A 57119-nucleotide genomic window follows, 5' to 3' on the forward strand; every position below is an offset into this window, starting at 1 on the left:
GGAGCGCGGCGCGCCGGGCTCGGGCGGCGCCGCGGCGTGCAGGTCGAGGCTCATGGGGAGTCCTTCTCCTCGGCCGGCGTCACCCGCCACACGGGCGACGCCGGACTCTGCGGGCACCGCGGGTGGCTCAACCGGTCACTTACCGGCGGCCGCACCGTTCTTCAGGGCCGCCTGCCACTGCTCGCCGGCCGACTTGCCCTGCTCCACGGCGCGCAGCGTGTTCTCCACGGCGGTGCGGACCGCGTTGTTCTTCGGGCCGAGGTAGACCGGCTTCAGCTCGGTCGCGCCGGCGGCGAAGATCTTGCCGACCGGGGCCTTGCTGAAGTAGTCGTTGGTCGAGTCGGCGACGGCCGGGTCGGTGAGCGCCTGCGGGTTCGACGGCAGGTTGCCGACCGCCTTGTACGCGCCGATCTGACCCTTGGCGCTGGTCAGGAACTTGGCCAGCTCCGCGGCCTCCTTCTGGTGCTTGCTCGACTTCGGCACGCCCAGGAAGGAACCGCCCCAGTTACCACCGGCGCCCGGCGCCTTGGCGATGTCCCACTTGCCGGCCGCCGCGTCACCGGCCTGGCCCTTGATGACACCGGTCATCCAGGCGGGGCAGGCGATGGTGGCGAAGGTGCCGTTCTTGAAGCCGGCGTTCCACTCGTTGGAGAACGACTGGAGGTTGTTGGACAGCCCGGCGGCGATCATCTTGGTGGTGAGGTCGTACGCCGTCTTCACGTCCGGGTTCTGGTCGATGACCATCTTGTTGCTCTTGTCGTAGTACGTGTAGCCGCTGCCCTGGCCCGCGACCTGCATCAGCACCACGTTGTAGAAGTTGGTCGCCGAGTCGACGAACTTGTGCTTCTTGTCGGCGGCGGCGAACTTCTGGCCGGTGGCGATGAACTCGTCCCAGGTCGGCCAGAGCGCGCCGACCTGCTCGCGGTCGGTGGGCAGCCCGGCGGCCTTGAACAGGTCGCTGCGGTAGCACAGCGCCATCGAGCCGACGTCGGTGCCGAGGCCCAGCACCTTGCCGTCGGGCGTGGTGCCCTGCTCCCACTTCCACGGCAGGAAGTTGCCCTTGAGGTCGTTCGCGCCGTGGTCGGCGAGGTTCACGAACTTGTCGGCCTGGGCGTAGAACTGGACGATGGTGCCCTCTTCCAGGGCCACCACGTCACCGGCGCCCGAGCCCGCGGTGATCTGCTGGGTCAGACGGGTGTTGTAGTCACCGAGGCCGAGACCCTTGCCCCGCTCCTGGATCTTGACGTTCGTGTGCTCCGCTTCGTACTGCTTGTACAGCTCTTCGTAGCCGAAGCCCTGGTCGCCGAAGACGTCGACGACCAGCGTGATCGGGCCGTCGCCGCTGCCGCTGTCGCCGCTGTCCGAGTCGTCGCCGCAGGCGGCGGTGGTGCCGAGCACGACGACGGACGCGAGCGCGATGGCCGCGAACCGCCGACGACGGATTGGGACGCTCATCCGAGACCCCTCTTTCGGTGGTGAGGCGATATCTGCTGTGTGGTGGGGGGTGCGTTTCGCGCGGGCCGGAGCGGGGCAGGAGGGAGATCCGCACCACTCTCGGGAGCGCTCCCATGAGGTTGCCGGGAGGTGACAGGGGTGTCAATAGACCGTTGGGAGCGTTCCCATTTCGTTACCGCGCCGCTGGCGACCCCTCCTCGGAGCCCGCGATCAGCGGCGCGCGGACGGCGCGATCAGCAGCAGCGGCGCAGCAGGACGGTGGCCCGGCCGGCGTCGAACGCGGCCGGATCGAACGCCGGGCCGGCCCACTCGCGCATCGTCACGTGTTCCGGGTGTGCCGGGTCGGCGAGCGCCGCGAGCAGGACCGCGTACCCGGCCGGGCCGCCCACGTCCTCCGGCGGGCAGGCCCGCTCCCCGTCCAGGCAGACCGGGTAACGCTCGTCCGGGTCGGCGGCGCAGCAGTCCTCCACCACCAGGTCGTGCTCCCACCAGTCCCCGAAGTCGTAGGTGTAGCGGAACCGGTCACCCTTGCCCACTACCGTGTCCAGCCGGACGTCCAGCTCGTCGCGCAGCGCCAGCTCGCCGTCCGGGTCGGGTTCGCCGTACTGCCGGCCGTCCACGTCGAACGAGTGCAGGTGGCAGTCGCGCCAGCCCATCGCGTGCTGGATCACCCGGTGCAGCCGGTCCAGCGTGTAGCCGCCGGGCACCAGCACCCGCCGCCACACCCGCGGCCGGACCCCGGCCAGCGACACCATGAGCTGGAAGATCTGACGCGACACGACGTCCCATCCTTCCTCGGCATAGGCTGCCTGCATGATCTGCCGAGCCTGCCGGGAACGGCGGCACGACGACTGTCCTGGCCGGAAGTGGTGCGACTGCCAGCACCGTACCCCCGAACCCACCCCTCCGGTCACCGGTCCGGCCGGCGAATGAGCGTCGGAACCCCGATCGAACGGATCTGGCCCGCACCCGTCACCGGCGCGCTGACCGATCCGGAACTCACCGCGCTCTACGGCCGGGCGGCCCGCCCGCACCTGCGGGTCAACTTCGTCGCCAGCGCCGACGGGGCGGTCACTCTGGACGGCTACTCGGCCGGGCTCTCCGGCGAGCCGGACAAGCGGGTCTTCGGGCTGCTGCGGATGCTCTGCGACGCTCTCGTGGTGGCCGCCGGCACGCTGCGCCACGAGGGCTACCGGGCGGTCCGGCTGAGCCCGGAACGCCGGGCCTGGCGCCGCGAACGCGGGCTGGCCGAGTTCCCGACGCTCGTGGTCGTCTCCGGCTCACTCGACCTCGACCCGGCCCAGGCCGCGTTCGCCGACGCCCCGGTCCGGCCGATCGTGCTCACCCACGCCGACGCCGTACCGCCGCCCGGCCTCACCGACGTCGCCGACCTGGTCCGCTGCGGCCCCGCCCCGGTCACCAGCACCGACCGGGTCGACGGCAGCGGCCGGGTCGACTTGGCCGTGGGCCTGGCGGAGCTGCGCCGCCGAGGGCTGGACCAACTGCTCTGCGAGGGCGGCCCGCACCTGTTCGGCGCGCTCACCGCCGCCGACCTGGTCGACGAGCTGTGCCTGACCGTGGCGCCGCTGCTCGCCGGCGCCGGCCCGGGCCGGATCACCGCCGGGGACGCCAGCCCGCCCCGGCACCTGCCGCTGCGCCACGTGCTGGCCGCCGCCGACGGAGTGCTCATGTTGCGGTACGCCCGCGACCCCGCCGACCCCACACCCGCCGGATCCGCCCCCGCCGCCTGAGCCGCACCCCGGCACCCTGGCACCCCCGTGATCTTGCACTTGAGGCCCCGACTGCGCCCGTTTCGCGCTGAATTGCGGGGGCCAGAACTGCAAGATCGCGCTAGTCGGGGAGCAGCGCGGCTGGGGTCCCCTGCGACGGCCTGTCGTGGCGAGCGCCTTCCGTCTCGCGGGAAGGGCGTTCCGTTAAGTGAGATCCGTGGAGATCTTGGTAGGAAAGGGCCCCATAGGTGCCCTTTCCTGCCAAGATCTTCGCGACTCTCAGGAGGCAGGACAGAGTTCCTGCGTTCCGAGACGGCTCGGGAGCGGACGGCAATCGCCACGATCTCGGGCCAGCCGGGCGGCGAGTGGAACGCGACGGGTGACACGGGCGCGGAGACGACCGGCGCCTCGCGAGCAGTCGTCATGGGCAGCGCTTGTCACCTGTGCCGCCGACACCCCGCGCCACGCGACGGGCCTGTAGCGAAACAACGAAAACGTACGCACCGTGGCCGGGCGGATCCGGGTGGCTACCGTTCGGCGCACGCTCGGCGTGGCGTCCGCCGCGTCGCGTGGCAACCTGTCGCATCCCTCGGGCAGGATGCACGACGTGCACCGCCAACGGTACGACCAGCCGACCGGAGACCGCCGATGACCGACGACCAGCTCGACGGGCCCGGCGAGGGTGTCGGCCGGGTGCTCGGCACCGCCGACGCCACCCCGCTCACCTTCTGGACGGCTGTCGCGCCGGGCAGCTACCTGCAGCTGGACGACGTGGTGGTGACCCGCCGCGACCTGCCCGACCGGGAGCCGGTGACGATCGCCGGGGTGGTTACCCAGGTGCGTGCCCGGCACGAGGGGGCGCAGTTCGACTCCGACGTCTTCGCCATCGCCGACGGCACGCTGCCGGCGCAGGTGCAGGAGGCGGCCGAGGTGACGACCACGCGGGTCGACCCGGAGTTCTACGTGCCGCCGACGCCGGGCGCCGTGGTGCACCGGGCCGAGGGGGACGCGCGGGCGCGGGCCCTGCACTTCGACCGGATGGAGCGGCGGATCCCGATGGGGATGGGCCGCGACGGGGTGCCGGTCTACCTCAACGCCGACTTCCTCGACGGCACCCGGGGCGCGCACGTGTCGATCTCCGGCATCTCCGGCGTCGCGACCAAGACGAGTTTCGCCACGTTCCTGCTCTACTCGGTGTTCCGCTCCGGCGTGCTGGGCGGCGACGCGGTCAACGCGAAGGCGCTGATCTTCAACGTGAAGGGCGAGGACCTGCTCTTCCTCGACCACCCGAACAGCCGGCTCGACGATCCGACCCGGGCGGCGTACGCGAAGCTGGGCCTTGATGCCGGCGCGTTCCCGGACGTGCGGGTGTACGCCCCGCCGCGGGTCGGCGACTCCTCCGGCACGCCGGATGTGAGCAGCCGGCTCACCGGGGTGGACAGCTTCTACTGGACGCTGTCCGAGTTCTGCGCCGACCGGCTCCTGCCGTACGTGTTCGCCGACGCGGACGACGAGCGCCAGCAGTACACGATGGTGGTCCACTCGGTGGCCGCGCACCTGGCCCGTTACGCCCAGCCGGCCGACGGCGGGGTGAGCATCGACGGGGTGCGGCTCGGCTCGTACGCGGATCTGGTCGACCACGTGGTCGAGCAGCTCAACGACGACGAGACGCGCGGCGAGTGGGCGGGCAGCGCGGTCGGGCTGGGCACCGTGAACGCGTTCGCCCGGCGGCTGATCGGCAGCAAGAAGGACCTGGGCCGGTTGATCCGGGGTGACCTGGCGACCCGCCGCCCGCACTCGATCAACACGGCGGAGAGCGCGCAGGTGACTGTGGTCGACCTGCACAACCTGCCCGACCGCGCGCAGCGGTTCGTGGTCGGTGTGACGCTCAAGAGCGAGTTCGAGCGCAAGGAGAAGGCGGGCACCGCCAAGCCGCTGCTGTTCGTCGTACTCGACGAGCTGAACAAGTACGCGCCGCGGGAGGGCTCGTCGCCGATCAAGGAGGTGCTGCTCGACATCGCCGAGCGGGGCCGCTCGCTGGGCGTGATCCTGGTCGGCGCGCAGCAGACCGCCAGCGAGGTGGAACGGCGGATCGTCACCAACTCGGCGATCCGGGTGGTGGGCCGGCTCGACCCGGCCGAGGCGTCCCGCCCGGAGTACGGCTTCCTGCCGCCCGCCCAACGGCAGCGGGCGCTGCTGGCCAAGCCGGGCACGATGTTCGTCAACCAGCCGGACATCCCGGTGCCGCTCTGCCTGGAGTTCCCGTTCCCGGCGTGGGCCACCCGGGTCTCGGAGGCGGGCCGCGCGCCCTCGGAGACGCTACGGTCGATCACGCAGGCCGCCGATCCGTTCGCGGTGGTCGGCTCCGGCTCCTCCGACGACGACATCCCGTTCTAGGCGGCACCCAGATGAAGATCCTGCACACCTCCGACTGGCACGTCGGCAAGGTCCTCAAGGGGCAGTCCCGGGCCGAGGAGCACAAGCAGGTCCTCGCCCAGGTCATCGAGATCGCCCAGCGTGAGCGGCCGGACCTGGTCATCGTCGCCGGTGACCTGTACGACACCGCCGCGCCCACCCCGGAGGCGACGCGGCTGGTGACCCGGGCGCTCACCGCGTTGCGGCGAACCGGCGCGGACGTGGTGGCGATCGGCGGCAACCACGACAACGGCGCGGCGCTGGACGCGCTGCGCCCGTGGGCCGAGGCGGCCGGGATCACGCTGCGCGGCAGCGTCCGGGAGAACCCGGACGAGCACGTCGTCGACGGGGTCACCGCCGGTGGGGAACGCTGGCGGCTGGCCGCGCTGCCGTTCCTGTCCCAGCGGTACGCGGTGCGCGCGGTGGAGATGTACACGCTCACCCCGGCCGAGGCGAACCAGACGTACGCCGACCACCTGGGCCGGGTGCTGGACCGGCTCGCCGAGGGGTTCACCGAGCCGGACCGCGTGCACCTGGTGACCGCGCACCTGACAGTGGTCGGGGCGAGCACCGGCGGCGGCGAGCGGGACGCGCACACGGTGCTCGGATACGCGGTCCCGGCCACCGTCTTCCCCGGCAACGCGCACTACGTGGCGCTGGGTCACCTGCACCGCTCGCAGCGGGTCATCGGCCCGTGCCCGATCCGCTACAGCGGCAGCCCGCTCGCCGTCGACTTCGGCGAGCAGGAGAACGTCAGCTCGGTGACGATCGTGGAGGTCACCGCCACCACGGCCGCCCGCATCCGGGAGGTGCCGGTGCCGGGCGCGGTGCCGCTGCGCACGGTACGCGGCACGCTCGCGCAGCTCGCCGAGATCGAGGCGCCGGAGGGCTGGCTGCGCGTCTACGTCCGGGAGCAGCCCCGGGCCGGGCTGCGCGAGGAGGTGCAGGAGCTGCTGCCCCGGGCGCTGGAGATCCGGATCGACCCGGAGCTGGTGCCCGCGCCGGGCAGCGGGACCCGGACCGCCCAGCGGGCCGGGCGGTCGCCGGGCGAGTTGTTCGGCGACTACCTGGACAGCCGCGGGCACGCCGACGAGGGTGTCCGGGAACTCTTCGACGAGCTGCTCGAGGAGGTGGAGCACTGATGCGGCCGATGCGGCTGGACATGGCCGGGTTCACGGTGTTCCGCGACGAGACCACTGTCGACTTCACCGACGCGGACTTCTTCGCGCTGGTCGGGCCGACCGGTTCGGGCAAGTCGACGGTGCTCGACGCGATCTGTTTCGCGCTCTACGGCACGGTGCCGCGCTGGGGCGGCGCCCGGGGGCTGGCGAACGCGCTGGCGCCGTCGGCCACCGAGGCGCGGGTCCGGCTGGTGTTCGAGTCCGCCGGGGACCGCTACGTGGCGACCCGGGTGGTGCGCCGGGACGGCCGGGGCACCGTGAAGACGGCCAACGCCGGGCTGCAGCTCATGCCGCCGGGCTTCGACGTCACCAAGCTCGACACCGGGCTCAGCCCGGAGGATCTGGGCGAGGTGGTGGCGGGCACCCCGGCCGAGATGGAACAGGCGGTGCTGGACGCGGTCGGGCTGCCGTACGAGCAGTTCACCTCCTGCGTGGTGCTGCCGCAGGGGCAGTTCGCCGACTTCCTGCACGCCAAGCCGGCCACCCGGCAGCAGATCCTGGTGAACCTGCTCGGGCTGGGCGTCTACGAGAACGTGCAGAAGAAGGCGGTCGAGCGGGCCGGGCAGGCCGAGGCGAAGCTGGAGACCGTCGACAAGCTGCTCGGCGGGCTCACCGACGTCGACGACGAGAGTCTGGCCGCCGCCCGGGAGCGGGTGGACGCGATGCGGGAGCTGGCCGCAGCGGTCGCTGCCGCCGTACCCGAATGGGAGCGGGCCCGGGCGACGGCGGGTGAGCGGGCGGCGGCGCTGGCCGCCCTCGACGCGGAGCTGGGTGTGCTGGCCGGGGTGCGGCCGCCGGACGGCACCGCCGAGCTGGCGCGGGCGGTGGCGGCGGCCCGGGTGGCCGCCGACGAGGCGGCGGCCACGGTCGGGCTGGCCGAGGAGCGCGAGGAGAAGCTGCGCGGGGAGCTGACCGCCGCCGGTGACGAGAGCGCGTTGCGGTTGCACCTGAAGGCGTACGCGGACCGGGACCGGCTGACCGCGGAGGCGGCGACGGTCCGCGCGGCGGTGGACGCGGCGCGCGGCGAGCACGACGCGGCGGTGGCAGCGCTGGCGGCGGCGCGGGCGGACGCGCAGCGGGCCGAGACGGAGCTAGAGTCGGCGTTCCGCGAGCACGAGGAGGCGAAGGCCGCCGACCAGGCGGCGGCGCTGCGGGCGCACCTGGTCGACGGCGCGCCCTGCCCGGTGTGCGAGCAGACGGTCACCACCGTGCCCGCGGTGCCGAAGGGTTCGGCGGTGAGCCGGGCGATCGAGGCGGGCAAGGCGGCGCGGGCGGCGAGCGAGGCGGCGAAGCGGGTGGTGCAGGAACGCGACGCCGCGGCCCGCGACCTGGACCGGGTGCTGCTGCGTGCCCGGACCCAGCACGACCAGCTCGGCGCGCGCCTGGCCGAGCTGGACGAGCAGCTCACTGACGCGCCCGCGCCGGAGCGGCTGCGGGAGGCGCTGGCCGAGCACGCGCGGCTGCGGACCGCGCTGGAGGAGGCGGCGGGCGCGGTGCGGGCCGGGCGGGAGGCGGCCCGGCGGGCGCGGGGCGCGCTGGACGCCGCGCAGGAGCGGCTGCGCCGGGCCTGGCGTGACTTCGACGCGGTACGCGACGGGCTGGCCCGGTTCGGGCCGCCGGCCGCCGACCGGGACGACGTGGCGGCGGCGTGGACGGCGCTGGCCGACTGGGCGGGCGAGCAGGCGCGGGCGCGGCGCGCGGACCGCGACGGGCTGGCCGAGTCGGTGGAGGCGGCGCAGCGGGCCGCGGCCGAGGTCGCCGACGGGATCGCCGCGTTGTTCACCGCGGCCGGGCTGGACGCCCCGCAGGACGCGCCGCGCGACGTGGCGGTGGCGGTGGAGCGGGCCGAGGCGGAGTTGCGCCGCCTGGACGAGCGCCGCGAGCAGGCCGCCGGGCTGCGGGAGCAGCGGGCCGGGCACGAGCACGAGGCGCGGGTGGCGCGGGCGCTCGCCTCGCACCTGCGGGCGAACAACTTCGAACGCTGGCTGCTCACCGAGGCGCTGGACCTGCTGGTCGACGGCGCGTCGCGGATCCTGCGGGAGCTGTCCGGCGGGCAGTACGACCTGGTGCACGACAAGGGCGAGTTCTTCGTGGTCGACCACCACGACGCCGGGCTGCGGCGCGGGGTGCGCACGCTGTCCGGCGGGGAGACGTTCCAGGCGTCGCTGGCGCTGGCGCTGGCGCTGTCCGAGCAGCTCGCCGGCATGTCCACCACCGCGGCCAGCCTGGAGTCGATCGTCCTGGACGAGGGTTTCGGCACGCTCGACGCGGCGACGCTGGACACGGTCGCGGCGACGCTGGAGAACCTGGCCGCCCGGGGCGACCGGATGGTCGGCGTGGTCACCCACGTGCCGGCGCTGGCCGAGCGGATCCCGGTCCGGTTCGAGGTGCGCAAGGACGCGCGGACGGCCCGCGTGGAACGGACCGGCCTGTGACGTCACAGTCGCCGGCGTTCTTCGTCGACGCCTGGGATCCGGCGTACGGCGCGTCGTTCGAGGCTGCGGGCGGGTCCGGTCCGGCCGCGCCGAGCAGCGCCCAGGTGGACGCCGACGTCGAGCTGCCGGCCACCGACTGGCGGGCGATCGGCCTCCGCGCGGGCGTGCGGTCGCCGGACGTGGTGCTGCTCGTCGACGGGGTACGCCGGATCGACGCCAGTGTCTGGACGGCCGAGGAGGACGGCGGCTCGTTCCCCGGCATCGCCGCCTCGTACGCGGCCGGTGTGGTCCGCTGCGACCTGGACCGGGGCGCCGCCGAGATGGCCGGCGCCCGGGTGGGCCGCGGCCTGTTCACGGCGAGCCCGTCGGCGCAGGACGTGGTCGCCGGGACTGTGCGTTACCCGGTGCACCGGGTCAGCGGCACCGGTGAGCTGAGCAAGCTGCCCGCGGCGGTGCAGGCGCCGCTGACCGCGCTGGAGGTGGCCGTCTCCGACGCGGTACGCACCGACGGCGACCTGCTGGTGGTGGACGGCCCGCTGCGCAGCCGGCGGAACCTGCCGCGCACGCTCGGGTACATCAAGACGCAGCACAGCCAATACCTGGACGGGCGGCTGACCGCTGTGGTGACCGGGCTGGCGCCGGGTGAGCGGTGCCCGGTGTTCCGGCTGGGCACGGCGTGGGGCGGCTGGTCGTGGTATCTGCGCCTGCCGGTGCGCGCCGGGGCGCCGTGGGCCGGGATCGTGCGGGTGGAGTGCTCGGCCGACCTGACCGTGCCGGAGGCGATCGCGCTGGCCGACCTGTCGCTGGTGACGTTGCCCCGGTTCGCCTCCACCCCGTACAAGGATCCGCGTGCCCCGCAGAACCTGGTGCCGATCGCCGGGCTGGAACGCCGGTTACGCGGGATGCTCGGCGACGCGCGGCTGCTGCACCGCGTGCTCACCGCGGCGGCGCGCGGAATGCGGCGCTGATGGGCCGGCGACGCGACTCCGACCGGGTGGTGGCCGACGTCGACACCGGGCGGGCCGAACTGGTGCCGGACCGCGACCGTCCGGGCTCGTGGACGTTGCTGCTGGACGGCGCGCCGCAGTCGCATGTCGACCTGACCGACCCGGCTCACCTGGAGTTCGAGTACGTCCGGCGGCTGGCCGCCGCGCTGGACCTGGTGGCGCCGGCCGGGGCGCCGCTGCGGGTGCTGCACCTGGGCGGCGGCGCGCTCACCCTGCCCCGGTACGTGCAGGCCACCCGCCCGGGTTCGACGCAGCGGGTGTCCGAGGTGGACGGCGCGCTGGTGGAGCTGGTCCGCCGCGAGCTGCCGTGGCCTGCCGATCCGCGCCTGCGGGTACGGGTGGCCGACGCGCGGGCGACGCTGACGTCGAGCCGGGACGGCGCGTACGACGTGATCGTGGCGGACGTGTTCGCGGGTGCCCGTACCCCCGCGCACCTGACCTCGGTGGAGTACGCCGCCGAGGTGGCCCGGGTGCTGGCGCCCGGCGGCAGCTATCTGGCGAACGTGGCCGACGGCCCGCCGCTGCGGCACGCGAAGGCGCAGGTCGCCACAGTGCGTACCGTGCTGCCCCGGGCCTGCCTGGTCGGCGACGCGGCGGTGCTGCGCGGCCGCCGGTACGGCAACCTGGTGCTGGTGGCGTCCCGGGTGGAGCCGCCGGTGCCGGAGCTGGCCCGGCGGGCGGCCGGCGACTGGTTCCCCGGCCGGGTGCTGGCCGGCGCGGAGCTGGACCGCTTCACCGGCGGCGCGGCGGTGGTCCACGACGCGGACGCCGTCGACTCCACTCCCCCGCCGCCCGGAATTTTTTCCGTCAAACGTTGATCCGATCGACTGGTGGCTGCGTATCACCGGGCGGCCATGCCCGTGGGGGGCCGGCTGATGTCATTGGACAGCGGAGGTCTGCATGCATGCGGTGGCGGCCGGCTGGCACGGCGAAGTGGCGCGGCCCGAGTGGATGTTCGCCCGGGCACAACCACATTCGCGCGCCTCGCGTTCCCGCCGGGGGGTCGACGCCCGGCCCGCCGATCGCCAGAATGACCCGGTGCCGCCGCGACCCGCTCCCGGACGCCACCAGGCGACCTCCGCCGAGGCCAGCCACTCCGACCAGCTGATCCGCCTGCTGTACGCCGAGCACGCCGGCCCGCTGCTGATGTTCGTGATGCGGCTGACCGGCGGGGACCGGCAGCGGGCCGAGGACATCGTGCAGGAGACGCTGCTGCGGGCCTGGCGCAACGCGCACCGGCTCGGCGTGCAGGGCCAGGGCTCGTTGCGTCCCTGGCTGGTCACGGTGGCCCGGCGGATCGCGATCGACGAGCACCGCAGCGAGCAGGCCCGCCCGCCGGAGACGTACGACCGGGATCTGACCGCCTTCGCCGAGGCGGACAGCACCGACCGGGTCCTGCGCACGATGACGGTGGCGGACGCGCTGCGTACGCTGAGCCAGTCGCACCGGGAGATCCTGGTGGCGACGTACTTCCGGGGGCGCACCGTGCCGGAGGCGGCCGAGGAGCTGGGGCTTCCGCTCGGCACCGCCAAGTCGCGGGTCTACTACGCGCTGCGCGCGCTGCGCACGGCTCTGCAGGAGAGGGGGGTGACCGAATGAGCCGGGCCGACCACATGGACGTCGCCGCGTACGCGCTCGGCGTGCTGGACGCGGAGGACGCGGAGCGGTTCGAGGAGCACCTGGCCACCTGCTGGGCCTGCGCGGCGGAACTGGAGACGATGGTCCCGGTGGTGGGGCTGCTCTCCGGCATCGACGGCGAGGCGATGGCCGCGCTGGAGCAGACGCACACCGATCCGGCGCTGCTGGACCGGACGCTGGTGGCGGTGCGGCGGGACCGCCGTCGTACCCGGGTGCGGCAGTTGCTGGCGACAGCGGCGGCAGTGGTGGTGTTCGGCGGCCTGAGCGGGGTCGCCGCCGGGATGCTCGGCGACGAGCCGGGGCCGACGCCGCAGGCCGGGCCGACGCAGACCGCGCCGACCGCGGCGCCGAGCGGCGAGCCGGGCAACCCGAACGACCCGGGCGTCGGCGGGGAGAAGCCGATCGAGGGCGACCAGCACAACGCCACCGACGCGGGCACCGGCGTGCAGACCACGATGTGGCTGGCGCGCAAGGAGTACGGCACGCAGATCTCGGTGCAGCTGAGCCGCCTGCCCGGGCCGCGTGTCTGCCGGCTGGTGGTGGTGCGCAAGAACGCCACGAGCGAGGTCATCTCCACCTGGTCGGTGCCGGCCGGCGGCTACGGCACGAACCAGAACCAGCTTCCGCTGGAGCTGACCGCGTCCACCTCCGCCCCGGTGCGCGACATCGACAAGCTTCAGGTGCAGTCGGTGGACGCGAACGGGGTGGCGAGTCCGCTGGTGACGGTGGACGACATCTGATCCGGTACGACGACGGCGCCGGGCGGCTGGACCGCCCGGCGCCGTCTTGTCGTGTCCGGGCCGGCAGACCCCCTCGTGCTGACGCACGCGCCAGAACGGCTGTCGGTTCAATCAGTCCACTGTGAAATGTGCCACCGTTTCGACTTCAACCTTGACAGTGCCGCGCCCGTACTACTCGGCGAACTGCCAAGAACGAGGAGGGCACGTGGCACACCACAAGCGGACGACCGTCATCGTCGCGAGCGCGATGGTCGCACTTACGGCCTGCGCCCCCGCAGGCTACAACGGGGCGAACTCGAGCGCGGCCGAGCCGGTCGCCGTCGCCGCGGCCGAACCCACCGCGGCGGCCGAACCGGAGGCGTCGGCGGCTCCCGAGGAGGAGCCGGTCGCGGACAAGGCGCCCCCGGCCAACGTGAAGATCACCGACGAGCTGGTCGGCAAGAAGCTGCCCCGCATGGGCCGCGTCGTCACCGACCAGGACGGCTGGGTGCTGTACCGGTTCGACAAGGACTCCGACGACCCGCCGCAGTCCAACTGCGTGGACAAGTGCGCCGAGGTCTGGCCGCCGTCGCTCACCGACGGCAACCCGAAGCTGCGTGGCGTCTCCGACGACAAGGTCGGCACCATCACCCGCCAGGACGGCACCCGGCAGCTCACCATCGGCGGCTGGCCGGTCTACCGCTACATCGGCGACAAGAAGCCGGGCCAGTGGAAGGGCCAGGGCGTCGGCGGCACCTGGTTCGTGGTCGACCCGAACGGCAAGAAGAACCTGACCTGCCTGCCCACCGGCACGCCCAAGCCGGTCGCGCCGCCCGCGGCGGGCAGCTCGAACAGCTCCGGCGGCGGGTCGGACTACTCGTACTGACGCACCAGGTCACGGTGACCGGTCGCCGCCGGGGAGGGCGCGGCCGGTCATCGTCGGGAACCCGGGAGGCGGGGCGCACCGGCATCGCCCCGCCTCCCGGCTCGGCGTGTCCGGCGTCACCGCCGGGACGCGTGGCAGAGTGGCCGGGTGACCTCGCCCGCCGCCCGCCGCACGCTGCGCCCCCCGGCCGGCTACCGGCTGGCCGCGTCGGTGCGGGCGCTCACGTTCAGCCCGTACGACCCGTGCGCGCGGATCGCCGCCGGCACGTTCTGGTGGGCCACCCGCACCCCGGACGGACCGGCCACGCTGGCGCTGCGCCCGGAGGCCGGCGAGCTGACCGCCGAGGGGTACGGCCCCGGCGCCGGCTGGGTGGTCGAGCGGGCCGACCGGATCGCCGGACTGCGCGACGACCTGACCGGGTTCGCCGCGCTCGCCGCCGCGCACCCGCTGGTGGCCCGCCTCGCCCACACGCACCACGGGCTGCGGATGCCCGCCACCGGCCAGATCTTCCCCCGGCTGCTGCGGGCCGTCTTCGAGCAGAAGGTCACCGGCAAGGAGGCGTACCGGGCGTACGCCGCCACCGTGCGGCACTTCCGCGAACCCGCCCCGGGTCCGCTGCAACGACTGCTGCTGCCGCCGGAGCCGGCCGCGGTGGCGGCCACGCCGTACTGGGTGTTCCACCCGTTCGGCGTGGAGCAGCGACGCGCCGACACGCTGCGCCGCGCGGCGGCCGTCGCGGACCGGCTGGAACGCTGCGCCGACTCGGCCGAGGCCACCCGGCGGCTCACCGCGATCCCCGGGATCGGGCCGTGGACCGCCGCCGAGGTGGTGCGGATCGCGTACGGCGACCCGGACGCGGTCAGCGTCGGCGACTACCACGTGCCGAACACGGTGGCCTGGGCGCTGGCCGGTGAGCCGCGCGGCGACGACGCCCGGATGCTGGCGCTGCTGGCGCCGTTTCAGGGGCACCGGGGCCGGGTCTGCGTGCTGCTGGAGGCGGCCGGGATCCAGGCGCCGAAGTACGGCCCGCGCGCCCCGATCCGCTCGTTCGCCCGCTACTGACCGCTCAGCGCCGCCGGCACAGCCGCCGCAGCGTCCGGCCCAGCCACCAGGCGTACGCCCGCTGGAAGCCGAGCACGACCGGCCCGCCGGCCCGCACGTACCAGTGGGCGGGGCGACTGAACGCGGTCACCTCGAACCAGACGCCGTCGGCACCCCGGGTGACCAGGAACGCCTCCTCACCGACCTCCGGGTGCCCGGGCAGCGTGCCGTAGCCGAACCCGGCCCGGTCCGGCTCGTCCACCACCCAGACCACCTCGGTCGGGCCCCACAGCCGCGCCGGGCCGACGCCCAGTCCCGGCGTGACACGTACCCCGGGCGCCGCGCGCGGCGCGTCCGCGCGCATCACCACGCCCGCGGCGCGGTGCAGCCGCCAGCCCAGCAGCGCGTCCGCCGCGACCGGGAAGCCGCCGTCCGGCAGCCGGACCCGGTGGCGCAGGTGGTGGTAGCCGGCCGGCAGGCCGCCGTCGCGGGTCGCGCCCACCTCCGGGTACGTCAGCTCGGGCACGCCGGTCACCTCCACGCTGATGGGAACACCCCCGCCAGCGTACGGCCGCTTCTGAGCGCTGTGGTGAGCTGAGCCGGTGACCGACGTGACCATCGCCCCCGCCGACGTCGCCGACGCCGGTGAGATCCTCACCGTGCAGCGCGCCGCGTACCTGGTGGAGGCGCAGCGCTACCGGGACGTGTTCCTGCCCCCGCTGACCGAGACGCTGGACGAGGTCCGGGCGGCGCTGGCCGGACCGGACGTGGTGCTCGCCGCGCGGCGCGGCCCCCGCCTGGTCGGCTCGGTACGCGCCCGCGTCGACGGCGACACCGCCCACGTGGGCCGCCTCTCGGTCGCGCCGGACCAGCAGGGCCGGGGCGTCGGCGGACGGCTGCTGGACGCGGTCGAGCAGGCCTGCGCGGGCCGGGTGACCCGGTTCGCGCTGTTCACCGGCGCGGACAGCGCGGCGAACCTGGCCCTGTACGCGCGGCGCGGCTACCGGGTGGTGGCGCACCGGCCGGACGAGAACGGCAACCGCCTCGCCGTGCTGGAGAAGACGGTCAGCCCTGCTCGCAGCGGCGCCTGAGTCCGTCCGCCTCCTGCCGCAGGTAGCGGCGCATCATCGACCCGGCGAACAAGCCGATCAGGCCGGCCAGCGGCCCGGTCTGCACCAGGGCCAGCTCGGCCCGGGTGCGCCCGTCGCCGAGCGCGACGAGGCGGTGCTCACCCCGGCTGCGCACGCCCGGGCTCGCGGACTCCCAGACGAACGAGTACGGCGGCTCGATCTCGGTGACCCGCCACACCGCCGGGGGCAGGCGCGGCTGCTCCAGCCGGGCGGTCGAACCGAGCACCAGCGGACCGGGTTCCAGCCGGCGGGCGGCGGTGACCGAGGGCGTCCACTCCGGCCAGCGCTCGACGTCGCTCTGCACCGCCCACACCCGGTCGACGTCGGCGGCGATCTCGACGGACTCGGTGAACCGCATCGGCGTTCCTCCCCCGTGGACGGTCCGCCCAGGCTACGCCCGCACTCCACCCGCCCGCCGTCCCGCGCGCGCCCCGCTCCGCCCTCGCCCCGCCCCCGCCTCCGCCCCGCCTCCGCCCCGCCTCGTCGATCTTGGACTTGTGGTGCCCAGGATGCCCGATTGACGAGCTTTATGAGGCGCCACAACTCCAAGATCGGAGCCTCGCCGGGGCGGCGGGTCAGGCCGCTTCGCGCAGGTCGGCCAGGGTGACCGGGGCGTAGCGCTTCAGCAGGCGTTCCAGCTCGGTGATCGAGCCGACCTCGCCGAGGACGTTCGCGCCGCCGCCGTGCTCGGCCGGATAGCGGTGCGCCAGCCGGTAGCGGTAGCGGCCACGGATCAGCTCGACGCTGACCCGCCAGCGCCCGCAGCATCCGCAGCTCCACTCCGGCACGCCGCGAAGGTAGCTCTGACCTGCGGTTTCACCATCCGGGCGGCGGTGACGAAGGCGACCGGTACGGGACACGCCGCCCGGCCACCCCGGGTGATCTGCCTCACCACTGTCGGTGGGGTCTGGTTGACTGGTCGCCGTGGACCTGCCGATCAACCCTCCGGTCGAGCCGATGCTGGCCAAGAGCGTGTCCGAGCTGCCCACCGATCCCGGCCTGACCTACGAGCCGAAGTGGGACGGCTTCCGCTGCATCGTGTTCCGCGACGGTGACGAGGTCGAGCTGGCCAGCCGGGGCGGCAAGTCGATGACGCGCTACTTCCCGGAGGTGGTCGAGCAGGCGCGCCGGCAGCTCCCGCCCCGGTGCGCCGTCGACGGCGAGCTGATCGTGATCCGCCGGGACGGGCCGGGCGGGCACCCCCGGCTCGACTTCGAGCTGCTGGCCCAGCGGATCCATCCGGCCGCCTCCCGGGTGAAGCTGCTGGCCGAGACCACCCCGGCCGACTTCGTCGCGTTCGACCTGCTGGCCATCGACGACGAGTTGCTCACCGGGCAGCCCTATCCGCGGCGCCGCGAGCGGCTGGAGCAGGCGTTGTCCGGGGTGCGGCCGCCGGTGCACGTGACCCAGGTGACCACCGACCCGGAGACGGCCCGCCGCTGGTTCGAGGTGTTCGAGGGCGCCGGCCTGGACGGGCTGATCGTCAAGCAGGCCGACCTGCCGTACGAGCCGGGCAAGCGGCTCATGTTCAAGGTCAAGCACGCGCGCACCATGGACGCGGTGGTGGCGGGCTTCCGCTGGCACAAGTCCGGCCCGGTGGTGGGCTCGCTGCTGCTGGGGCTCTACGACGACCAGGGCGTGCTGCACCACATCGGCGTCAGCTCCTCGTTCACCATGGCCCGCCGCAAGGAGCTGCTGGACGAGCTGGAGCCCTACCGCGAGGTGGGCGGCGAGCACCCGTGGGTGCACGGCGACCACGAGCGCGGCCAGCGCATCCCGGGCGGGGTGAGCCGGTGGACCGGCGGCAAGAACCTGGAGTGGGAGCCGCTGCGTCCCGAGCTGGTGGTCGAGGTGGCGTACGACGCGATGGAGGGCGACCGGCTGCGGCACACCGCCCGGTTCGTGCGCTGGCGCCCCGACCGTGATCCGCGCTCCTGCGACTACGGCCAGCTCGACCGCCCGATCCGCTACGACGTCGACGAGGTGCTGCGCGGCGATCCGGCGGCGACGGTCGGTGACGCGGCCGGCCGGGCGTAGCCTGGCGGTCGACACGATCATGGAAGGCGCCCACGTGACAGGCTTCCCCGACCGGACCCGCCGGTTCCGGCCCGCCCTCGCCGCGTTCGTCGCGGCGGTGGTGCTCACCGCCGGCTGCACGCTGCCGGCGTTCGCGCCGCGCGCCGAGAGCGAGGGCGAGGCCGCCCCGCCGGGCACCGCCCCACAGTGGCGGGCCTGCCCGGAGGTGCCGAACGAGCTGGTCGGCCGGGGTGCGGCGGACATGCGCTACGACTGCGCCCGCATCGCCGTGCCGCGTAACTGGGGCACCGGGGCAACCACCGGCGCGACCGCCGGGCCGGGCGCGGGAGAGACGTTCGAGATCGCGCTGATCCGGGCCCGTTCGACAAAGCAGCGCGACCGGATCGGGTCGCTGGTGGTCAACCCCGGCGGGCCGGGGGCCTCGGGCGTGGACACCGCCGTCTACCTGTCCTTCGGTCCGGCGTTCGGCGGGCTGCCGACGTCGGTCACCGACCGGTTCGACATCGTCGGCTTCGACCCGCGCGGGGTGGCCCGGTCCAGCCCGGTCAAGTGCATCTCCGACGCCGACCTGGACGCCAGCTTCGGCTACGACCCCGACCCGGAGAGCCAGTCGTCGTTCGACGGCTTCGTCGGCCTCAACCGGCGCATCGGCGAGCGGTGCGGCGCGAAGTACGGCGACCAGCTTCCGCTCTACGGCACCGAGCAGGCGGCCCGCGACATGGACGCGGTCCGGGCGGCGGTCGGCGACGACAAGCTGACGTACCTCGGCTACTCCTACGGCACGCTGCTCGGCGCCACCTACGCCCAGCTCTATCCGCAGCGTGTGCGCGCCCTGGTGCTCGACGGCGCGGTCGACCCGCAGCAGAAGCTGATCGCCGGGTCGGAGAGCCAGGCGAAGGGCTTCGAGCGGGCGTTCGACAACTTCTCCCGCTGGTGCGCGGCGAACGCCGGCCGCTGCCCGATCGCGCCGGACGCCCGGGGCGCGGTCACCGACGCGATCGCCAAGGCGAAGACCTCTCCGGTACGCGGGCAGGACGGCCGGGAGGCGACCTCCGGCTGGGTCTTCTACGCGGTGATCTCCTCGCTCTACACCGAGCAGGGCTGGCAGGAGCTGGCCCGGGCGATCGACGAGTTGCAGGGCGGTGACCCGGACGGCGTGTTCAAGCTGGCCGACTCGTACGCGGGCCGGGAGCCGGACGGGCACTACTCCAACCTGTTCGACGCGAACCTGGCGGTCAACTGCGCGGACGAGACCGAGAAGCCGACCCGGGAGCAGGTCCGCCAGTTGCAGTCGCAGTGGCGGCAGAAGTACCCGCTGTTCGGTCCCGCCCTCGCGGTGGGGATGCTCGGCTGCGTGGAGTGGCCCGGCGAGCGGGACCCGTATCCGACCGGCCGGGCGAACGGCGCGCCGCCGATCCTGGTGGTCGGCACCACAGGTGATCCGGCCACGCCGTACGAGCAGACGCCCGCGCTGGCCGCGATGCTGGGCGTGGGTCGGGTGCTCACCTGGGAGGGTGAGGGGCACACCGCGTACCCGCAGACGCCGTGCGTGACGTCGGCGGTCGACGCGTACCTGATCTCGCTCACCGTCCCCCGGGAGGGGCTGCGCTGCCCCGCCCGGTGACGGTCCGGCCGGCGGCCGGGAGCCGGACGCCGGCCGGTCGAACGTCGGCGGTCAGCCGGCGGCCGGGGGCGTCCAGTCCTGCGGCACGTGTCCGATCCGGACGCGCTGGGGGTGGTCGCCGACCGGGACGCTCGCGACCTTCTGCCCGGTCGCGAAGTTGATCGCGGTGACCTGGTCGGCGCCGGATTCGGAGATCACGCAGTCCCGGCCGTCCCCGCTGACCGTGGCCCAGTACGGCTTGTTCGCGGGCACCAGCGGCCCCTCGCGCAGCGTGGCCCGGTCGAGCACCGTGGCGTAGTCGTCCATGGTCCCGGCGACGCAGATCCGGGCGCCGTCGGGGCTCATCGACAGGCCGTGGTGCCGAGAGTCGTTGACCCAGGTGGTGCGGTCCTCGCTGGTGGCCGGGTTCTTCGGCAGCGTGGCGATGCGGGTGATCCGGTCGGTTGCCACGTCGTACTCGACCACGCCGTTGAAGAAGGACACCTGGAAGTAGAGCCGGCTGCCGTCGGGGGTGAACACGGCCGGGCGGACCGCGTCGGAGAGGTCGCGGCGGCCGGCGGCGTCGAGACGGTCCCGCATGTCGATGACCTTGACCACCTGGTACGTGCTGGTGTCGGCGACGGTGATCCGGCGGTCGCCCTTGGTCCAGTCGAGCCAGGGCGCGTCCAGGTCGGTGTTGACCTCGCCGATGGACATGTTCCACAGCCGGGTGCCGCCGTCGGTGTAGATGTTCTCGTGCGGCTTGTCGCCGGCGCCGAACGAGCCGAGCTGCGTTCCGGTGCGGATGTCCAGCACGTGCACGGTGTTGGAGGTGGAGGCGGAGACCGCGACGCGCGTGCCGTCGGGTGACACGGCCATGTGGTCGGAGCGGTAGCCGGAGACCGGGAACCGCCAGCGCAGCGCGCCGGTGGCCAGGTCGATCGAGACGACGTCGGCGAAGCTGGGCCGGGACACCACCACCGCGCTGCCGTCGGGGGTGGTGTACATGTCGTCGACGAACTGGTCGTGGCCCTCCCCCGGGCCCTGCCGGATGCCGAGGAAGTACGCCAGTTTGATCGGGTTGAGGTAGATCTCGCGCAGCCGCGCGGCGCGGTCCGGGATGACGTTGATCCGGCCGAGCTTGGCGTAGTCACCACGGGACCGGATGACGTCGGCGGTGCCGTCCCAGTTGTTGCCGACGAACATCACCTCCTGGAGCGGGACCGCGGCGGCGGCCGGCGCGGGCGCCGTCAGCAGCGGGGCCGGGGCGACGAGGGCGAGCGCGGCCAGCACGGCGAGCGCGGCGCGGCGGCGGGGTCGGGGCGGGCGGAGTGGCACGGGGGTCATGGACGCCTCCTGGCAGCCGGTACGACATCGACGTTTCTCAGTGGCGCGAACGGTGTTACCTTGCGGTAACAACCAGGAGAGCAACCGGCCGGCTACCGGGGCTAGGGACCGGACGCCAACGCCCGCGCGACCCGGTTGTGCCGCGACGACAACGGGAGGCGGCGTGACCCGGACCGGGAACGTCCCCACGTTCGGCACGCTGCTGCGCGACCTGTCCGCCGACCCGGCCGCCGTCGACGAGGTGGCGCGGGCGGCCCGCGTGAACTCCCCCGAGGTGGCCCGGCTGCCCGCCGACGAGGTACGCCGCCAGGTCGTCCTGCTGCTGACCAGTGGCCTCGGCGCGCTGGAACGCCACGAGGACCCGGCCGGACGGGACTTCGCCGAGGCACGCCGGCTGGGCGCGGACCGGGCCGCGCAGGGCGTCACGGTGGCCGGGCTGCTGCGCGGGGTGCAGGCCGGGCGGGACCGCGCGGTGGAGCTGGTGGTCCGGCACGGCCGGGCCGCCGGCATCCCGGACGAGGTGCTGCTGGAGGGGCTGCTCACCATCGGCCGGTACGCCGCGGCGGTGGAGCGGGCAGTGGTCGACGGGCATCGGGCCGCCGAACGGGACCTGCTCCGCACCGGCGCGGCGGCCCGGGCGCACCTGCTGCGGCGGCTGCTGCGCGACGGCCCGGCGGGCCTGCCACCGGCCGAGCTGACCCGGTTCGGGCTGCGGCCGGACGGGCGCTACCACTGCCTGGTCGCCGCGCCACCCGACCCGGTACGCGCGCACGCGCTGCACCGGCAGCTCATCCGGCACGGCGGGCTGCTCGGCACCGTCGACGACCGGCTCGCCGGGCTGCTCCCGCGACCGCCCGACGCCGTACCGGCCGACCTGCTGACGCTGGTGACGCCCGCACAGCCGCTGGCGCGGGCACCGGCCATGTACGCGCTCTGCCTGGCGGCGCTGGCCACGGCGGCGCACCGGCGGCTGCGCGGCCTGCGTCAGGTCACCGACCTGGCCGGGGAGACCGCGCTGGCCGCCCAGCCGGTCCTGGCCGAGCTGCTGCGCGGCACGCTGCTCGGCGCGCTCGACCCGGCCGACGACTTCCACCGGGACCTCGCCGGCACCGCGCTCGCCTGGCTGCACCACGGCCAGCGGCTGGACCAGACCGCCGCCGCGCTGCACGTACACCCGAACACGGTGCGCTACCGGCTGCGGCGGCTGCGGGAGCTGACCGGCGGGCCGCCGGTCGAGGAGGGAGCGCGGTGCACGGTGCCGGAGACCGTGCACTGGTGGTGGGCGTTGCGCAGCTGGCTGGACGGCGGCTGACCCCGGACGGCGCAACCGGACGCCGCGCCCCGGCGACGCGGCCGGACGAGCGACACGACCGGACGACCCGTCCGGACGCCGCCCGGGCCACGCCGGCGCACGGCACTGTGCCAGGCTGGCCGGATGACCGAGGTGATCTTCCGGGAGGCGGTCCGCGCCGACCTGCCGGCCGTGCTCGCGCTGCTCGCCGACGACGTGCTGGGGCGTACCCGTGACCTGCCCGAGGTGGACGCGGCGTACGAGCGGGCCTTCGCCGACCTCGACGCCGATCCGCGCAACGAGCTGATCGTCGCCGACGACGGCGGGGAGCTGGTCGGCTGCTTCCAGCTCACCTACATCCCCGGGCTGGGCCGGCACGGCGCCGAGCGGTGCCTGATCGAGTCGGTGCGGGTCCGCTCCGACCGGCGCGGCCGTGGGCTGGGCGGGACGATGATGCGCTGGGCGATCGACCGGGCCCGGGAGCGCGGCTGCGCGCTGGTGCAGCTCACCACCGACAAGCAGCGCGCCGACGCGCACCGGTTCTACCGCGACCTGGGCTTCGTGGCCAGCCACGAGGGCATGAAGCTGGCGCTCTGACCGGGCCGCGACCGCCGCGACCCGGCACCGGGCCGCCACCCGAAGGCGCGCGGCCCGGTCACCCGGGTCAGTCCTCCGGCGCCAGCCGGCCGTCGCGCAGCGTCAGCGTCCGGTCGGCCATCTCGATCAGCGCCGGATCGTGCGTGGCCACGAGCGCGGTCATCCCCCGCGCGTGCACCACCGCGCGGAGCAGGTCCATGATCGAGCGGCCGGTCTCGGAGTCGAGCTGGCCGGTCGGCTCGTCGGCGATCAGCAGGTCCGGCTCGTTCGCCAGCGCCCGGGCCACCGCCACCCGCTGCTGCTGCCCGCCGGACAGCTCGTACGGGCGCTGCGCCGCGTGCCCGCCCAGCCCGACCAGCTCCAGCAGCACCGCCACCCGCTGCTCCCGCTCGGCCGCCGGCACCTTGGCCAGCCGCAGCGGCACCCCCACGTTCTCCGCCGCGGACAGGATCGGCACCAGGCCGAACGTCTGGAACACGAACCCGATCGTGCCCCGCCGCAACGCCAGCAGCTCCCGCTCGCCCGCGGCGGTGACCTCGTGCCCGGCCACCCGGATCAGGCCGGCGTCCGGGCGGTCCAGGCCGCCGACCAGGTTCAGCAGCGTGGTCTTGCCGGCGCCGGAGCGGCCCCGCACCGCCACCAGCTCGCCGCGCCGCGCGGTGAACGAGACGTCCCGTACGGCGTGCACGGCGTGCTCCCCCTTGCCGAAGGTGCGGCTCACCCCCTCGACCCGGACCACGTCCTCGACTGCCGTCCCCGGCACCGCCGGCAGCACCACTGTCTGGTCGGTCATCACTCACTCTCCTCGGCGTGCGTCCGGTCACCGGGGCGCACCTCGACGTGATCGGGTTCCAGATTGAGGCGGACCCGGTCACGCAGCGACAACGCCTCCACGAACTGCGCCGGCAGCTGCATCCGGCCGGTGCGGTCCAGCACCGCGTACTCCTCGCTGACCATCTCGGTGCCGCCGTCGGCGGTGACGCGCGCGGTCCGGCGTACCTCGGAGGCGGTCCGGCCGTCGCGGATCGCGACGGTACGGCGGACCTGGCCGGCCACGGCGTGGTCGTGGGTGACCACCACGATGGTGACCCCCAGCTCGGCGTTGATGGTGCGCAGCGCGGCGAACACCTCCGCGCCGGTGGCCTCGTCCAGCTCACCCGTGGGTTCGTCGGCGAAGAGGATCTCCGGGTCGTTCGCGACCGCCACGGCGACCGCGCAGCGCTGCTGCTCGCCGCCGCTCATCTGGCCCGGACGGCGGTCCGCGCAGTAGCCGACGCCGACCATGTCCAGCAGCTCGCGGGCCCGTTCCCGCCGCTTGCGCCGCCCGCCGGCCCGCCCGGCCAGCTTCATCGGCAGCTCCACGTTCTCCAACGCGGTCAGGTACGGCAGCAGGTTGCGGCCGGTCTGCTGCCAGATGAAGCCGACCACCTCCCGCCGGTACGCCAGCCGCCGCTTGTTCGACAGCGACAGCAGGTCGTAGTCGGCGACCCGGGCGATGCCGGCGGTCGGGGTGTCCAGGCCGGACAGGATGTTCAGCAGGGTCGACTTGCCGGAGCCGGAGGCCCCGACGATCGCGACCAGCTCACCCCGGTCGATGACCAGGTCGAGGCCCTGCAGGGCGACGACCTCGACGCCCTCGGTCTTGAAGATGCGTACCAGGCCGTCGCAGACGATGTGCCCGCGCAGCCGGTCCCGCCCTCCGGCCCGTTGCGCGGCCCGTTCGGCCGCGCGTTGCTGCAGGGACGCCAGGTCCGGTACGGACGTCTCGGCGGTCGCGGTCATCTCAGCTCTCCTCTCCGAGCCGCAGCACCTCGCCGAGGCGCATCCGGCGGTTGTTCACGGCCTCCACGGTGATCGCGAAGCCGAGGGCCAGCATGGCCAGGACCGACACCCCGGCGACCAGGCCGGGTTCGAACTGCGGGCGTACGTCCACGCCGCCGGTGAAGGCGGGCAGCCCGAGCACCGGCGTGAGCAGCAACGGCAGCAACGCGCCGACCACCGCCCCGGTGAGCACCGACACCAGCACCAGCGGGGTCAGCTCGACCATCAGCATGCCGCGCCACTGCCGGCGGGACAGGCCCATGGTGCGCAGCCGGGACAGCACCTGCCCGCGCGAGCGGGCCCCGGCGAGCACCGCGAGCGCGAGCCCGAGCAGCCCCAGCACGGCGCCGCCCCCGGCACCGAGCGCGAAACCGAACACCAGCAGGCCGTTCACGCCGGTGCCGCCCAGGTCCGCGCGGACGGCCGAACGGGTGGTGACCTCCGGCGCGCGGGCCTTGTCCCCGGTGCCGACCCCGCCGATGCGCAGGTAGCGGTTCTGCCCCTCACGCGCGACCCGGTCCACCTCGGCGGCGTCCACGCCCGCGCCGGCCAGCACGAACCCGGTGGGCGCGAGCTGGTGCGGCGCGTCCGCCGGCAACGCCGGCCACGGCAGCACCACGAACCGCGCCACGCCGTCGCCGACGAGCGCGAACTCGTCGACAGTGGCGGCGGTGCGCACCGGCAGCCGGTTGCCCTGCACGTCCAGCCAGGCGGGCCGGTCCCCCTGGGCGTCGGCGAGCCCGGCGTCGGCCAGCTCGTCGGCGACCGCCGGGGACACCAGCGCCGGCAGCGGCGTGCTCCCGTCGGCGCGGGCCCGCACCGGGTCGGGCACGCTCACCGGTACGCCTGCCGCACTGGCCACCTCGGCGAACCGCTCGCCGTCCACGAGCACCACGCGCAGCTCGGTGACCGGCGCGGGGCGTCCGGCGCGGTCGGCGTACGGCCGCTCGGCCGGCACCGTGAGCAGCGGCGCGACAGCGCGTACCCCGGGCAGCTCAGCCAGTTTCCCGGCGGTGTCCGGCGCGAAGCGCTCCCCGCGTACCAGCAGGTCACCCGGCACGGCCTGGGCGGCGGCGGTGTCCCGGCCGCTCTCGATGCCGGTCGCCACCACGCCGCAGAACGCGGCGGTGGCGACGGCCAGCACCACCACGACCAGCGGCCCGGTGCTCGCGGCCCGGCCCGCGCGGGCGGCGCCGAGGAACGCGACGCTGCCGCGCGCCCGGGCCGCGACGCGGCTGAGCAGCCGCAAGGGCCAGGGGTACGCGCGCAGCGCCACCAGCGCCGCCGCGATCGCCAGCAGCACCGGCACGGACACCAGCAGCGGATCCACCGAACCGGCGGTGAGCCCGCGGCGGCGCAGCAGGAACGCGCCGAGCACGGCCAGCCCGAGCACCGCCACCTCGACGGTGAGCCGGACGGCGGGCGACCGGCCGCCGAGGTCGGAGCGGCCACCGGCGCGTCGGCCGACCGCAAGCGCGGCGAGTGGCGGCAGCAGCGTGGCCAGCAGCCCGGCGATCAGCACCCAGAGCCACGGCGACCCGGCGCCGGGCAGCAACCCGCCGAGCAGCCAGCCGATCCCGGCCGCGGCCGGCAGCACCAGCAGCGACTCGGCCAGACCGCGGCGCAGCACGTCACCGGTCGAGCCACCGCGGGCCCGGATCAGGTGGAACTCGGCGCGGCGTCGGTTCGCGGCCAGCCGGGCGGCCAGCAGCGTCAGCCCGGCCAGCGTGGCGAGCAGCCCGGCGGCGATGACCGCGAGCAGGGTACGCGCGGCGGCGAGCGAGTCGGCGAAGCGCCGCAGCGGGATGTCCACGCCCTGGCTGAGGGTCACCTTGACCTCGGTGGGCAGGGCCCGGTCCAGCCCGTCGACGCCGGCGATCAGCGCGTCGAGGCGGCCCGGTTCGAGCCGATCCGGTGCGATCCGGTACCGCCAGCCGAAGGCCACCGGCCATTCCCCGGCGGTGATCGAGTTCAGACCCGCGTCGGCGGTGTACGCGACGCCCACGAACGGTTGGCCGTCGCCTTCCGGCGGGCTGAGCTTCAGCATCGACGGCAGCGTGTCCCAGACACCGCCGGCCGGGTCGTTCGGCCGCCACACGCCGACCAGGTCGACCGGGCGGGAGTTGAGCACGTTGTTGTCGGCGTCCAGCAGCGAGAGACGGAACCGGTCGCCGGCCGCGACGCCCAGCGTGGTGGCGATCGTCTCGGCGAGCGTCACCTCGATCGCGCCGGCCGGGGTGACGCCGCGTTCCGGCCACCGCCCGTCGACCAGGGTGGCCGCCTCCCGGATGCCGGTGCCGGCGCGCAGGTGCAGGTCGATCAGCCCCTTGTCGTCGCTGAGCGTCGGACCGCGCAGTCGCCCCGGGACGGTCTGCGCCGCGAACCAGCGCTCGCCGATCGTGTCGCGCACCTCGGCGGGCATCTTCTCCTCGATCGCCGCGAGCAGGGTCCCCCGGCTGGCGGCGACGGGCTGCTCCGAGGCGGGCACGACGTCCGGCGCGGTGCTGTACGTGAGGTCCCGGCGGGCCACCGGCTGACCGGCCACGTACTCGGTGAGCCCCTGCCCGGTCAGCCGGTCGGCGACCCGGGGCACGCCCGTGATCAACAGCGCGGTCACCAGGGTCAGGACGGCGAGCAGCAGGAACTGCCCCCCGTATGCGCGGACCCGGCGCGCGGCACCAGGAAGGCTCATCGTTCTCCTCCGATCCGGAGCTGCGCGGCGGCGACCCGCTGGCGGATGCCGGTGGTGATGACGGCGGCGAAGGCGAGCGCGGCGAGCAGCAGCCCGGCGGCGGTCGCCCCGATCGGCACCCAGGGCACTGTGAAGACCGCCTCGGGCACCGGCCGGCCGGCGGCCGGGGTGAGGATCACAAGCGGCACCATGGTGGCCGCGACGAGGGCGCCGACCAGCAGCCCGACGCCGACTCCGATCGCGGCCAGGAAACCCTGCTCGGCGAGGTAGGCGCGGGCCAGCAGCCGGGTGTTCGCGCCGAGCGTGTTGAACACGGCCAGTTCGGTGAGCCGCCGCCGGGTGGTGGCCCACACGTCGACCGCCAGGCCGACCAGCGCCAGCAGCACCGACCCGAGCGCGGCGGCGAGCAGCCCGGTGCGGGCGCCCTGCCAGTACGGGTCCCCCGCGGCCTCCTCCGCCACGCGCTGCCGGTCCAGCAGCACCGTGCCGCCGACAGCGGCGAGGGCCTCGGTCGCGGCGGCGTGCCCACCCGGCGTGGTACGCAGCCACCACTCGGCCACCGGCCGTATGCCTCCGCTGCGTTCCAGCAACTGGGTACCGGCGGTGGGCAGGTCCAGCAGCACGCCGTCGCCAGCGGTGCCGGGGATCGCGGCGACCTGGCCGACCACCGTGGCCTCGATCGTCACCTCGGAGACCGACAGCTTGACGGTGTCACCGGTCTGCACGCTCAGCGCGGCGGCGACCCCCGGTGTGATCAGCACCGGCACCGGCGGGTCCTCGGCCATGGGCACCACGGCGAACCGGGACGACGGCACCCGGGCAAACTGCAACAGCCCCGCGGGCACGTCGAAGCCCTGCGTCGCGTCCACCTCGGTGGGGGTGGCCCGGGCGTCCCGGCGCGGCCCGCTGCCCGGGTCGATCACCCGCCACGCCCCCTCCACCGGCAACGGCAGCGCCGCGCCGCCGCCGTCGGTGAGCCGCAGGTCGCTGAGCAGCAGCCGGTACGAGTTGCCGGTGGCGTCACCGCCGTCGGCCTCGAAACCGGCCAGCCGCAGCGGGGCGCCGCCGGTGTCGGGCAGCGGCACGGAGAAGCGCACCGGCCGTCCCTCGCCGCCGGCCTCGGCCAGCCGGACCCGCCACGTGGCCCCGGCGTCGGTGGCGAACAGCGCGGTCACGGCGACGCGCGGCCGGTCGTACATGCTCTCCACCGGGGTGCGGACAATGCCGGAGAACGTCTTCGCCCCGGCCGGCAGGACACCGCCGACCGGCGCGCCCCGGCCGCGCGCGAGCCGGTCCAGCAGGGCACCGGTGGACGCCCCGCCGTCGGCGTCGTCGAGCCGGATCATCCCCTTCGCGGCGGCGGCGTCCAGGGCCACCACCGTCGCCGGCCGGGCCTCGCGGCCCAGGCGCACGTCGTCACGCCAGGCGGGCAGCACCCGGTCGATCCCGGGCACCGCGGCCAGCTGGGCGGCCCGGTCGGCCGGGGCGGTGCCGTCCCGTTCGGTCAGCCGCAGGTCCGTGCCGACGGTGTGCTGCGACTGGTCGCGCTGCGAGCGTTCCCAGGAGGCGACGAGCGACCACGCGAGCGTGCTGCCGCCGACGGCGAGCGCGAGCAGCAGCACCGGGCCGGCGTGCGGGCGGCGACCCGCCTGCCACATGCCGAACATGGTGGCGTTCCACGGCCGGCGGTCGACGAAACGTTCCGCGAGCCGGGTGGTCGGCGGCAGCAGCCGCAGCGCGATCACCGCGCCGGCCAGCACGCCGATCGTGGGCGCGGCGGCCAGCAGCGGGTCGATGCCGAGGTTGCCGTTCGCGCCGGCGAGCGGCGAGGAGTACTGCCGCAGCTGGGTCCACGCGAGCACAGCGAGCGCCACCAGCACCACGTCCACGCTGGCGCGCTGCACGGCGGCGCTGCGGGACGGGCGGGACCGGGCCGCCATGTCGGCGACGTAGGTGCCGGCCCGGCGCAACGCCGGCAGCACCATGGCGAGCAGGCAGCCGACCGCCGCGCCCACCGCGACCACCCAGACCCGGGCCAGATCGCCGTCGGCCAGCCGCAGGTCCGCGCCGAGATACCGGACCGCCTGCCCGGTCAGCGCCGGAGCCAGCAGCAGCGCCGGCGCCACCACGAGCGTGGCCTCGCGTACGGCGAATCCGGCGATCTGCCGACGCGCGGCGCCCCGGGCCCGCAGCAGCGCGGTCTGCGCCCGCCGGTCCTCGTTGAGCAGCGCGGCCACCAGCACCAGCGCGTACCCGCCGAGCACGACGATCAGCAGCAGCGGGGTGAGCAGCGCGGAGCGGCCCACCAGGTCGGCCCGGCCGAGCCGGTCCACCAGCCGGTCCAGGTGGCTGACCTGCTGCGTCGAGGAGCCCAGGCCGGTGGCCTCGGGCAGCTTCTCGGTGATCTCGTTCAGCGCTGTGGTCACGGCCGGCAACCGGGCCGGCTCGACGGCCACCAGGTCGGGGTCCACCAGCCAGGCCGCCGAGGTCGAGCCGGGGAAGGTACGGGCGAAGTCGGCCGGGTCGAGCGCGAACGGCCCGTACGAGGTGACCTCCGCGTCGCCCTGGCTCTCCCCCACCCCCGGGGCGAGCCGCCAGTACGCCTCGGCCGCGTCCCGGGGCCGCCACGTGCCGGCCACCACCACCGTGCTGGCCCGCTCCGCGCCCCGGTCGTACAGCGGCACCCGCTCGCCGACCTCCAGGCCCAGTTGCGCGGCCACCTTCTCCGGCAGCGTCACCTGCAGCGGGTTGCTGCCGGGCACCGGCCACGCCCCGGCGGTCAGCTCGGCGTGCGCGGGCAGGTCGTCGAGCGTGGCCAGGTTGGCGAACATCGGGTCGTCGTCGGTGCGGGCGGCGCCCACGTCACCGGTCAGCTCCCGCCCGGTGCCGGAGCGGATCCCGGCCACCGTGACCGGCGCCCCGCCCAGCCCGTTCGCGAACTGTGCCCGTACCGCCCGGTCCCGCTCCGCGTACGCGGCGGCGTCCGCCCCGCCGGAGCCGCTGATCAGCAGGCTGCGCTCCTCCGCCGGGGCGGCGTCGAGCACCGCCCGGGCGCCCGCGTCCACCGCCCGGCGGTTGTAGTCGGAGAGCCCGGTGACCAAAGCGACCGCGACGAGTGCCGCGACAGCGGCGGCGAGCAGCAGCCCACGGGCCTCTACCGCCCGCCTCCACACCAGCTTCATCCGACGTCCTCTCCTGGCCCCGGCGGGCCGATGCCGAGAGAGAGCAGTGACACCCACGAAAAGGTTCGCGCCCGTTACATGATCGTTATCGGGCTCCGGCTCGCCGCTCCGAGACACGGGGAGCATTCGTACGACGTGCTACGCCGTGACCGGTCCCCACCCGCGACAGGCGGTACCCGAACCCGCCCTACCAACGGGGATGCGACGCATGAGCATCGCCGCCCCGAAGCCTCGTCAAGCCGAGGCCCGGGGCGGCGATGCTCATGCGTCAGCGGGCGTCAGCGGGCGTCAGAACTGCCCCTTGTAACGAAGCACCACGTCCCCCAAACGAGCATCGGGGTCTCCGCTGCAGGCGTAGGAGATAGCCGGTGGCGCCAGCGGGCTGCCAGTCCTAACGCCGAGTTCCGTGCCCACTTTCCGCAATCCTCGCAGCGCCTCTTCCGAAGGCGCCTCAAGGAACTCCTGACAGGTGGAGTCCTGGGTGATCTCACCCCCGGATGAGAACTGTCCGGCAATGTAGAACAAGAAAATCGCGAGCAGGCCGACGAGGAGGACTCCGCCACCGAACTTGAAATTGTTCGATTTGCTAACCCTGTCGCCGATCTGGGCATCGCCGTGAAAATTCCCGCTCATGACGCTGGACTTACCGCTGGCCGTAACCACGCTGCTCACCTGGTCACCGAGCACGGCGTTGCCCTCGTGCACGATCGAGAGGGCCCTGGCCTCCTCAATCAACTCTCGCAGTTTTCTTTCGAAGTCGGGGTAGTCCCGGGCCAGAAACCCGATTGCCGCAGCAAGGTCGCCCTGCCGGTCGACGTTCCTCGGATCCCCTGCCCACCGCTCAAATATTTCATCGCTGTCGACATCCAGGAGCTGAGCGTGAATCCGCGAGTGCAGTTTCTTAGCTGCCGCTTGCAGACCGGCGCTCGCGGTGCCCCCCAGCGCAGCAACCAGGATACCGACGGCCGCCTTACCGAGTTCTTCATCCATGACACCCGAGTCTTGGGCAGAGACGATGAGAAACAAGCCAGCCGATTAGCCCTCGTTGATGTAAGAAAACCGACAGGACGAGACAAGAAAGATCGCCTGCCGAACCGCGGGTGACGCTGGTACTTCGGCATCACCCGCGTCACGGCTCAGGCCCGTTCGTTCCACCGTCCCCCGCGAACCGCCCCGACGAATCGGGCCCAGGCCCTCGGGTCGAAGCTCAGCGCCGGCCCCTGCCGATCCTTGGTGTCCCGCACGCCGACCGCGTCGGCGAACCCGGCCACCTCGACGCAGTCGCCATTACTGCCGGACCGAGACGACTTGCGCCACACTCCGTCACGTTCCATCGACAATCTCCTTTCGCTATCGCCCCGATGAACTCACGGGATTCATCCGCATCGAGTGCTCGCTCCATGAGCGAGCGCCACGCTTCTTCGTAAATCTGGATCTCGTGTGGCTTGTCAAGGTAAACGGCGCCGCAAGGGCCATCCATGTAGATCGTGGTCGGCTCCGGTGCCCGCACCTCCGTTGGGAAGTCGAGCATCGTGAAGGTACCGGTGGACGCCCATCGCGACAGGCCCGCCTGCAGGGGGAGGACTCGAACGCTGATGTTGTGTCGCCGCCCGTTTACCACAAGCGCGTCCAACTGCCGCCCCATCGCCACGCGGTCCCGCAGCGGCCGACGCAACACTGCCTCGCTGAGGATCACGTCGAGATAGGGGGCTCGCGGTACCGCCCGCGCCAACAGTCGCTGCCGACGCAACCGAACATCGATTTTCGCCTGACGCTCGGCCTCCGACAAGCCAGGTTGGTCTGCCGCGATCAGTTCGCGCATGTACTCGACCGTCTGCAAGAGCCCTGGGATCAGATCAGCCTCATACTTGCGGATCTTGGTCGCCGCAGATTCCAGACCCACGTAAAGCTTGAACCAATCCTCTACTGCCTCCCCGTAGCTGTGCCACCAGCCGTGCGCCTTGGTTTCCCGGGCCAGAGAGCGCATGGTTTCGATGGTTTCTCGCGACGCGCCGTAAACGCGGCACATGGCTTCCACGTCGTTCGGGTGCATCGGCACCTGGCCCGTTTCGTAACGCCAGATCCGGGGCGCCGACCATTCCAGCTCCTTGGCCGCCGCTGTCACCGTGACGTGCGCGCCTTCGCGAAGTTCTCTCAGATATCTGCCGAGCTGCCTACGCGGGACGGTGCTTCCCGAGTCGTCCACGTCATCTCCTTTGGTGTTGTCGCGTAAGGCACCTCATCCCTTGGTCTGCATTCTGCCGCGAAAGATTGTCCCGGGCCAGAGGGGAATTGACCATTGTGGTGCCCGCCGGGGACGCGGCGGGTTTCGCGGGGACGGATGCCTTTCCCCGAACCTCATCCCGGCATCCGTCCCCGCACCTGACGTATATCCACAAGGGAGAGTCATGGACTCGATCGATCGTATCCTCGGCGACATTCCACTTCCGCCCTACATCACCGCCGAGGATGTCACCTTCGCGGTCCGGGCGATCACCGTGCACGCCCCCGAGCAGTGGCCCGAGGGACCGCGCTGTCGCAACGACCGGGCGCCCCACCCGTGCCGGCTGCACCGCTGGGGCCGGCGGGTGCTCGACCAGCGCGGGCTCACCGACCGGCAGATCCGCGCGCTCGTCGCCGAGCAGACGGCGCCCGTGCGGTGATCTACGTGACCGGGGAACGCCTGCTCCCGCACCACGTCCGGGCCGCCTACTTCGACCGGCGCTGGCGCGGCCTCGACCCGACCCAGGTGCGCGACCACCTCGACCGGGTGGCCGACGAACTCGAACGCCTGAGCCGTGAGCTGGTCACCACGCGGACCGAGGCCGAGCGCGTCCGCCAGGCGCTGCGGCAGTGGCAGTCCCAGCATCGCGCCTGCCGTCTCCGCGACCCGGACGCCCCGCCGGGCGGATGGCCCCGATGACGGCACAGCGCTGGATCATCCACCTGCCCACCAAGCTGACCAGCGCCGACGAGGCGGCTGCCCTCGCGGTGACGCTGCGCGACTCGCTCGGCCACGTCACGGTCATCGACTTCGGCGAGACCACGCTGAGCGAGGAGGACAGCCAGTTCGTGCGTACCCGGGTCTGGTGCGACGCCCGGCTCGACGGCGCCGGCCGGTGCGGCCACCTCAACGACCATGACGGCCCGTGCGCGGCGTGAGCGCGGCGGGCGTCAGGGGCGGGGGCGGTCGCGGTCCTTGGACGGCTGGACCCGCTTCGGCTCGCCGGGCATCTTCGGGTATTCCGGCGGGTACGGCATGTCGCCCAGCCCGTCCGCCGCGTCCCGCTCGGCCCACTCCAGCAGCGGCGTGATGTCCCACGGGGCGTCGTCGATGCCGGCGTGCGGGTCGCCGCGCTCGGCGAACCGGGCCGGCACCGTGCCCAGGTGGAAGTCGTCCGGGTCTACCTGGGGTAGTTCGTCCCAGTCGACCGGGGTGGAGACGGTGGCGCGCGCGTTGGCGCGCAGCGAGTACGCGCAGGCGATTGTGCGGTCCCGCGCCATCTGGTTGAAGTCGACGAAGACCCGTTCGCCCCGTTCCTCCTTCCACCAGGCGGTGGTGACCAGCTCGGGGCGGCGTCGTTCCAGCTCGCGGGCCAGCGCGATGGTGGCGCGGCGGACCTCCACGAACGTCCAGCGCGGCTGGATGCGCAGGTAGACGTGCACGCCCCGGCCGCCGGAGGTCTTCGGCCAGCCGGGCACGCCCAGCTCGTCGAGCAGGGCGCGTAGCTCACCGGCGGCGGTCACCGCGTCGGCGAAGTCGGTGCCGGGCTGCGGGTCGAGGTCGACGCGCAGCTCGTCGGGGCGGTCGGTGTCGGCGGCGCGCACCGGCCACGGGTGGAACACGACGGTGCCCATCTGCGCCGCCCAGGCCACGTGCGCCAGGTCGGCGGGGCACAGCTCGTCGGCCGGGCGGCCGCTGGGGAAGGCGATCCGCGCGGTGCGGACCCACGGGGGTACGCCCCGCTGCGGCACCCGCTTCTGGAAGAACATCTCCCCCTCGATGCCGTCGGGGAAGCGCTGGAGCGTGGTCGGCCGGTCACGCAGGGCGCGCATGATCCCGTCGCCGACGGCCAGGTAGTAGCGGAAGACGTCGGCCTTGGTGAAGCCCCGCTGGGGGAAGATCACCCGGTCGGGGCTGCTCAACCGCACCGTGTGCCCGGCTACCTCGATCTCTTCGACCGTGCCCTTGCCCGCCATCACGCGACCATATGCGATGCCACCGACAGCCGACGTACCGTGAAGGGGTGAGTCTTTCCGACAACGAACTGCCCCGTACCGAGGACGAATGGCGCGTGCGGCTGAGCCCCGAGGAGTTCCGGGTGCTCCGCGAGGCCGGCACCGAGGCGCCCTGGACCGGTGAGTACGTCGACACCAAGACCCCCGGCGTCTACCACTGCCGGGCCTGCGGGCTGGAACTGTTCCGCAGCGAGGACAAGTTCGACTCGCACTGCGGGTGGCCGAGCTTCGACGACGCCATCCCGGGCGCGGTCAAGGAGATCCCGGACAACACGCTCGGGATGCGCCGGATCGAGATCCGCTGCGCGCGCTGCGACAGCCACCTCGGGCACGTCTTCGAGGGTGAGGGCTTCACCCCGAAGGACACCCGGCACTGCGTCAACTCGATCTCGGTGCGGCTGGAGCCCAGCGCCGGCTGACGGCGGCGTCACAGCCGCAGCAGGCCGCCGGCCTCGTCCACCCGGTCGGCGGCCTCGTCGTCCAGCCACACGCCGCCGGTGGCCAGGTAACGGAAGCGGTACTCCCCCGGCTTCAACCGGACCGTCACGGTACGGGTGCCGTCGCGGCGCGGCACCAGCTCGTGCCGGCCGGGCTCCCAGCCGTTGAAGCAGCCGACCACGCTCACCGTGCCGGGCGGGGTGTCCCGGGGCAGCGAGAACGTCACCCGGGTCTGGTTGCCGAAGAGCTTGTTGCGCTTGATCACGAATCCTCCGGGGATTTTCGGCGGTCACCGGAGTCAACGCTCGACACGCCGGGAGCGACTCGCCGTAGGGCCGGATCAGGTTCGCCGGTTCCGGTTGCTCGATGGTGTCGTCTGCGCGACTCTCGGATGACAGGTCCGTTTTCGGGGGGTTTCGCATGGCAACCTGCGAGGTTTGCGGTAACGACTACTGGATGGCGTTCGAGGTGCGCACGGTCGACGGGTCGCGGCACACGTTCGACTGCTTCGAGTGCGCGGTGCACAAGATGGCGCCGATCTGCGAGCACTGCCAGATCAAGATCGTCGGCCACGGCGTCGAGGTCTCCGGCCGCTTCTTCTGCTGCGCCCACTGCGCCCGCGCCGTCGAGGGCGAGCAGGGCGCCGAGGTACGCGACGCGGTCGGCGCCCGCCCCGCCTGACGCGGGCGCTCCCCGGGGCGCCACGGGCGTCGATCTCCGTCTAGCATCCCTCCGGTGTCCCGACGGTTGATCATCGCGGCGGCGCTGGTCGCCGTCCTCGCCGGCTGCGGCTCCACCACCGAGCCCGGCGCTGCCACCGGCCCCGCGCCGGCCCTCGCCGCGCCCTCACCCACCGACGGCGGGGCCGCCGAGGCGCTGCGTGACCGGTACGCCGCGACCGGCAGCCTGGCCGGCCTGGCCGAGGATCCCGAGTACGCCAGCGAGCGGCTCGACTCCGACGGCGTCCTGTGTGGCCGACCGCTGCCGCTGCTCGACCGGCGGCTCGTCGTGTCCACCCGGGTCTTCGGCACGCCGGAGGGCACCCCGGCCGGCGAGTTCGTCGAGGTGGCCCAGGAGACGGTGGTCTACCCGGACGAGCCGACCGCGGCGGACGCGGTACGGCGAATTTTCGACGTGCTGGAGGCGTGCGGGCGCGACGAGGAGGACGGCCAGGTGACCAGCGGACACACCGCCGCGGACCTGCCCGCCGGGCTGGGCCTGCCGGGCCGGGTGGTGTCGGCCACCATGACCGTGTCCGACGGCACCCGTTTCCCGCACCGCTACGGCTGCCTCCAGAAGGGCCGGGTGACCCAGTGCGTCTGGGTGTGGACCCGCTCGGCGGCCGACACCGGCGCCTGGTTCGAGCGCGCCGTCACCGCCACCGCCGCCGGGCTGCGCGCGTCGAAGGGCTGAGCCGGTACGCCGGACCGCGCCGGCCCGGCGCGCCGAACCGCCGCGCGCACGGGGTGCGCACGACCGGCCGGAAGCGCGCCGCCTAACCTGGGCCGATGCCCGTCGAGTCCCACCTGGCCGGTTTCGCCGACCTGGACGCCCGCACCTTCCACGACCTGCTCCGGCTGCGCATCGACGTGTTCGTGGTCGAGCAGTCCTGCCCGTACCCGGAACTGGACGGCCGGGACGTCGAACCCGGCACCCGCCACCTGTGGCTGAGCAGCGACGGCGCCGTGGTCGCGTACCTGCGGATCCTGGCCGACCCCGGCGGCGTGGCGCGGATCGGGCGGGTGGTGGTGGCGCCGGCGGCCCGCGGCGCGGGCCTGGCCGGCGCGCTGATGACCGAGGCCCTCGCGGTGGTGGGTGACCGGCCGTGCGTGCTCGACGCGCAGACGCACCTCGTGGGCTTCTACGCGGGATTCGGTTTCGCGGTCGACGGCCCCGGTTACGTCGAGGACGGCATCCCGCACACCCCGATGCGCCGCAACCCAACTCATTGACGTTTGTCACTTTTTGTGGCAACGTGCGGGCGGAGCCGCCACGCGGGAGAGGGCAACTCCCGACAGTCCGGGCGTCGTGCACCGACACCCATCCCGGAGGCTTTCCATGTCCACTCCGTACCGCCGCCCGTTACCGCTCGCGGCGGCGATCCTCGGCGTCTGCGCGGTCGTCGCGGCGCTGCTCACCACCGCGTTCTCCGGCCCGGCCTCGGCGCACGGGTCGGTGGTCGACCCGGCCTCGCGCGCCTACAGCTGCTGGCAGCGCTGGGGCGGTGACTTCCAGAACCCGGCCATGGCCACCCAGGACCCGATGTGCTGGCAGGCGTGGCAGGCCGACCCGAACGCCATGTGGAACTGGAACGGCCTGTTCCGCGAGGGCGTGGCCGGCAACCACCAGGGCGCCATCCCGGACGGTCAGCTGTGCAGCGGCGGCCGCACCCAGAACGGCCGGTACAACGCGCTCGACACCGTCGGCGCCTGGAAGACCGTGCCGGTCACCAACAACTTCCGGGTCAAGTTCTTCGACCAGGCCAGCCACGGCGCCGACTACATCCGGGTGTACGTGACCAAGCAGGGTTTCAACGCGCTCACCTCGCCGCTGCGCTGGAGCGACCTGGAACTGGTCGGCCAGATCGGCAACACCCCGGCCAGCCAGTGGACGCGTGAGGTGGACGGCGTGTCGATCCAGATCCCGGCGAACGCGCCGGGCCGCACCGGCCGGCACATCGTCTACACGATCTGGCAGGCCAGCCACCTGGACCAGTCCTACTACCTGTGCAGTGACGTGGACTTCGGCGGGTCCGGCCCGACCACCCCGCCGCCCACCAGCACCCCGCCGACGAGCACCCCGCCCACCAGCACGCCGCCGACGAGCACGCCGCCGACCAGCCCGCCGCCGACCACGCCGAACCCGGCCGGCGGCTGCACCGCGACGTACGCGATCACCGGTTCGTGGGGCGGCGGCTTCCAGGCCGACGTGAAGGTGACGAACAACAGCGGCTCGCCGATCCGCGGCTGGTCGGTGAGCTGGAACTACCAGAACGGCCAGCAGGTCAGCTCGGCGTGGAACGCCACTGTCACCACGAGCGGAACACTGGTGACGGCACGAAACGCCGCCTACAACGGCTCACTCGCGCCGGGTGCGAGCACCTCGTTCGGCTTCACCGGATCGGCCGGTGCGACGAACCCGGTGCCCAGCATCGTGTCCTGTACGACGACCGCCTGACGCCGGTCTTCCCGGTCGGGGCCCTGCTCGACACCCGCTGGGGTGTTAAGCGGGGCCCCTTCCTCTACCGCAGGCGTTAAGAAGGTGCCCTTCCTTTCACACCAGGCAGTTGACGATGTCGGCCACCGAGCGGCGGCGGCCGGTGTAGAACGGGATCTCCTCCCGCACGTGCCGCCGGGCGCCGGAGGCGCGCAGGTCACGCATCAGGTCCACGATCCGGTGCAGCTCGTCGGCCTCGAACGCGAGCATCCACTCGTAGTCGCCGAGCGCGAACGACGCCACCGTGTTGGCCCGTACGTCCGGGTAGCCGCGGGCCATCTTGCCGTGCTCGGCCAGCAGCTCGCGCCGCTCCGCGTCGGGCAGCAGGTACCACTCGTACGAGCGCACGAACGGGTAGACGCACAGGTAGGGGCGCGGCTGCTCGTCGGCCAGGAACGCCGGGATGTGGCTCTTGTTGAACTCGGCCGGGCGGTGCAGCGCCATCTGCGACCAGACCGGGGTGAGCGCCCGGCCCAGCGTGGTGCGGCGGAACCGCAGGTACGCGTCCTGCAGCGCGTCGCTGGACGACGAGTGCCACCAGATCATCAGGTCGGCGTCGGCGCGCAGCCCGGCCACGTCGTACGTGCCCCGCACCGTGACGTCCTTGCCGGCCAGCTCGGTGAAGAGCGACTCGACCTCGTCGACGACGTTCTCCCGCAGCGACGGCAGCGGGCTGGTGGCCCGGTACACCGACCACATCGTGTAACGGATGGTCTCGTTGAGCTCCCGCAGCCGCGCCGCGTTGGTCTGCTCGGTCATGCTGCCGATCCTTCCAGTGCCGTGATGATCTCTTCGGCCGCCGTCTCGCCGGAGCGGACGCACACCGGGATGCCGACGCCGTCGTAGCCGGCCCCGGCCACGGCAAGCGTCGGGTACGCGGCGCGCAGCGCCGCCCGGACCGCCGTCACCCGGGCGGTGTGCCCGGGCGTGTACTGCGGCAGCGCGCCGCCCCACCGCTGCACGTGCCGGGCCACCGGCGTCGGCAGCGGCGCGCCGAGCACCGCCGACAGCTCCCGGTGCACCGCGTCGGCCAGGTCGTCGTCGGTGAGCTGCAGCGACGTCTCGTCGCCGTACCGGCCGACCGAGGCGCGCACCAGCGCCAGCCCGTCCGGCCGCCGCAGGTGCCCCCACTTGGTGGTGAAGAACGTGGACGCCTTGATCGTCAGCCCCTCACCGGCCGGCACCAGGAAGCCGGACAGCTCCGGCAGGGCCGGACCGGGCAGGGCCAGGGTGATCAGGGCGACGCTGGCGTAGTCGAGCGCGCCCACCGTGTCGGCCGCCTCGGGCGCGGCGGCGGCGAGCAGCCGGGCGGCCGGGCGGGCCGGCACCGCGAGCAGCACCGCGTCGGCCTCGACGTGCTCGGCGTCGCGGGTCGGCCCGACGGTGAGCCGCCATCCGGACGGGGTGCGGCGCAGCTCGCGTACCGCGGCGCCGCGCCGGATCGTCGCGCCGCTCGCCGTCGCCGCCGCCTCGACCAGCGTGCTCAGTCCACCGGCGAGGGTGCCGAAGACCGGGGCGCCGGGCGCGCGCGGCGCGGCGGCCTGCGCGGCGCGTACCGCACCGACAAGCGTGTGCTCGGCGCGTGCCGCGCGGGCCAGCGCCGGCATCGTGGTGACCAGCGACAGGTCGTCGGCCCGCCCGGCGTACACGCCGCCGAGCATCGGGTCCACGAGGCGGTCCACCACCGCGTCACCGAGACGCTTGCGGACCAGCTCACCGACCGAGGTGTCCTCACCGTCGGCCAGCAACGGGTGGCCCGCGTCGCGGTCGGCGTCCGCGGCCGGCGGCGCCACCGCCGCCACCTTCTCCAGATCCCCGGGTACGCCGACGAGCGTGCCGCCCGGCACCGGGCGCAACGTGCCGTCGACGAGCAGGGCCGCCTGCCCGACGGTCGGGTGCACGATCGCCTCGGCCAGCCCGAGGCGCCGGGCCAGCGTCACCGCCGCCGACTCGCCACCGGCCGGGTCGCGCATCAGGAACGACTCCGCGCCGAACTCGACCGGCCCGCCTGCGAGCTCACCGGTGAACAGCTTGCCGCCGAGGCGGCCGGACTGCTCGTACACGGTGACCTCGGTGCCCTCGGGAGCACTGTCGCGCAACCGGACGGCGGCGGCCAGCCCGGTGATCCCGCCACCGACGATCGCCACCCGCCACGGTCGCACCACTGTCGCCTCCTAGCGCTCCGGTCGCGCGGTCAGCTCGTGCACCAGCGCGACCACCCGGGTCAGCACCTCGGGGTCGGTCTCCGGCAGGACGCCGTGGCCGAGGTTGAACACGTGGCCGGGAGCGGCCCGGCCCTGCTCGACGATGCGCCGCACCTCGGTCTCCACCACCGGCCAGGGCGCGAGCAGCACAGTCGGGTCGAGGTTGCCCTGCACCGCCTTGTCCGGCCCGATCCGGCCGGTGGCGACGTCCAGCGGCGTACGCCAGTCCACGCCCACCACGTCGGCGCCGGCCTCACCCATCGCGCCGAGCAGCTCGCCGGTGCCCACCCCGAAGTGGATCCGCGGCACGCCGGAGTCAGCGAGCCCGCCCAGCACGTACGTCGAGTGCGGCAGCACGAAGCGGCGGTAGTCGGCCTCGGAGAGCGCGCCGGCCCACGAGTCGAACAGCTGCACCGCGGAGACCCCGGCGTCGATCTGCACCTGGAGGAACGCCAGCGTCACCTCGGCCAGCCGGGCGCACAGCGCGTGCCACAGGTCCGGGTCGCCGTACATCAGCGCCTTGGTCTTGGCATGGGTACGCGACGGCCCGCCCTCGACCAGGTAGCTGGCGAGCGTGAACGGGGCGCCGGCGAAGCCGATCAGCGGGGTGCCGCCCAGCTCGACGACGAGCTGGCGGACCGCCTCGTCCACGTACGACACCTCGTCGCGGCCGATCGGGGAGATCCGCTCGACGTCGGCGGCGGTACGGATCGGCTCGGCCACCACCGGGCCGGTGCCGGGCACGATGTCCAGGTCGATGCCGGCCGCGGCGACCGGCACCACGATGTCGCTGAACAGGATCGCCGCGTCCACGCCGTGCCGGCGCACCGGCTGGAGCGTGATCTCGGTGACCAGGTCCGGCCGGCGGCAGGACTCCAGCATCGGCACGTTCGCCCGGATCTCGCGGTACTCCGGCAGCGACCGGCCGGCCTGGCGCATGAACCAGACCGGCGTGTGCGGGCCCGGCTCGCGCCGGCAGGCGCGCACGAAGGGCGAGTCGGCCGGCCCGCCGCGGCGGGGTTCTCCGTCTCGGGCGGCAGTGCCCGTGGTGTCGGTGGTCATCGCGGCAATCGTGCCACGCCCCCGGCAGGCGCCCGCGCTCACCGTCCGCATTTGTGACGTAGAAGGAAGGGCCCCCGCTTAACGCCTCCGGTAGAGGAAGGGCCCCTTCTTAACCGTCGATCACCCGGCGCGCCGTCGCGCGCCGTACGGTGGGCGCGCATAGGCTGCCCGCATGGCCCCCCCGATCGCGCTCCCGGAAACGTTCGCTCGCGCGGTCGCGGGGCTGCGGTCGGTGACACCCCGCCCGGAGATCATCCTGGAGGAGGTCGGCGCGCCCCAGCGGCTGGCCCCGTTCGCGTTCGCGCTCTCCGCCGCCGTGATGCGCGACGACGACGAGGTGGCCACCGGCCGGCTGATCCTGCTGCACGACCCGGCCGGGCACGAGGCGTGGCAGGGCACGTTGCGGCTGGTCACGTACGTCACCGCCGAACTCGAGGTCGACCTGGCCAGCGACCCGCTGCTGCCGGGCGTCGGCTGGACCTGGCTGACCGACGCGCTGGACGCCCAGGGCGCCGGGCACCGGGCGATCGGCGGCACCGTCACCCAGACGCTCTCCACCCGGTTCGGCGAGCTGGCCGGGCCGCCCGCCGCCGGCGACATCGAGATCCGCGCCTCCTGGACGCCGCTGCGCGCCGATCTGGGTCCGCACCTGCTCGGCTGGTGCACGCTGCTGGCCTCCACGGCCGGCCTGCCGCCGCCCGGCGTCACCGCGCTGCCCCGGCGCTCCGCTGGCGCCGCCTGACCACACCCGGCCGGATACGCGAAGGCCGCCCCGGCGAACCGGGGCGGCCTTCGGCGAGTACAGGTCAGAGATAGTTCTCGGCCTCGTCGCAGACCTTGTCCAGACCCTTGTTCGCCGCCTCGAAGGCAGCCCGGTCGCCACGCGACGCGGCGGCGATGGCGGTGGTCAGCTTGTCCAGGCAGCTCGCGATGACCTTCTTCTGCCGGGCCTGCTCGTCCCGGTCGTTCTTGGTGCCGGTCAGGTCCTGCTGGGTGTCCGACAGCCGTTCCTGCACCGTCTTCAGCTCACCCTTGAGCTTCTCGATCTCCTGCTGGTTCGCCGAGATGGTGCCGTCGCGCTGGCTGACCAGCTGCCGGGACTTGTCCAGCTCGCCGTCCGTGGAGACGTACAGGAAGGTCATCACGCCACCGAAGACGAACAGCAACGCGGCGACGAGGCCGAGGACCAGCGGGGCCCACCTCCGGCCGCCGCCGGCGGGCGCGCCGCCGGCCGGTCCGTAGGGGCCGGGCGGCCCGGACATCGGCGGCGGGCCGTAGCCGGGGCCGGACACCGGTGGGGCGGACAGCGGCGGGGCCGACAGCGGCTGCGGGTAGCCGGGGCCGGAGACCGGCGGTACGGAGACCGGCGGCGCCGACATCGGCGGGGGCACCGGAGCGGCGCCCGGCGCGTAGCCCGGCTGACCCGGCGCGGCGGGCTGGTATCCGCCGTACCCGGGTGCGCCGTCGGGCGCGGTGGGCTGGTGCAGGGTCGGGGCGGGCTGGTTCGGGTCGTACTGCTGGGGCGCGGGCCGGCTGCCGTACACGTTGCCGTAGACCGTGCCCCCCGGCGCCGGGGGCGGGTTGTCGCCCCCGGCCGGTGGGTAGGACATGTCGTTCCTCCAGATGAGCTGGTCCCCCGCGGGGTGGCCCGATGGGCCGGGGTCGATGCGCTGCGGTCGCCCCACACCGGCGTGGGCGACCGGTCAGCAGAGGCGGAACCGGTCGCAGGCGGTCTTGATCGGCACCGCCAACCCGATGCCCTCGGCGTTGCGGGCCTTGGCCGTGGCGATGCCGACGACCTCCTTGGCGCCGTTGATCACCGGGCCGCCGGAGTTACCGGGGTTGATCGGCGCGTCGAACTGGATGACCGGGCCACCGCCGCGCTCGTCTTCGCGGAACGCGCTGACCACGCCCGTGGTGACGCTGTCCTGCAACCCGAGCGGCGCGCCGACCACGATGATCTGCTGGCCGGACCGCACCGGATCACTGGCCGCGACCAGACCGGCGAACTTGGCGGTGGTGCGCAACTGCGCCAGGTCCTTGTCCTTGTCGGTGGCGATGATCGTCGCCTCGAACCGCTGGTCCTTGCGCTCCAGGAACACCTTGCGCTCACCGGCGGTGAAGACCGACTCGACCACGTGGAAGTTCGTCAGCAGCGTGGTGCCGCCGCCGGACGGGGCCTTGCCGACGGCGAACGCCGTACCGGTGAACTGCCCGGCCCGCACCCGGAACACGCTCGGCAGCACCGCGCTGGCCACCGCCTCCGGGTTGAAGGCGGCTCCGGCCTGCTTCTCCAGGCTGCCGGCGCGCTGCTCCAGGCCGTCGAGCCGGCTGGCGTCCGCGCCCTGTCCCTCGGCCATCCGCTTGTCGGCGGCGGCGAGCCGGTCGTCGAGCCGGTAGATCTGGTACGCCTGCACGCCGCTGACCACCGCAAGCACGGCGGCCAGGGCCAGCGCCACCACCGCGAGCCGGCTGCGCCGGGGGGCGCGCTCCGGCGGACCGAGCGGCGCGCCGAAGCCGGAGACCTGCTGACCCGGGTACGCCGCCGGCTGGCCGGGATAGGACGGCGCGGACACCGGCTGGCCCGGATAGGCGGGCGCGGAGACCGGCCGGCCCGGGTAGGACGAGCCGGAGCCGGACGGGGCGCCGGAGTGCCGGTCCGCGTACGGCGACGAGGCCTGGCCCGGGAACGACTGTGACCCGGCGGGCGCCTGGCCCGGGTAGGCCGGGGCGGACTGGGCCGGTGCCGAGCCGAAGGAGGACTGCCCCGGCTGGGCCGACGGCGTGCCGTAGGAGGACTGCCCCGGCTGGGCCGGCGCGCCGCCGAACGACGACGGGCCCGGCTGGGACGGCGCGGCGCCGAACGACGGCTGGGACGCCGCGGGCGGGGTCGCGACACCCGACGACGCGGAGTAGGCGGCCGACGGCGACGCCCCGGCCGCGTCGGCGCGGCCCGGGTAACCGGCGGACGGCTGCGCGGTCGCCCGCGCCGGATGACCCGCGCCCGAGGACGGGGCGGGGTAGCTCGTGCCCGAGGACGCCGGGTAGCTCCCCCCGGACGATCCCGGGTAGCTCGCGCCCGGCGACGTGGTCGGGTAGCCCGCGCCCGGCGACGTGGCCGGGTAGCCCGTGCCCGGCGCCGCGTGGCCTCCGGTGCCGGCGCCGCTCCACGACGCGCCGACACCGCCCGCGGTCGACCCGGGCACGGTCGACCCGGACAGTGGAGCCGGACCGCCGGGCGGGTCGAAGCGTGGCGGCAGCGGGCCCGGCCGATCGGCCGTCGGGTCACCGCCCTGCCCCGGCACGCCGTCGCCGGTTCCGTACCCGCCTGTCATGCTCGACCGTCCTCCCCGTCGGCTTCGCCGACGCCCCCGACCGCTGTCGTCCGGCCCTGTGCGCCGCTCGCGGCTCGATGGACCGTACCGGCGGAAACGGGCTTTGTCTCCCCCGCTGTCCGACCCTCTCACGGCCCCGCAACCCGGTTCGTTCCGGACACCTGACGGACACCGCGCCGACACGCGCCGGACCGGCTGCGCACACCGGATCGTCCGGCCTACTAGGGTTGTCAGGTGACCGACGAACCACCCCTGCGCCGTCGGGCCGCCGAAAGCCGTACGGGAGAGGTCTCCGCCGATCCGACGTCGGCCCTGCCGGAGCCGGCGGACGCGGGGACCGAGACCGAGCCGGGCGCGGCCGTCCCCCTGACCGCGCCGCGCGACGGCACGCCCGCCCCGGTGGCCACACCGGCCGAGTTGAACGAGGTCGTGGCCCGTTTCGCGGGCGGCACCGGCCCGGTGGCCCTGGACGCCGAACGCGCCTCCGGCTACCGCTACAGCCAGCGCGCCTACCTGGTGCAGTTGCGCCGCGTCGGCGCTGGCACCGCGCTCATCGACCCGCTGCCGCTGCCCGACCTGTCCGCCCTCGACGAGGCGATCGCCGAGACCGAGTGGGTGCTGCACGCGGCCAGCCAGGACCTCGCCTGCCTGGCCGAGCTGGGCCTGCGCCCGCGCCGGCTGTTCGACACCGAACTGGCCGCCCGGCTGGCGGGATTCGAGCGGGTCGGCCTGGCCGCGCTGACCGAACAGCTGCTCGGGTTCAGCCTGGAGAAGCACCACTCCGCCGCGGACTGGTCCAGCCGGCCGCTGCCGGAGTCCTGGCTGACGTACGCGGCGCTGGACGTCGAGCTGCTGGTGGACCTGCGCGACGCGCTGGACGAGGAGCTGGGGCGGCAGGGCAAGTCCGGCTGGGCGGCGGAGGAGTTCGACGCGCTGGTGCGCAACGGCGCCCGTCCGCCGCGCGTGCGCGCCGAGCCGTGGCGGCGCACGTCCGGCATCCACCGGGTACGCGGCGCGCGCGCCCAGGCCCGGGTGCGGTCCCTCTGGTACGCGCGGGACCAGATCGCCGCCCGCCGGGACGCCGCGCCGGGCCGGGTGCTGCCCGACTCGGCCATCGTTGCCGCCGCCGAGCTGGACCCGAAGGACGAGAAGACGCTGCTCACGCTCCCCGGTTTCGGTGGGCGGTCGGTGCGCCGGCTGGCACGTACCTGGCTGGCGGCGCTCGACGACGCGCGTCAGTTGCCGGACGAGGCGCTGCCGGTGAGCCCGACGGTGGAGGGCCCGCCTCCGCCGCACCGCTGGGCCGAGCGTGACCCGGTGGCGGCCGGGCGGCTGGCCCGGGCCCGGGAGGTGGTGGTCGGCACCGCCGGGGCGCACCGGCTGCCGGCGGAGAACCTGATCGCGCCGGACTCGATCCGCCGGCTGGCGTGGCAGCCGCCGGAGGAGATCACCGACGACACCGTCGCGGAGGCGCTGCGCGCCTTCGGCGCCCGGGAGTGGCAGATCGGGCTGCTGCTGCCCGCTCTTACCGAGGCGCTGCGCACCCCCCAGCAGTAACGTCGGTGGCAGGTGTGAGGTGGGCCACGCGGGGGGTGGTGCCGCGTTTGGTTACTGGCGAGTAGCATCCGGGGAAATGCCCGTGCCGAGGGAGGCTCCAAGTGCCCCGTGAAGTCCGGGATGTCGTCTTCGTCGACGGCGTCCGTACCCCGTTCGGCAAGGCGGGTGGGATGTACGCCAACACCCGCGCCGACGATCTGGTGATCCGCTGCATCCGCGAGCTGATGCGCCGCAACCCGCAACTGCCGCCGGAGAAGGTGGAGGAGGTGGCGATCGCCGCCACCACCCAGATCGGTGACCAGGGCCTGACCATCGGCCGCACCGCCGCCCTGCTGGCCGGCCTGCCCAAGACCGTGCCGGGATTCGCCATCGACCGGATGTGCGCCGGCGCGATGACCGCCGTCACCACCGTGGCCAGCGGCATCGCCATGGGCGCGTACGACGTCGCGATCGCCGGCGGCGTCGAGCACATGGGCCGCCACCCGATGGGTGAGGGCGTCGACCCCAACCCGCGCATCGTCGCGGAGAAGCTCGTCGACCCGTCCGCCCTGGTGATGGGCTCCACCGCGGAGAACCTGCACGACCGGGTCCCGCACATCACCAAGGAGCGCACCGACGCGTTCGCGCTGGCTTCGCAGCAGAAGACCGCCAAGGCGTACGCCAACGGCAAGCTCCAGGGCGACCTGGTGCCGGTGGCGGTGCGCGACCCGGAGGCGGGCTGGGGCCTGGCCACCGTGGACGAGGCGCCCCGCGACACCTCGATGGAGAAGCTGGCCGGGCTGAAGACGCCGTTCCGGCCGCACGGCAAGGTCACCGCGGGCAACGCGGCCGGCCTTAACGACGGCGCCACCGCCGCGCTGCTCGTGGCCGAGGAGACCGCCCGTGAGCTGGGCCTGCCGGTCGGCATGCGCCTGGTGTCGTTCGGCTTCGTCGGCGTCGAGCCCGAGGTGATGGGCGTCGGCCCGATCCCGTCGACCGAGAAGGCGCTGCGCATCGCCGGCCTCAGCATCGACGACATCGGACTGTTCGAGCTGAACGAGGCGTTCGCGGTGCAGGTGCTCGCCTTCCTCGACCACTTCGGCATCGCCGACGACGACCCGCGGGTCAACCCGTGGGGCGGCGCGATCGCCATCGGTCACCCGCTCGCGTCCTCCGGCGTCCGGCTGATGACCCAGCTCGCCCGCCAGTTCGCCGAGCACCCCGAGGTCCGCTACGGCCTCACCGCCATGTGCATCGGCATCGGCATGGGCGGCACCGTGATCTGGGAGAACCCGCACTGGGAGGGTGGAGACAAGTGAGCCTCGCCGCACCGAACGAGGTCGTCACCAAGGCGCTGCTGCGCCAGGTGGCCGTACCCGGGCTGGACCGGCCCGCCGCCCTCATCACGCTGGACAACGGCTTCGACCACACCAAGCCGAACACCTTCGGCCCGGCCGGTCTGACCAGCCTGGACGAGGCGATCACCGCCGCGCTGGCGGCGGAGCCGGCGTTCATCGCGGTCACCGGCAAGCCGTACATCTTCTGCGTGGGCGCGGACATCACCAGCCTGCCCGCGCTGGAGAACCGCGAGCAGGCGCTGGAGATCGGCCGGCTCGGCCACCGCGTGTTCGCCCGGCTCAAGGACAGCGCCGTCCCCACCTTCGCGTTCGTCAACGGCGCGGCGATGGGCGGCGGCCTGGAGCTGGCGCTGCACTGCCACTACCGGACGCTGTCGGCGGGCGCGGCGGCGCTGGCGCTGCCCGAGGTCTCGCTCGGCCTGATCCCCGGCTGGGGCGGTACGCAGCTGCTGCCGAACCTGATCGGCATCCCGGCCGCCACCCAGGTGATCATCCAGAACCCGCTGATGCAGAACAAGATGCTCAAGCCGAAGCAGGCGGCCGAGATGGGCATCGCGGACGTGCTGCTGGAGCCGGCCGACTTCCTGGAGCGGTCGCTGGAGTGGGCCGCCGGCGTGGTCCGGGGCGAGGTCGCCGTGACCCGCCCCGAGGTCGACAAGGACATGTGGGCGGGCGTGCTCTACTTCGCCCGGCAGACCCTCGACCAGCGGCTGCACGGCGCGGTCCCGTCCGCGTACAAGGCGCTGGACCTGCTGGAGACGGCGAAGGACGCCGACTTCGCCACCGGCACCGCGGCGGAGGACGACGCCCTCGCGGACCTGGTCTTCTCCGAGGAGCTGCGCAGCGGCCTGTACGCCTTCGACCTGGTGCAGCGGCGGGCCAAGCGCCCGGCCGGCGCGCCGGACAAGGACCTGGCCCGCCCGGTCACCAAGGTCGGCATCGTCGGCGCCGGCCTGATGGCCAGCCAGCTCGCGCTGCTGTTCGCCCGGCGGCTGCAGGTGCCGGTCGTCATGACCGACCTGGACCAGTCGCGGGTGGACAAGGGTGTCGGCTACGTGCACACCCAGATCGAGAAGGCCGTCAGCAAGGGCCGGATGGACAAGGGCACCGCGGCCAAGCTGTACGGCCTGGTCAGCGGCTCGGTCGACAAGTCCGTCTTCGCCGACGCCGACTTCGTCATCGAGGCCGTGTTCGAGGACCTGGGCGTCAAGAAGCAGGTCTGGGCCGAGCTGGAGAAGATCGTCAAGCCGGAGGCGGTGCTCGCCACCAACACCAGCTCGCTGTCCATCACCGAGATGGCCGCCGACCTGGAGCACCCGGAGCGGGTGGTCGGCTTCCACTTCTTCAACCCGGTCGCGGTGCTGCCGCTGCTGGAGATCGTCCGCGGCGAGCGGACCGACGACGCCACGCTGGCCACCGCGTTCGCTGTCGGCAAGCAGCTCAAGAAGTCGTCGGTGCTGGTCAAGGACGCCCCGGCGTTCGTGGTGAACCGGCTGCTGACCCGCTTCCTCGGCACCGTGTTCGCGGCCGTCGACCAGGGCACCCCGCTGGACGTGGCGAACAGCGCGCTGGACCCGCTGGGCCTGCCGATGCGTCCGCTGGCGCTGCTGCAGCTCGTCGGGCCGGCCGTGGCGTACCACGTCGGCGGCACCCTGCACGAGGCGTTCCCGGACCGGTTCGGCGTCAGCGAGAACCTCAAGCGGATCGCCGACTCGGGCCAGCCGATCGTGGTCGACGACCAGATCAACGACGAGGTGGCGAAGCTGCTGGTGGTCGGCGACGAGCCGCTCACCGCCGAGCAGGTGCGGCAGAACGCGCTGGACGCGCTGGCGCAGGAGATCCGGCTCATGCTCGACGAGGGCGTCGTCGCCGAGGCGCAGGACATCGACCTGTGCATGATCCTCGGCGCCGGCTGGCCGTTCCACCTGGGCGGCGTGACGCCGTACCTGGACCGGACCGGCACCTCCGAGCGGGTGACCGGCAAGCGGTTCCTGCCGCGCGGCGTGGCCAGCCTGCGCTGACCGATACCGCACCGATCGCGGTGGTCGGGCTGTCCGAGACGGACGCCCGGCCACCGCGATCGGCGTTTCGCGGGCAGGTCACGGGTCGGATGCGGTTTCGTCCCACCGGCCTTCCACGGACAGCGGCATGTCGGTGCTCCTGGCTACGATCACGCCTTCAGTTTTCTCACAGGAGCTGCCTACATGTCCCAGCCGCCGTCCAATCCCTACCCCGGCCACTACCCGCCGCCCCAGCACCAGCCCGGCGGCTTCCAGCCGCCCCAGCAGCCGCAGTACGGCGGTGGCTACCCGCAGGCTCCGCAGCAGCCCCAGTACGGCGCTGACTACCCGCAGATCCCGCAGCAGCCCCAGTACGGCAACCAGTTCGGCGCGCCGGTCCCGCCGAAGAAGTCCGGCGTCGGCAAGATCCTGCTGATCGTCCTCGCGGTGGTCCTGGTGCTCTGCGTCGGTGGCGGCATCGTCACCTGGCTCGTCACCAAGGACACCGTCGGCGAGGTGGTCACCGCCACCAAGACCCGGGTGGTCGAGCCGCAGACGCTCGGCGGCCGGCCGAAGGTCACCGACCCGCAGCTGCAGAACGCCGCGACGCAGATGAAGGCCTCGCTCAGCAAGGACGTGCCGGACGCGACGAGCACGGCCGGCGCCTTCTACGGCAACCCGGAGAAGAAAGACCTGGTCATGATCGTCGCCGTGTCCGGCGTCATGGCCGACCCGAAGAAGGAACTGGACGACGCCGCCACGGCGGTCACGCCGGACCTGGCCACCAAGGACTTCAAGACGGTCGACCCGGGCCCGCTTGGCGGCGACGCCAAGTGCTCCGACGGCAAGGCCTCGGGTGAGCAGGTGGCCGTCTGCATCTGGGCCGACCGGGGCAGCCTCGGCATGGTGGTCGTCTACTTCAAGTCCGCGGCCGAGCTCCAGAAGGAGTTCGTCACGATGCGCGGCGAGATCGAGAAGCAGGGCTGACACCGCTACGCACCGGGCCCCCGCCGCGACGGCGGGGGCCCGGTGTCGTTTCCGGATCAGGCGGACTCGGCACGTTCGGCAGGGCTCCGGCAGACGCAGAACTCGTTGCCCTCGGGGTCGGCCAGCACCACCCAGCCGCTGCCGTCCGGCCGGCGCCGGTCGGCCACCAGCGTGGCACCGAGGTCACGCAGCCGCGCCACCTCCTCGTCGCGGGTGCCCTCGGCCGCGTGCAGATCGATGTGGAACGCGCCCTTGCCGTGCCGCTCGCCCACCCGGACGAACAACAGGTCGGGGCCGTCGCCGGCGGGCGCGGCGAGGACCGCCTCCGGGTCGTCCGGGTGGTCGTCGTCGGCGAGCCGGCGGTCGAGCACCCGGGCCCACCATCCGGCGAGGGTGTACGGGTCGTCGGACTCGACTGTCACGCAATGGAACTGTGCACTCATCGGTGCTTCCTCCTGTGGGGTACGCGCCCCGGCGGAGTGGGAACGTCAGCGGGGAACGCGGGGCGCGGGACGGTTCACGAAAGACATCGACCACACCCCCTTCCACCTCATCGGGCTGACCGGTTGATCATTCCACCGCCCTCCGGCGCCGGCAACCCCGCCCCGCCGCAAGGAAGGGCCCCTTGTTAACACCTGCGTGTTAACAAGGGGCCCTTCCTCTACCGGAGGCGTTAAGAAGGTGCCCTTCCTTACGGGCCGACGAACACCGCCTTCGCGCGCCAGTCGACGCCGTCGACCGCCGGGCCGCTGCGCACGGTGAACGTCGCGGCCGGCACGCCGTTCACCCAGTCGGTGGCGGCCAGGTCACCGGTGTTGCGGTTGACCTTGTAGAGCGTGCCGCCGGAGACGAAGACCGCGCCCGCGTCGGCGAACCCGCTCGCCCCGGACACCGTGAACCGGTCGGCGCCGACCACGCCGCTGTCCGGGGTGAACCAGCGCCAGAACAGTCCGTTCTGCCCGTTGAGCGTGTAGTAGAGCCGCCCGCCGGAGAAGAACATGCCGGTCACGTTCGGGATCTCGGCGTAGAAGCCGGTGGTCGCGCCGACGTACGTCTGCCCGGTCGGCCCGGAGTTGGTGATCACGTTGTCCCAGTACGGGTCGTGGTACGGGTCCACCAGTTCCGGCGCACCGAACGTGGTGCCGTTGAACGTACGCCGCCACAGCGCGCCGTCGGCGCCGTAGAACACCGTCCCGCCGACCCAGAACGCGTTGCGCGCGCCCGCCCAGACGGTGCCGTCCGGGTCGGTCACCGGGTCCGGCGCGCCGACCGTGCTCTGCCCGTCGTACGAGCGCACCTGCACCGGCGAGCTGGCCGGGGCGGGCGGGGGCCCGGTCTTGACGATCTCGACGGCGTTCACCAGCGGGTTCTCCCGCACGTGGCGGAACTCCACGTCGATCGAGCCGTCGCTGACCACCGTGAACTCCCGCATGGTGCCCACGTTGTGCCCGGCGGTGGCGGACAGGTCGAGGTCGTCGAGGACGACAGCACCCTCCAGCGCCACGTCGAAGATCCGCGTGCCGGCGTTGGCGGTGCCCGCGTACCGGTTGGCCATGTAGAGCCGCACGTGCACCTCGGTGCCGTTGGGCACCGGGAACTGCCAGGTCATCTCCTCGCCGCCGGACGGGTCGTACCGCTCGTGGTTGTAGAGCTCGACCGGGGTGCCGGCCGGCACCGTCGAGTCCAGGCTCGCGGCGGTGGTGTAGCTGGAGACGCTGCTGCCGGTGTTGTGGTATGGGCTGGGGCTGGAGCTGGTGTCGGCCGCCCAGTCCGGCCCGCCGTCGGTGGCGGCGACGGACGAGCCGCCGGCGTTCACCCGGTACAGCACGTTCGTCGGCTGCGGCAGGCCCGCCTGGTAGACGTTGCCGGGCAGGGTGGCCGTGGTGGTGGGGTGCACCGCCGTCCCGCCGGCCAGCGGGAAGAACGCGATCCGCTCCCGGCGGTACTGGAAGTTGCCGATCCACAGCGTGTCGCCGCCGACCCAGAGCCCGGTCGGCGTGACCAGCATCTCGGAGGCGCCGATGCCGCGCGGGTGGCGGCCGGGGTTCCAGGACAGCGGCAGGCCGTTGGCCGGGTCGAGCGCGGCGATGCTGGCCCGGCCGACCGCGCCGGCCCGGGCGTTGTCGGTGCCGGTGGTGTTGTTGAGCCAGCGGAGGTGGCCGCCGACGTAGACCGCCTCTTCGCTGATGCCGACGGACAGGAACGTGTCGCCGCCGCTGTAGTCGACCCAGGTCGGCTGGAGAGCGGAGCCGGTCGCGCCGGCCTCCCAGCGGGCCGCGGTGTCGCAGAGCGTTCCGCTGTACGGCGCGCCGGTGGTGACCACCACGAAGTAGCTGTTGTCCGGGGAGAACGCGACGTCACGGACGTACGAGTCGAAGGACTGCCACTTGCAGCGCGGCGTGTAGCGGGCCGTGTTCCAGTCCGCGACGGTGGCGGCGGTGGCACCCAGGTCGATCTTGACGATCTGGTCGTGCAGCACCCCGTCGGCCTTCTTGAAGTTGCCGATGACGACGAGCTGCGTGCCGTCCGGGGAGACGGCGAGCTTCTCCGCGCCGACGCCGGCCTTGGCGCCGCTGACCCCGTCCCAGTTGTGGTTCTCGGTCAGCGTGGTGGTGAGGTAGCTGTCCACGGCGCCGGTGGTGGCGTTGAGCGACGCGAGTCCGCCGCGCGGGTTGGGGTTGCCGGCCGTGGTGAAGATGCCGCCGACCAGCAGCCGGTTGCCGACCAGCGCGATGTCCTTGATGAGCCCGTTGAACGCGGGCGGCGCGAAGCTGGTGACGACCGCCCCGGTGTTGACGTCGAGCAGGGCCACCTTGCGCCGGGTCACGCCGTTGACGGTGTTGAACTTGCCGGCGACGAAGACCGTGTTCGCCGTGGGCCCGCCCGTGACCGCTGTCACCTCGTTGTCGAGCGTGGGCGCGAACGCGGTGTCCACCGCGCCGGTGGCCTTGTCGAACGCGAGCAGGTAGTCGCGGGGGATGTCGACGTCGGAGTTGCGATTCTGCACACGGGTGAAGGAGCCGCCCGCGATGATCTTCGTACCGGCGTCGTGGATCGCGTCGACCGAGCCGTCCTGGACGTCGGGCGAGGCCGTGGAGGGGACGGTGTGGACCACTTTGTCGTGGCCGGGCGCGGCGGCGGCCGCGGGCGTGGCCGGAGAGAGGCCGACGACGGTGAGGGCGCCGGCGGTGAGGACCGCGAGAAGACGGCGGCGGCGCGGGGCCGAGAGGTGGGTCACGGGCAGCTCCGGTGGGTGAGCAGGGTGAGGCGTCGCTGCGCTTACTCTCCGTTGATCACCGCTCCGCGTCCAGCGTGAGCCGAGCATTCTGCCCGACCACCGTGCCGCCGGGGGCCGACCACCGCCGGGTCCGGCCAGGACAGCCGAGGCTGTCCGCACGAAAAGGTGAGGCCGCCTCACCGGCTGGACGGATCGGGATGGGCGGTCAGGTGGCCGCGGGCGGGTCGGCCGACGGAAGCGTGACGGTCACCTCCAGGCCGCCACCGGGCTGGGCGACCGCCTTCACCGTGCCGCCGTGCGCGTCGCAGACGGCCCGCACGATCGACAGGCCGAGCCCGGAGCCGCGAGCACCGGTGCGTTCCTGGCCGCCGCGCCGGAACGGCTCGAACAGCCCGGGTACGTCGGCGGGGGCGACCTCGAAGCCGGTGTTCCCCACCACCAGCCAGGACCGCTGCCCGTCGGTGCCGGTGCGCACCCAGATCCGCCCGTGCAGGTGGTTGTAGCGGACCGCGTTCTCCACCAGGTTGCCGGCCAGCCGGTCCAGCAGCCCCGGGTCACCGACCACCGGCGCCGGACGCAGCGACGTGTGCACCTTCAGGCCGATCCGCTCGACCTCCCGGGACACCGCGGACAGCGCGTTGGCGGTGCCGACGGCGAGGTCCGACTCCGCGCGCCGGGCCAGCCGCCGGCCGGTCTGGGCCTCGCTGCGGGCCAGCACCAGCAGCGCGTCGACCAGGCCGTTGGCCCGCTCCGAGGCGTCCCGCACCACCCCGGCCATGCGGCGGTACTCGGCGAGGTCGGCGTCGTCGTCGCTGAGCGTCACGTCGATTTCGGTACGCATCACCGCGAGCGGCGTCCGCAGCTCGTGCGAGGCGTTCGCGACGAACCGTTTCTGTGCCTCGAACGCGCCGCTGATCCGGTCCAGCATCGCGTCGAACGTCTCGGCCAGCTCGGCCACCTCGTCGTCGGCGCCGGACCAGCCGATCCGCTCGTCGAGCGTGGCCTCGCCGAGCCGGCGCGCGGTGGCTGTCACCTGGTGCAGCGGGCGCAGCGCCCGGCCGGCCACCAGGTACGCCCCGGCCACCCCGACGACGCTGATCGCCACGAGCGCGAGCAGCCCCTTGACCAGCAGTTCCTGCGACGCCGCGTCGACCAGTTGCCGCTGCCACTGCCCGGCGTCGAGGGTGCGGCCGTCGGTGAGCACCACTGTGGTGCCGGGCAGCAGCTCGTCGGTGGGGCGCAGCGCGTCGCGGACCAGCAGCCAGGCCAGCAGCACCAGGATCGCCCCGGCGCCGACCAGCAGGACGCCGTTGAGCAGGGTCAGCCGCAGCCGCAGCGTCGGCCGCACCCGCCGGGTGCCCACGCTCACTGCGTGCGGCCGATCCGGTAGCCCGCCCCGACCACCGTGTCGATGAGCGGCGGGTCGCCCAGCTTCTTGCGCAGCGTCATCACGGTGACCCGGACGATCGTGGTGAACGGGTCGGTGTTGGCGTCCCAGACCCGTTCCAGCAGCTCTTCGCTGGACACCACCGCGCCGCGCGCCTTGAGCAGCTCGGCGAGCACGCCGAACTCCTTGTTGGTGAGGTCGAGCGGCACGCCACCACGGGTGACCACCCGCCGGGCCGGGTCCAGCACCAGGTCGGCCACCTCCAGCACCGGCGGCGCGGCCGGGGTGGCCCGGCGCCCGAGCGCCTGCACCCGCGCCACCAGCTCGTCGAACGCGAACGGCTTGGCCAGGTAGTCGTCGGCGCCGAGCTGCAGCCCCTCCACCCGGTCGGCGACGGTGCCGCTCGCGGTGAGCATCAGCACCCGGGTCAGCGCGCCGGAGGCGGCCAGATCGGCGCAGATCTGGTCGCCGTGCACACCCGGCAGGTCGCGGTCCAGGATCACCACGTCGTACCGGGTGACGAACGCCGCCTCGTGGCCGGCGTCGCCGTCGTACGCGACGTCCACCGCCATCCCGCGCTTGCGCAGCCCGCGCGCGATCGCGTCGGCGAGGTTGCGCTCGTCCTCGACCACCAGTACCCGCATCCCGGCCTCCCGCCTCGTGACCTCTGACAACCTAGTGCCGCCGGCCAAGTGTGTCGCCGGAGGAGCTGCCCCGGCGGCGCATGATCCGCCCGCCGTCCACCGGGTCGCTCTTCCGCACCTGCGCGGATTTCTGTGACTGTCAGTGAGATTGGCGACGGCGCGCCGCTGCGTCACTCACTGTCACCGACGGTTGCTCCTCCACGCGAGACTGCCGCCGAGTCAGAAGCCGTTGAACTGCAGATATGCCAATTCAGCCGTCGGGGCCTGCGATGCCCTTCCGTCGACTTTGCTCTGCAGCCCGATACGCACTTGTTGCGGTGAGTCACCGTTGCGTCGATGGCTGCAGAGCAAAGTCGGCGCAGGGTGAACCCCGGGAGCTCACGTCACGGTTACCTTCGGTGACGAAAATGCAGTCAGGTGGGCCGCCCCATCGACTCGCTACGCCCCTGATCACACCGGGCCCGGCGAGCAGGCGGACCCTCCCGCGCGGCTGGCCCGAACCCACTGGCCGACCCGTCCAGCGCGGGGCCCGCACCCACCGCCGTTGCACAAAACCTTCGGGTACGCGATGCTCAGCGGCAATGATCGACAAGCACGCGGTCGAGACACCCGATCCACGCCGGGCGGCACCCCGATGACCGGCCGCGACATCGCGTACCGCCGGTTCCGTTTCCCGGCGGACCGGGACGTGGGCCTCGCCGACGGGCTCACCGCGGGGCCGGACGGGCTGGTGCTCGACGGCGCGCCCGGCCGCCTGACCCACACCGATCCGCACTCCGGGACCACCGCCGAGTACGCCGCCGGGAGCTGGACCTCCCCGGTGACGCCACTCGGCTTCGCCGCCGTCGAGCTGGTGCCCTCCTGGACCGCGCACACGCCGGCCGGCTGCTGGCTGCGCGTGGAGCTGCGCGGCTGGGCCGGCGACGCGGCCTCCACCGGCTGGTACGAGCTGGGCCACTGGGCCGCCGACGACAGCGCGGTGCACCGGGCGTCCGTACCCGGGCAGGCGGACGACCGGGCGCGGGTGGCCGCCGACACGCTGCGGGTGACCGGCGCGACGGTGACCGGCTGGCAGGTGCGGGTGACGCTGCTGCGCCGCCTCGACGCGGCGGACGGCCCGGCGCTGCGCACGATCGGCGTGGTCGCCTCCACCGACCCGCCCGGCGTCGGACAACGAGCCGTCGCAAGAACCGATGCCGGCGCGGGCGGCGCGCGAGGGCGGGTGCTGGACGTGCCGCGCTACGCGCAGCGGCTGCACGCCACCGGGG

General features: G+C 73.7%; 52 protein-coding genes and 1 pseudogene (1 of these 53 running past the window's edge). 29 read left to right on the forward strand and 24 right to left on the reverse strand.

Annotation, left to right across the window (positions count from 1 at the left end; all coding sequences use genetic code 11):
• Nucleotides 1-135: 135 nt before the first annotated feature.
• Together KBX43_RS20855 and KBX43_RS20860 are read right to left on the reverse strand one after the other, a co-directional pair.
• A complete protein-coding gene (locus tag KBX43_RS20855) occupies nt 136-1455 on the reverse strand; it encodes an ABC transporter substrate-binding protein (protein WP_043325608.1) in 1320 nt (439 codons plus the stop codon).
• 233 nt (nt 1456-1688) lie between these two features.
• Entirely contained in the window at nt 1689-2234 is a 546-nt protein-coding gene (locus KBX43_RS20860; RefSeq protein WP_043325609.1) for a plasmid pRiA4b ORF-3 family protein, read from the reverse strand.
• A gap of 150 nt (nt 2235-2384) precedes the next feature.
• Between KBX43_RS20860 and KBX43_RS20865 the strand changes: the two genes are divergently transcribed.
• The 10 genes from KBX43_RS20865 (at nt 2385) to KBX43_RS20910 (ending at nt 14528) form a co-directional block, all read left to right on the forward strand.
• Nucleotides 2385-3206, forward strand: a complete 822-nt coding sequence (locus KBX43_RS20865) for a pyrimidine reductase family protein (protein WP_210886745.1) — start codon at nt 2385-2387, stop codon at nt 3204-3206.
• Between the two features lie 627 nt (nt 3207-3833).
• A complete protein-coding gene (locus tag KBX43_RS20870; RefSeq protein ID WP_043325613.1) occupies nt 3834-5582 on the forward strand; it encodes an ATP-binding protein in 1749 nt (582 codons plus the stop codon).
• Between the two features lie 11 nt (nt 5583-5593).
• Nucleotides 5594-6742 (forward strand): exonuclease SbcCD subunit D, encoded by a 1149-nt coding sequence (locus tag KBX43_RS20875; protein ID WP_043325615.1) that lies wholly within the window; start codon nt 5594-5596, stop codon nt 6740-6742.
• A complete protein-coding gene (locus KBX43_RS20880) occupies nt 6742-9216 on the forward strand; it encodes an AAA family ATPase (RefSeq protein ID WP_210886748.1) in 2475 nt (824 codons plus the stop codon). Before KBX43_RS20875 ends, KBX43_RS20880 begins: the two co-directional genes overlap by 1 nt.
• Nucleotides 9213-10184, forward strand: coding sequence for a hypothetical protein (locus KBX43_RS20885; RefSeq protein WP_210886751.1), 972 nt, complete (start codon nt 9213-9215; stop codon nt 10182-10184). Before KBX43_RS20880 ends, KBX43_RS20885 begins: the two co-directional genes overlap by 4 nt.
• Nucleotides 10184-11041 (forward strand): spermidine synthase, encoded by an 858-nt coding sequence (locus KBX43_RS20890; RefSeq protein ID WP_210886753.1) that lies wholly within the window; start codon nt 10184-10186, stop codon nt 11039-11041. Before KBX43_RS20885 ends, KBX43_RS20890 begins: the two co-directional genes overlap by 1 nt.
• A gap of 82 nt (nt 11042-11123) precedes the next feature.
• Nucleotides 11124-11822, forward strand: a complete 699-nt coding sequence (locus KBX43_RS20895; RefSeq protein ID WP_030503038.1) for a sigma-70 family RNA polymerase sigma factor — start codon at nt 11124-11126, stop codon at nt 11820-11822.
• A complete protein-coding gene (locus KBX43_RS20900) occupies nt 11819-12601 on the forward strand; it encodes an anti-sigma factor (RefSeq protein WP_030503037.1) in 783 nt (260 codons plus the stop codon). The genes KBX43_RS20895 and KBX43_RS20900 overlap by 4 nt, the downstream gene beginning before the upstream one ends.
• A 205-nt stretch (nt 12602-12806) precedes the next feature.
• Entirely contained in the window at nt 12807-13466 is a 660-nt protein-coding gene (locus tag KBX43_RS20905; RefSeq protein WP_064447175.1) for a hypothetical protein, read from the forward strand.
• Nucleotides 13467-13613: 147 nt separating this feature from the next.
• Entirely contained in the window at nt 13614-14528 is a 915-nt protein-coding gene (locus KBX43_RS20910; RefSeq protein WP_210886756.1) for a DNA-3-methyladenine glycosylase, read from the forward strand.
• Nucleotides 14529-14532: 4 nt separating this feature from the next.
• On the opposite strand, the gene KBX43_RS20915 is transcribed toward KBX43_RS20910, so the two are convergent.
• Nucleotides 14533-15054, reverse strand: a complete 522-nt coding sequence (locus KBX43_RS20915) for a DUF1990 family protein (RefSeq protein WP_064447269.1) — start codon at nt 15052-15054, stop codon at nt 14533-14535.
• A gap of 55 nt (nt 15055-15109) precedes the next feature.
• Here KBX43_RS20915 and KBX43_RS20920 point away from each other — a divergent pair, with 55 nt between their 5' ends.
• Nucleotides 15110-15598 carry a GNAT family N-acetyltransferase gene (locus KBX43_RS20920; RefSeq protein WP_043325626.1) on the forward strand — a complete coding sequence of 163 codons (489 nt, stop codon included), beginning with the start codon at nt 15110-15112 and terminating at the stop codon, nt 15596-15598.
• Here KBX43_RS20920 and KBX43_RS20925 read toward each other — a convergent pair.
• Together KBX43_RS20925 and KBX43_RS20930 are read right to left on the reverse strand one after the other, a co-directional pair.
• Nucleotides 15573-15995, reverse strand: coding sequence for an SRPBCC family protein (locus KBX43_RS20925; protein WP_210886759.1), 423 nt, complete (start codon nt 15993-15995; stop codon nt 15573-15575). The two genes, KBX43_RS20920 and KBX43_RS20925, sit on opposite strands and share 26 nt — an antisense overlap.
• A 217-nt stretch (nt 15996-16212) precedes the next feature.
• Nucleotides 16213-16425, reverse strand: a complete 213-nt coding sequence (locus KBX43_RS20930) for a hypothetical protein (RefSeq protein WP_043325629.1) — start codon at nt 16423-16425, stop codon at nt 16213-16215.
• 136 nt (nt 16426-16561) lie between these two features.
• On the opposite strand from KBX43_RS20930, the gene KBX43_RS20935 reads away from it, so the two are divergent.
• Together KBX43_RS20935 and KBX43_RS20940 are read left to right on the forward strand one after the other, a co-directional pair.
• On the forward strand, nt 16562-17674 hold the full coding sequence (locus tag KBX43_RS20935) for an ATP-dependent DNA ligase (RefSeq protein ID WP_209960520.1): 1113 nt from the start codon (nt 16562-16564) through the stop codon (nt 17672-17674).
• A gap of 19 nt (nt 17675-17693) precedes the next feature.
• A complete protein-coding gene (locus KBX43_RS20940) occupies nt 17694-19298 on the forward strand; it encodes an alpha/beta hydrolase (RefSeq protein ID WP_209960518.1) in 1605 nt (534 codons plus the stop codon).
• Nucleotides 19299-19349: 51 nt separating this feature from the next.
• On the opposite strand, the gene KBX43_RS20945 is transcribed toward KBX43_RS20940, so the two are convergent.
• Complete coding sequence (locus KBX43_RS20945) at nt 19350-20624, reverse strand: YncE family protein (protein WP_113971723.1); 1275 nt, start codon at nt 20622-20624, stop codon at nt 19350-19352.
• A 163-nt stretch (nt 20625-20787) separates the two neighbouring features.
• Here KBX43_RS20945 and KBX43_RS20950 point away from each other — a divergent pair, with 163 nt between their 5' ends.
• Nucleotides 20788-21936 (forward strand): helix-turn-helix domain-containing protein, encoded by a 1149-nt coding sequence (locus KBX43_RS20950; RefSeq protein ID WP_064447170.1) that lies wholly within the window; start codon nt 20788-20790, stop codon nt 21934-21936.
• A 123-nt stretch (nt 21937-22059) separates the two neighbouring features.
• Nucleotides 22060-22512: a GNAT family N-acetyltransferase gene (locus KBX43_RS20955; RefSeq protein ID WP_069089391.1), complete on the forward strand. Its 453-nt coding sequence runs from the start codon at nt 22060-22062 to the stop codon at nt 22510-22512.
• Nucleotides 22513-22579: 67 nt separating this feature from the next.
• Here KBX43_RS20955 and KBX43_RS20960 read toward each other — a convergent pair whose 3' ends face one another.
• The 7 genes and pseudogenes from KBX43_RS20960 to KBX43_RS20985 form a co-directional block, all read right to left on the reverse strand.
• Nucleotides 22580-23305: an ABC transporter ATP-binding protein gene (locus tag KBX43_RS20960; RefSeq protein WP_030503025.1), complete on the reverse strand. Its 726-nt coding sequence runs from the start codon at nt 23303-23305 to the stop codon at nt 22580-22582.
• Nucleotides 23305-24294 (reverse strand): ABC transporter ATP-binding protein, encoded by a 990-nt coding sequence (locus KBX43_RS20965; protein WP_064447169.1) that lies wholly within the window; start codon nt 24292-24294, stop codon nt 23305-23307. The genes KBX43_RS20960 and KBX43_RS20965 overlap by 1 nt, the downstream gene beginning before the upstream one ends.
• Nucleotide 24295: 1 nt before the next feature.
• Complete coding sequence (locus tag KBX43_RS20970; RefSeq protein ID WP_209960516.1) at nt 24296-27025, reverse strand: FtsX-like permease family protein; 2730 nt, start codon at nt 27023-27025, stop codon at nt 24296-24298.
• Entirely contained in the window at nt 27022-30207 is a 3186-nt protein-coding gene (locus KBX43_RS20975) for an FtsX-like permease family protein (protein WP_209960513.1), read from the reverse strand. The genes KBX43_RS20970 and KBX43_RS20975 overlap by 4 nt, the downstream gene beginning before the upstream one ends.
• Nucleotides 30208-30495: 288 nt before the next feature.
• On the reverse strand, nt 30496-31197 hold the full coding sequence (locus KBX43_RS20980; protein WP_209960511.1) for a hypothetical protein: 702 nt from the start codon (nt 31195-31197) through the stop codon (nt 30496-30498).
• Nucleotides 31198-31343: 146 nt separating this feature from the next.
• Nucleotides 31344-31526 carry a DUF397 domain-containing protein gene (locus KBX43_RS31625; protein ID WP_209964041.1) on the reverse strand — a complete coding sequence of 61 codons (183 nt, stop codon included), beginning with the start codon at nt 31524-31526 and terminating at the stop codon, nt 31344-31346.
• Nucleotides 31527-31552: 26 nt separating this feature from the next.
• Nucleotides 31553-32413, reverse strand: a pseudogene (locus KBX43_RS20985) (helix-turn-helix domain-containing protein); the annotation flags it as partial.
• Between the two features lie 202 nt (nt 32414-32615).
• On the opposite strand from KBX43_RS20985, the gene KBX43_RS20990 reads away from it, so the two are divergent.
• Genes KBX43_RS20990 through KBX43_RS21000 form a run of 3 tightly spaced genes read left to right on the forward strand, consistent with a single transcriptional unit; the run spans nt 32616 to nt 33369 of the window.
• Complete coding sequence (locus KBX43_RS20990) at nt 32616-32870, forward strand: hypothetical protein (protein WP_209960507.1); 255 nt, start codon at nt 32616-32618, stop codon at nt 32868-32870.
• Nucleotides 32867-33130, forward strand: coding sequence for a DivIVA domain-containing protein (locus KBX43_RS20995; RefSeq protein WP_104114385.1), 264 nt, complete (start codon nt 32867-32869; stop codon nt 33128-33130). Before KBX43_RS20990 ends, KBX43_RS20995 begins: the two co-directional genes overlap by 4 nt.
• Nucleotides 33118-33369: a hypothetical protein gene (locus KBX43_RS21000; protein WP_209960504.1), complete on the forward strand. Its 252-nt coding sequence runs from the start codon at nt 33118-33120 to the stop codon at nt 33367-33369. Before KBX43_RS20995 ends, KBX43_RS21000 begins: the two co-directional genes overlap by 13 nt.
• A 12-nt stretch (nt 33370-33381) precedes the next feature.
• On the opposite strand, the gene ligD is transcribed toward KBX43_RS21000, so the two are convergent.
• On the reverse strand, nt 33382-34407 hold the full coding sequence (ligD, locus tag KBX43_RS21005; RefSeq protein ID WP_209960502.1) for a non-homologous end-joining DNA ligase: 1026 nt from the start codon (nt 34405-34407) through the stop codon (nt 33382-33384).
• 47 nt (nt 34408-34454) lie between these two features.
• Between ligD and msrB the strand changes: the two genes are divergently transcribed.
• Entirely contained in the window at nt 34455-34865 is a 411-nt protein-coding gene (gene msrB / locus KBX43_RS21010; protein ID WP_030503019.1) for a peptide-methionine (R)-S-oxide reductase MsrB, read from the forward strand.
• Nucleotides 34866-34873: 8 nt separating this feature from the next.
• On the opposite strand, the gene KBX43_RS21015 is transcribed toward msrB, so the two are convergent.
• Nucleotides 34874-35149: an isoamylase early set domain-containing protein gene (locus tag KBX43_RS21015; protein ID WP_043325634.1), complete on the reverse strand. Its 276-nt coding sequence runs from the start codon at nt 35147-35149 to the stop codon at nt 34874-34876.
• 155 nt (nt 35150-35304) lie between these two features.
• On the opposite strand from KBX43_RS21015, the gene KBX43_RS21020 reads away from it, so the two are divergent.
• From KBX43_RS21020 to KBX43_RS21035, 4 genes are all read left to right on the forward strand, one after another.
• Nucleotides 35305-35565 (forward strand): hypothetical protein, encoded by a 261-nt coding sequence (locus KBX43_RS21020; protein ID WP_030503017.1) that lies wholly within the window; start codon nt 35305-35307, stop codon nt 35563-35565.
• 54 nt (nt 35566-35619) lie between these two features.
• Nucleotides 35620-36297 carry a hypothetical protein gene (locus KBX43_RS21025; RefSeq protein ID WP_210886765.1) on the forward strand — a complete coding sequence of 226 codons (678 nt, stop codon included), beginning with the start codon at nt 35620-35622 and terminating at the stop codon, nt 36295-36297.
• A gap of 95 nt (nt 36298-36392) precedes the next feature.
• The gene (locus KBX43_RS21030; RefSeq protein ID WP_210886767.1) at nt 36393-36836 is read left to right on the forward strand and encodes a GNAT family N-acetyltransferase; all 444 of its coding nucleotides are present in this window, start codon (nt 36393-36395) and stop codon (nt 36834-36836) included.
• A 106-nt stretch (nt 36837-36942) separates the two neighbouring features.
• Nucleotides 36943-38061 carry a lytic polysaccharide monooxygenase gene (locus KBX43_RS21035; protein ID WP_113971730.1) on the forward strand — a complete coding sequence of 373 codons (1119 nt, stop codon included), beginning with the start codon at nt 36943-36945 and terminating at the stop codon, nt 38059-38061.
• 96 nt (nt 38062-38157) lie between these two features.
• On the opposite strand, the gene hemQ is transcribed toward KBX43_RS21035, so the two are convergent.
• Genes hemQ through hemE form a run of 3 tightly spaced genes read right to left on the reverse strand, consistent with a single transcriptional unit; the run spans nt 38158 to nt 41366 of the window.
• Entirely contained in the window at nt 38158-38859 is a 702-nt protein-coding gene (gene hemQ, locus KBX43_RS21040; RefSeq protein ID WP_043325639.1) for a hydrogen peroxide-dependent heme synthase, read from the reverse strand.
• On the reverse strand, nt 38856-40265 hold the full coding sequence (gene hemG / locus KBX43_RS21045; protein WP_210886770.1) for a protoporphyrinogen oxidase: 1410 nt from the start codon (nt 40263-40265) through the stop codon (nt 38856-38858). The genes hemQ and hemG overlap by 4 nt, the downstream gene beginning before the upstream one ends.
• 9 nt (nt 40266-40274) lie before the next feature.
• A complete protein-coding gene (hemE, locus tag KBX43_RS21050; RefSeq protein ID WP_209960500.1) occupies nt 40275-41366 on the reverse strand; it encodes a uroporphyrinogen decarboxylase in 1092 nt (363 codons plus the stop codon).
• A gap of 172 nt (nt 41367-41538) precedes the next feature.
• Here hemE and KBX43_RS21055 point away from each other — a divergent pair, with 172 nt between their 5' ends.
• Complete coding sequence (locus KBX43_RS21055; protein ID WP_043325643.1) at nt 41539-42108, forward strand: DUF3000 domain-containing protein; 570 nt, start codon at nt 41539-41541, stop codon at nt 42106-42108.
• A gap of 64 nt (nt 42109-42172) precedes the next feature.
• On the opposite strand, the gene KBX43_RS21060 is transcribed toward KBX43_RS21055, so the two are convergent.
• Complete coding sequence (locus tag KBX43_RS21060; RefSeq protein ID WP_064447160.1) at nt 42173-42976, reverse strand: hypothetical protein; 804 nt, start codon at nt 42974-42976, stop codon at nt 42173-42175.
• Between the two features lie 93 nt (nt 42977-43069).
• A complete protein-coding gene (locus KBX43_RS21065) occupies nt 43070-44701 on the reverse strand; it encodes a trypsin-like peptidase domain-containing protein (RefSeq protein WP_210886773.1) in 1632 nt (543 codons plus the stop codon).
• Between the two features lie 234 nt (nt 44702-44935).
• On the opposite strand from KBX43_RS21065, the gene KBX43_RS21070 reads away from it, so the two are divergent.
• The 4 genes from KBX43_RS21070 to KBX43_RS21085 all read left to right on the forward strand — a co-directional run bounded on the left by KBX43_RS21070 (nt 44936) and on the right by KBX43_RS21085 (nt 50582).
• Nucleotides 44936-46258 carry a ribonuclease D gene (locus KBX43_RS21070; RefSeq protein WP_069089381.1) on the forward strand — a complete coding sequence of 441 codons (1323 nt, stop codon included), beginning with the start codon at nt 44936-44938 and terminating at the stop codon, nt 46256-46258.
• 101 nt (nt 46259-46359) lie between these two features.
• The gene (locus KBX43_RS21075; RefSeq protein ID WP_064447157.1) at nt 46360-47556 is read left to right on the forward strand and encodes a thiolase family protein; all 1197 of its coding nucleotides are present in this window, start codon (nt 46360-46362) and stop codon (nt 47554-47556) included.
• Nucleotides 47553-49616, forward strand: a complete 2064-nt coding sequence (locus KBX43_RS21080) for a 3-hydroxyacyl-CoA dehydrogenase NAD-binding domain-containing protein (RefSeq protein ID WP_210886776.1) — start codon at nt 47553-47555, stop codon at nt 49614-49616. Before KBX43_RS21075 ends, KBX43_RS21080 begins: the two co-directional genes overlap by 4 nt.
• A gap of 183 nt (nt 49617-49799) precedes the next feature.
• Nucleotides 49800-50582 (forward strand): hypothetical protein, encoded by a 783-nt coding sequence (locus tag KBX43_RS21085; RefSeq protein ID WP_064447155.1) that lies wholly within the window; start codon nt 49800-49802, stop codon nt 50580-50582.
• A gap of 56 nt (nt 50583-50638) precedes the next feature.
• On the opposite strand, the gene KBX43_RS21090 is transcribed toward KBX43_RS21085, so the two are convergent.
• The 4 genes from KBX43_RS21090 to KBX43_RS21105 form a co-directional block, all read right to left on the reverse strand.
• Complete coding sequence (locus tag KBX43_RS21090; RefSeq protein ID WP_043325653.1) at nt 50639-51025, reverse strand: VOC family protein; 387 nt, start codon at nt 51023-51025, stop codon at nt 50639-50641.
• Nucleotides 51026-51273: 248 nt separating this feature from the next.
• Nucleotides 51274-53820, reverse strand: a complete 2547-nt coding sequence (locus KBX43_RS21095) for a malectin domain-containing carbohydrate-binding protein (RefSeq protein WP_210886779.1) — start codon at nt 53818-53820, stop codon at nt 51274-51276.
• Between the two features lie 205 nt (nt 53821-54025).
• On the reverse strand, nt 54026-55183 hold the full coding sequence (locus tag KBX43_RS21100; protein ID WP_176722869.1) for a cell wall metabolism sensor histidine kinase WalK: 1158 nt from the start codon (nt 55181-55183) through the stop codon (nt 54026-54028).
• A 2-nt stretch (nt 55184-55185) separates the two neighbouring features.
• Complete coding sequence (locus KBX43_RS21105) at nt 55186-55851, reverse strand: response regulator transcription factor (protein ID WP_043325656.1); 666 nt, start codon at nt 55849-55851, stop codon at nt 55186-55188.
• Nucleotides 55852-56485: 634 nt separating this feature from the next.
• On the opposite strand from KBX43_RS21105, the gene KBX43_RS21110 reads away from it, so the two are divergent.
• On the forward strand, nt 56486-57119 hold the 5' portion of the coding sequence (locus tag KBX43_RS21110) for a peptidase C39 family protein (RefSeq protein ID WP_064447151.1). It continues 557 nt past the right edge of the window; the window shows 634 of its 1191 coding nt (coding positions 1-634); its start codon is at nt 56486-56488; the stop codon falls past the right edge of the window.

It is taken from the genome of Micromonospora sp. C41 (assembly GCF_018070485.1).
Taxonomy (GTDB): Bacteria; Actinomycetota; Actinomycetes; order Mycobacteriales; family Micromonosporaceae; genus Micromonospora; species Micromonospora chalcea.

Coding starts and splice junctions, on each gene's coding strand:
- KBX43_RS20960 (WP_030503025.1), bottom strand. CDS start 23,305: ATGACCGACCAGACAGTGGTGCTGCCGGCGGTGCCGGGGACGGCAGTC.
- KBX43_RS20965 (WP_064447169.1), bottom strand. CDS start 24,294: ATGACCGCGACCGCCGAGACGTCCGTACCGGACCTGGCGTCCCTGCAG.
- KBX43_RS20990 (WP_209960507.1), top strand. CDS start 32,616: ATGGACTCGATCGATCGTATCCTCGGCGACATTCCACTTCCGCCCTAC.
- KBX43_RS20895 (WP_030503038.1), top strand. CDS start 11,124: ATGCATGCGGTGGCGGCCGGCTGGCACGGCGAAGTGGCGCGGCCCGAG.
- KBX43_RS21060 (WP_064447160.1), bottom strand. CDS start 42,976: ATGTCCTACCCACCGGCCGGGGGCGACAACCCGCCCCCGGCGCCGGGG.
- hemE (WP_209960500.1), bottom strand. CDS start 41,366: ATGACCACCGACACCACGGGCACTGCCGCCCGAGACGGAGAACCCCGC.
- KBX43_RS20970 (WP_209960516.1), bottom strand. CDS start 27,025: ATGAGCCTTCCTGGTGCCGCGCGCCGGGTCCGCGCATACGGGGGGCAG.
- KBX43_RS20870 (WP_043325613.1), top strand. CDS start 3,834: ATGACCGACGACCAGCTCGACGGGCCCGGCGAGGGTGTCGGCCGGGTG.
- KBX43_RS21090 (WP_043325653.1), bottom strand. CDS start 51,025: ATGAGTGCACAGTTCCATTGCGTGACAGTCGAGTCCGACGACCCGTAC.
- KBX43_RS20955 (WP_069089391.1), top strand. CDS start 22,060: ATGACCGAGGTGATCTTCCGGGAGGCGGTCCGCGCCGACCTGCCGGCC.
- KBX43_RS21020 (WP_030503017.1), top strand. CDS start 35,305: ATGGCAACCTGCGAGGTTTGCGGTAACGACTACTGGATGGCGTTCGAG.
- ligD (WP_209960502.1), bottom strand. CDS start 34,407: ATGGCGGGCAAGGGCACGGTCGAAGAGATCGAGGTAGCCGGGCACACG.
- KBX43_RS20855 (WP_043325608.1), bottom strand. CDS start 1,455: ATGAGCGTCCCAATCCGTCGTCGGCGGTTCGCGGCCATCGCGCTCGCG.
- KBX43_RS21105 (WP_043325656.1), bottom strand. CDS start 55,851: ATGCGGGTACTGGTGGTCGAGGACGAGCGCAACCTCGCCGACGCGATC.
- hemQ (WP_043325639.1), bottom strand. CDS start 38,859: ATGACCGAGCAGACCAACGCGGCGCGGCTGCGGGAGCTCAACGAGACC.
- KBX43_RS20875 (WP_043325615.1), top strand. CDS start 5,594: ATGAAGATCCTGCACACCTCCGACTGGCACGTCGGCAAGGTCCTCAAG.
- KBX43_RS20980 (WP_209960511.1), bottom strand. CDS start 31,197: ATGGATGAAGAACTCGGTAAGGCGGCCGTCGGTATCCTGGTTGCTGCG.
- KBX43_RS21030 (WP_210886767.1), top strand. CDS start 36,393: ATGCCCGTCGAGTCCCACCTGGCCGGTTTCGCCGACCTGGACGCCCGC.
- KBX43_RS21055 (WP_043325643.1), top strand. CDS start 41,539: ATGGCCCCCCCGATCGCGCTCCCGGAAACGTTCGCTCGCGCGGTCGCG.
- KBX43_RS21035 (WP_113971730.1), top strand. CDS start 36,943: ATGTCCACTCCGTACCGCCGCCCGTTACCGCTCGCGGCGGCGATCCTC.
- KBX43_RS21000 (WP_209960504.1), top strand. CDS start 33,118: ATGGCCCCGATGACGGCACAGCGCTGGATCATCCACCTGCCCACCAAG.
- KBX43_RS20925 (WP_210886759.1), bottom strand. CDS start 15,995: ATGCGGTTCACCGAGTCCGTCGAGATCGCCGCCGACGTCGACCGGGTG.
- KBX43_RS21085 (WP_064447155.1), top strand. CDS start 49,800: ATGTCCCAGCCGCCGTCCAATCCCTACCCCGGCCACTACCCGCCGCCC.
- KBX43_RS20945 (WP_113971723.1), bottom strand. CDS start 20,624: ATGACCCCCGTGCCACTCCGCCCGCCCCGACCCCGCCGCCGCGCCGCG.
- KBX43_RS20865 (WP_210886745.1), top strand. CDS start 2,385: ATGAGCGTCGGAACCCCGATCGAACGGATCTGGCCCGCACCCGTCACC.
- KBX43_RS20900 (WP_030503037.1), top strand. CDS start 11,819: ATGAGCCGGGCCGACCACATGGACGTCGCCGCGTACGCGCTCGGCGTG.
- KBX43_RS20880 (WP_210886748.1), top strand. CDS start 6,742: ATGCGGCCGATGCGGCTGGACATGGCCGGGTTCACGGTGTTCCGCGAC.
- KBX43_RS20940 (WP_209960518.1), top strand. CDS start 17,694: ATGGAAGGCGCCCACGTGACAGGCTTCCCCGACCGGACCCGCCGGTTC.
- KBX43_RS20975 (WP_209960513.1), bottom strand. CDS start 30,207: ATGAAGCTGGTGTGGAGGCGGGCGGTAGAGGCCCGTGGGCTGCTGCTC.
- KBX43_RS21065 (WP_210886773.1), bottom strand. CDS start 44,701: ATGACAGGCGGGTACGGAACCGGCGACGGCGTGCCGGGGCAGGGCGGT.
- KBX43_RS20890 (WP_210886753.1), top strand. CDS start 10,184: ATGGGCCGGCGACGCGACTCCGACCGGGTGGTGGCCGACGTCGACACC.